Genomic DNA, 57,200 nt, shown 5'->3' on the forward strand with positions numbered 1-57,200 from the left:
TGTGACGTACAGATGGCCGGCTCGCTTTCCTTGACGGCTAGACTGAGTCGCGACGGGCCGAAAGACGTGGGCACGACGCGGGTATCATGAATTTTGAGCCCCTTGGCGGCAAACAGATTATCGAAATCATCCACATGACAAAGCGGATGACCGAAGCTTTGCAGTGCCTTGGCCAGTTCCCGGACACCGCTTTCTTCGGCGGCGCATCCGGGGGCGCAGAACCAGTGGTTGCATACCAGCAGGCCACCGGGGTTGAGACAGGTGCAGACATTGTCGAAAATCGGTGCCAGATTCTTGCGGAATTTGTAGAGCAGATGCGAAACGATCACGATGTCATAGCCGGACCCGAAATCATCCTCGGTGATGTCTCCGGCCTGGGCGACGACGCGATTTTGCATGCCGAAATCGGTCACATAGCGCATGGTGGTTTCGATGACATGGGGTTTGTCCAGTATGGTCGCTTCCAGATGGGGACTGGCCTGGCACAGGGCAATGGCATACAGGCCGTGGCCGCCGCCGATGTCCAAAAGGCGTCTGGCGCCATAAAAGCCCTCCCAGTTGGAGATGGCTTCTGTTACTGATTGCAGCTCCCCACGCACGGCGCGTTGACCCAGGGCATCGAGAAATGCGGCGCTGGGGCCGGCCTTGAAATTATCCTTTTCCGGTTGATCCCGGCGAAGCGATGCCGTCAGATTGCTCCAGTGAGAATTCCTGTTGGCGCTTTGAACCCAATCCCCCTGGAAAAACGGGCTGCGCGAGAGCAGGAAGTCATTGGCGGCTTTGGTATTGGTGTACATCTCGCCTTGGATAGACAAAAAGCCCATATCCACCAGGGCGCTGAGAAAGTCCCGCGAAAACATGCCGTTGATGCCGATTCCCTCGGCAACGGCATTGCGGTTACTGGAGCCGCGCTTGTCCAGAAATTCAAATACGCCCAGCTCCAGGGCGGTCTGAAGGGCTTGGTAGGATTGATAGCCTTCGATAACCTGGTCCAGTTTTTCGATTCCCGCCGGCAATCGCAGATTCATTAACAGATGATTTTTCATGGCCATACTTCGCTCTCCTTTACGTATTTTCTCAATCTTATGTATGAAACCTGGAGGATAATTCGCCACTCTGAACTTTGGTCTGGATTCAGATTGGTCTTGATGACGCTTCAATTCATTTTGATAAGTAATTTACAACGGTCATTATGCGTTTATTAACCTAACGTTGGTCTCTTATAAAGAACATACTATAGGAATGTCAAATAATATTTTTAAACGTCATATCGACTGGGCCTCTCTATCTGCGTTGTAGTGCAGTGATTTCAATTAATTAATAATATTATGGTCATAGATCCGATTCGGCTGCCTCTCAGCGGTCGTGTTGATTTGAATAGGGCGTACTTTTTTATTGACAAAATGGCATTCCGCCTTTACCAATAGTGACGTGTTAAAGAAAACATGACGTGTAAAAACGTAAATTGAAGGGCTGGTTTTTCTCCCTGATGCGGGCAAAGGATGATCCCATGCTACTCCCCAAGTTTGACTATAGTGAACCGTCAACGCTCATAGAAACCAGTCGGAATAAAAATCACAGGAGACTGCCCATGTTAGGTTACCAGGCCCCTGCCGTACAAAAAGCATTTTTACTGTTGAACACCGTCGCTGAAGCAAAAGATGGCATGCGTCTGACCGATATCTCAAGAGGACTCGGCTTCAGCAAGGGAACGACCCATGGTTTGATCCAGGCACTGCTCAAGGTCGGTGCATTGTATCAGAGCCCTTTTCAGAAAAAAGTCTTTCTTGGTGCCTCCTTTGTCAATCTGGCCATTAAAAGCGGCCATTACAATGCCATCACCAACCAGGCCCAACCGCTTATCGATGCGCTATGTACGGCCATTGGCCACTCTGTGTTCCTCGGCGTTCTAAACGAATCCGGCATCACAGTCATTGCAACGGCCCGGGCATCCAATTCCCTGGCCATTTCCTCTTCCCCGGGCAGCAAGGTTCCCTTTATGGCCGGGGCGGTGAGCAAGGCGTATCTGGCATCGCTCAGCAACCAGGAAGCCCTCGATATTATACGGGAAAAAGGGTTGACTCCATATACCCACCTTTCCATTGTGGAGGAGGGAGAATACCTGGAAGCGCTGAACAGCGTGCGCCTTCATGGGTATGCCGTAGATGATGGAGAATATATCGCCGGTGTCAAATCCATCGCCATGAATCTGGATCGATTCAGAAACCTTCCCCTTTTAATGTGGGTGGTCGGGTTTTCCTCGGTCATGCCCAGGGAGAAGACGATTGAAATTGTCAACCATATGCATCTCATTGCCAAAAAAGTTAAAACGATATTGAACTAGTCCCCATCCAGAAAAATGTATCGAACCGATATTTATCCCCCAATCGGTTCGTCTCCCCTGCGCAGGATCGGAAAACCCGTATGTTGCGGCGGGTCGCCCGGTCCTGCGTTTCTTATTGATGAGCAATGATGCCGTCGGGTGCTTTTTTTTTCACCTCGTAGCGTTTGAAAAAGCATAAAGTAACGTAATGAAATACTAATAAAAATAGATTTGCATACTGTGAAATATTATGTACCCAGTTCCTAACCGGATAACCACAAGGAGGGTGATGTGAACCTGGATCAAATTAAAATCAGAACCATAAAAAGAGAAGATTTTGATGCTGTCGTCAAGATCGACAGCAGCGTCTTCGGCGCTACCCGGCCCGAGTATTACGAAGGCAAGTTTTTCTGCTCCATGGAGGTCAAGGATCAGATGGTTGCCTCCATATCAATAATCAATCTGGAATTGATTCCTTAAAAATAATAGCGCACCCAGACTTCGGGGCGGCACACGTCCAGTTTTTCACCAAACTCGGTCTTGGCGGCGCCCACCGGAATCCCCACCCGGCAATTGAATTCCAGGTTGGTCACCGGCGTCCAGGTCAGGCCGGGTTGAAGGTTGAAGCTTAGATCCTGAAGGTTGACAATCGATGTGATCCAGGGATTGAAATAGAGGATATCAAACGGCTCTTTTTGAGAAATTTTGAGATAGGCGTAATCCTCACCAAAATTGCGCTGCTCATAGACCGGGCCTGCGAGCCGGCCGGCGCGCTGCATCAACGATCCGTCGCCGGTGGTCTGCCAGTGCTCAAAGGCCGCTTCCTGGTAGGTGAAAAAATCTTCCATCTGGTCCTGGTCGTATCCGCCGCCGTTATGGTAATATTCGGCAATAAACGTGGTTTCCAGGGTGTTGAGGTAGCGTATCCCGAAAAGATAACTGACCTGATCATCCTCGCTGTGTGTCAGCGTGCCATCCGCTTCAATGAGAACATGGGAGACATCCTGCTGATAGGCCAGCTCACCATGCACCTCGATATTCTCAGCCAGGTTTCTGGAAAAATCAATCCCCAGGCTCAGTGGTTGGGATGGTCCGTCGTAGTAAATGAAATCAAGGTCGGTGTCATGCCAGAGCAGGTAAAGCTTGAAGGCTGCATTCAGATCACCGTCTTCACCGAAATCCACATTGGTCCAGTCCTCGATGACCGGCAGCAGCATGGCGGTCAACCCCATGTTGGCCAGCCCGCCGGCGGTGAAGCTCTTGATCAGGTCGACCCCTGCGTAGGTGCTGCCCTCAAGATTCAGGCTCGGATCGTCGGGATCCTTGGAGGGATTGATAAATCCGACCGGGTTCCAGGCATATCCTTTGCCCCACTGCACCCGTTTTTTGCCTGCATCCAGGGTCAGGGACGCCGTGGGCGTCAGCGACACGTATCCCTCGTAGAGTTTGTTGATCCACTCGTCTTCGGTGATGGTATCGGCATATTCATGATGGGTCAGCAAAACGGCCTGTAGCGAGCCTGTCCGGATCCTGCCCGAAAGCTCTCCCGACAGGTGCCATTCAAATGCATCGGTGCCGGGATCATCCTGGAACTGGATCTGTCGATAGCGGGCTGAGTCCTCGTCGAAACGATGGTAGATGGTGCGGGCCTCCAGGCGGGCGCCCAGTTCCCAGGGTTTGGGCTGCGCTTCGGGGATCGTGAAATCATATTCACCGGCGGTGGCCTTGCCCCAACAGGCGGCCACCACTATCTGGGAGAAGACGGTGAGCGCCAGAATAACGTTCCGGGCAAAGCTGTGGGGAGAAAACCATATGCCGATGCCGCGACGATGGATAACGCGGTCTATCACCGTTATTTTAAGGTCTATCGCCAAATCCGCTCCACTCAGCGCAGATCCTTGATCCGGTGCAGGTAGTTGAGGGTAAAGACTTCATCCGCCAGCTGGCGTTTTTTCAGATTGGCGGAAATCATGATCGAGCGATACCCCTTGTGCAGCGGGCTCTCGGTCTCCATTACCGACGGACGCCTGACCCCATCGCCGATATCCTTGATCTCCTTGAAATGCAGGGTTTTGATGAGCATTCCAGTGGCGGCGAAGCAATCAATGCGCGTAGGCACGCGATCATCCTTGAGCACCCACATCTTCAGACGGTCGTAGGCCACCGCGCCGGTTTTGGCTTTCAGCTCCAGCAGATACTGGCCCTGATCTTCCCGCAAATCCGTCACGTCGTACTCGACGCTGTAGTCCAGGCGCATGATGTCGGCATTGTTGAAGACGCCGCCCACCACTGACTGCATGCTGGTAATACGGATGGGCTTGCCCACATTGGGAATGTAGAGCCACATGTTCTCACCCAGGCGTAAGGTAGCGCGCCCCGCATCACTGGCCGGGGAAACGAACAGGGTCACGACCTTGTCCAGGTCTTTTTTCAGAAACCAGAGCACATATTCCTTGCGGCTACCGTCCGGTTCGATGTTGATAATCTTGCGGTACATTTCAAAATCGTCCGGCTGGAGGTTCCGGTCCACCTGGGCGAGGATATCAGTGCCGGTCGGTGGCTCCCCGCAAGCTACGCCGGGCAGCATGCAGAGCATTAAAATAACCGCCGTTTTCAAGGCTATTCTCATTTCAAACTCCCGTTTGGCAGAATCACATGTGATGAATTAATCAGATATGGCGCAAGGCATCCACCGGTGCAAGCCGCGACGCCTTGGCAGCCGGCTGCAGGCTGGCCAAAACCGAAACGCCCAGGACGATGAGACAGGCCGAAATCAGTTCGCCCGGCGAAATGCTGGGGGCCAGGGTGAACACCTGCTTGGCGCCGCCGAAAGCCACGGACACCCCTTTGAGATTCAAGATCCAGAGAATCAGCAAACCGATGGCCGTTCCGGCCAGGGCGCTGAAGAGCCCCAGGCAGAATCCCTCGGCCACGAACAGCCAAAGGATCCGTCCCGGCGGAGTGCCCATGGCGGCCAGGGTGCCGATCTCGCGCACCCGCTCGTAAACACTCATCATCATCACGTTGAGTACGCTGATCAGCACCACGGCGATCAGGATCGCCCGGATGCCCAAGGTCATGATATTGATCATGCGTACCACGTTATAAAACGGCGTTAACTGCCACCATGTGTGCAGTTCGACCATGGGTTTGTTTTGCTTGTTGGTCATGGGACCCAGCGCGTTGCGCAGTGCCGCGGTCACCGCGTCGATGCGATCAAAATCGTTTATCCTTACGGCGATTTCGCTGACTTCACGCGCTTCCATGCGCAGTAGGGCGGCGGCATCGTCGATATGCAGATATCCGTCCCGGCCGCCCGGGCCCATGAGATTTTCGATCAGGCCGACCACCTTGAAAGTCATCCCGTTGACCGAGCCGTCTTTGTTGTTGGCCACCAATACCACGGTATTGCCGCTGCCGAGGCCCATGCCCCGGGCCAGGGCCTCGGGCAGCAGGACTTCGCCGCGGGCCACCAACTGATCTTTATGGGCGGCATCGCGGATACGCGTACTGAGCAGTGGCACGGTGGCCTGTTCTTTTTGCGGATCGATACCGTTGAGCCGGACATTGGTGGTCTGGGCGTAATTGCTCAACATGGCGCCGAATTTGATTCGTGGAGAAAAGGCTTCAACCCCGGTTGATTGCGTCAGAAGTAAGGAGATCTTCGCATAGGACTTCGCCGGAAGCATGCGGTCCAGCGGCAGGTTGTCCACGCTGGACATGTACCCCTTGCGGTGGATCTGCAGATGGCTCAACATGGAATCGGTGATTTGCCCCACGATGGCCCGCTTGAAGGATCCGCTCAGCCCGACGAACACAATCATCGCCACAATGCCGACAACGATCAGCATGCCGGTGAGCAGAGTCCGGCGCTTGTGACGCAGCAGGTTTTTCAGTGCCAGACGCAGGATTTTAAGCATGGCGGCCCTCCCCGTATGCTGGTGGCGCGTCCAGTAGCCTTCCGTCTTCCAGGTAAAACGTCGCCTCCGCCTGATCCATGACCCGGGGATCGTGAGTGGAAAAGACGAACGTGGTGCCGAATGTGTCGCGCATGCGTTTCATCAGGACCATCACCCGCTGGGCCGTGGCGCTGTCCAGGTTGGCCGTGGGTTCGTCCGCCAGGACCAGCTCCGGATTGCCTACCAGGGCGCGGGCAATGGCCACCCGCTGTTTCTGGCCGCCGGAAAGTTGTCCCGGATATTTACGGGCCTGATCGGTCATGCCGACGGCTTCCAGCACCTGTTCGACCGCTGGGTGGCGATCGCCTTTGGGCATGTCGCGAATCATCAGCAGGGGATATTCCACATTCTCGAATACCGTGAGCACCGGCAGGAGATTGAAGTCCTGGAATACGAATCCCAGTTTTTTTCCCCGAAACTGTGCCCCCTGACGTCGATTCAGGCGGCCGACCGACTGGCCCGCCACGACCACCTCGCCGGTGGTGGGGCTGTCCAAACAGCCAATCAAGTTGAGTGCGGTGGTTTTGCCGCTGCCCGAAGGACCCACCAATGCTGCAAACTCACCTTTACTAATCAGCAAGCTCACCTGGCTCAGTGCGGTCACGTCCACCTCGCCCATGCGATAACTTTTGGAAACCTGATCGAAGGAGACGATTTCCATGGCATTCATACTCCTATTCATGTCTGGACGGGCAAGCCGTCAGTCGGATCTTAGACGGATTTATCAAACAGGATCTCGGGAGAGCTGCCTGACCCACACATCACGCTGCGGGAAAGGAATGTTGACTTTTTCCTGATCGAACAGCTTGTATACGGCCATGTAAAGCTCATGACTGATCCGTCCCCGGTCGGCCGGGTCCCTGATCCAGCAGAGCAGCTCGAAATCCACACTGGAGTCGCCGAAACCACGATTGCGCACGCGGGGGGGCGGATTCCTGATAACTTCCGGCTGGGCCCGGGCCACCTGATCCAGAAGGGCGCACACTTGGTCAAGATCACTGTCGTAGGCCACGCCCACCTTGATGCGCAGGCGGTAGCGGTCTCTTATTCCACCGGATTCGTTGATGATCTTCGCATTCGCCATTTCAGCATTGGGAATGATGATCTCCACGTCGTCACGGGTGCGCAGGCGGGTGGAGCGGATGCCGACGTTGACCACGAAGCCACGCTCGCCGCTGCCGAGCACAATATAATCCCCAATGGTATAGGGGGCGTCGGCGATGATAAAAAAACCGGCGAAAAGATTGGCCAAGGTATCCCGCGCCGCAAAACCCACGGCAATACCGAGCACACCGGCGGAAGCTAGCCAGGCTGCGGGATCGATGTTCCAGACCTGAAGCAGGGCATAGGCGCCGATGGCCAGGATGACCACGGTGATGATCAGGTCGAACAATGGGATGGTTCGCTCTTCAACAATGGGGAAACGGTTACGTACCCGCCCCATGATCTCCAGCCCCAGGTTGCCGGCCTGGATGGCCGCCTGGATCAGCTGCAGGATCAGCACGCTCAACATTAGGCGGAGGGTCACCATTTGGGCGAATTCTCCCAGCCCGAGGACTTGCACGGCGACCGCCAGGGCGATGTAGCCCACCACCAGGGCGGCTGCACGGGCGATGATACTCAAAAGCTTTTCATCCAACTCGGTAGCGGTGCGGGCGGTGATCTTGGATCCCCAGAAGAGGATGAACCGGTGGGCCGCCACTGCAAGGGACAGGCCCACGATGACGATCACAATGGACAGGACAATGGGAAACTTGGCCAGAAAATTCCAGGTGTCGACCAGCATGCCGGGCAGCCAGTCGGGAGGCATGGGCGGTGTGGTGGCGGGCATGGCATTTTCTCCGGGTTGATTTCAATTCAAATCATTACGAGTTATTTGCGGATGACGATCCACAATCCGATTTCCTCGTCGTGCAGGATCGAGGCTCGATCGAGCCCGGCCGTTTTCAGCGCCGTTTCAAAGCGCTCGCACGATTCCGGCCCCAGGTTGCGGCGCACGCGATCCCTGAATTCATCACTGCCTTGATTGCGTTTTTTCATCTCTGAGACGATGGATTCGGTTATCGCCTTTGATCCGAAGCCGCCGCCGATGTATGCCCAGCCGTCGGGGGTAAGCACTCGGTGAATGTCCGTCAAGGCGCGGGGCAAATCGTCCCAAAAGAATATCGACCCGCGGCTGACGGCTATATCAACGGAGGCATCCGGTAGGGGGATGGCCGTGACATTGCCCTGGAGGGTATCGGCGCGCTCGGTCAGCTCGTTTTCGGCAATTGTGCGCCGGGTGATTTCCAGCATGTCCGGCGATGCATCAAAGAAGCGGACGAACAGATCTGTTTTGTCGGCCAGGGCCGCTCCCAGATACCCGCCGCCGCAGCCGATATCCAGGCAGGTTCCCTGGATCATCCCCGTGTAGGCGACAATCTGGTCGGCGATCAGCGGGAATACCGGGGCGAAAACAGTGCGTGCGATTTTGTCATATTTCTGCGCATCGATTGTCATTTTTCATGTCCTTTGATGATGATGGTTTCAATATTGAAGATGCCATCGAAATGCAAGCGGCATCTTTTTATAGCATATTTTCTTCTTTCTGACGTTTAAAATCCTGTCTGATTGTCTCGCATCAATCCGCCATACGTTCCCTTTGGCCGTTATGGTTGGCCGCTGAGCAGGGCCTCCAGCTCCTGGTTGCTCAGATCATAATGGTAATAAAGCGCATAAAACGTCTTGACCTTGTTTTCCAGCCACGCCCGGGGAAAAAGATCCGGATAAAGAACATGCGCGGTCCAGGGAATGCCCACAATGCGGTTGACGCCGGGCGGGCAGTCGAACCAGTTGAATGGCTGGCCGGGGGGCAGATGAACCCGCCGGTGTTGAACGGCTGGCGTTTTTTTCCAGGAGGCGTCGCCCGGTGCATGCCCGGCAAAGGCCTGGCTGGTGGTGATGATGATGACCTCCGGCCGCCACATGAGCACTGATTCCATGGTCACCGGTGTCTGGCCCGAGCCGGAGGCCAACTGGCAGTCAGCCACGTTGATGCCGCCGCAGACATCGATCAACTGCGCGTGTGGCGATCCGGACGGGTCGGTGGAAATTTTGTCACGGGTGATGATGGTCTGCTTGGGCACGTCGAGCTGCCTGACCCGCAGGTCCACGCGCACGATATGATCCACCAGGGGAATGATGAGAAACAGCCCGGGCCCTTTCATCCCGGCCAGGCGGCCGAATCTGAAAACGACCGCCCGGCCGTATTGACGCGTGATCCGGACCGATGCGAGAACAGCGATGAAGCCCGCCGTGACGATTATGATAATTTCAAAAGTTGGCATAACCAGCATTGCCTTTCGAAAACTATTTACACATCTGAATCCACATCCCATCATCCCCTTTGATTACGCTGAAAAACGGGATTCCGGTTTTTTGCAGAATTTCGTTGTAGTCGCGCTTCATCATCCGTCGGGGCGGGCCTTCACGGTTCGGGCGATCTTTTGGAGGCGCGATGCCGCGCGCTTTCAGGTCGGCGGCGATCTGTTCCTGCATGGCGGGGGTTCCACGGCCACCCCCCACATAAACCCTGCCTTCCGGCGCCAGTACCCGGTAAATTTCCTTCAAGGCGATTTGCGGATCCTTCCAGAAGGGGATCGACCCGCGGCTGATGACCAGATTGACGGCGCTGTCCTCAAGGGGGATGCGATGCACATCTCCTGGCAGGGTCCGCGCTCTGCCTTGCAGGCCGTCCTCGATAATGTGTCTGTCAGCCCGCTCGAGCATTGCAGCGGAGCGGTCCATAAAAATAAAGTTCAGGTCGGTGATCCGGGCCAGGGCCAGCCCCAGATAACCACCACCGCAGCCCACATCCAGGCACACACCGCTGGTAATGGCGGTGGCCTGTTTGATTTTTTCCGCGTAGTAGGCGTAAATGGGCGCGTTGACGCCCCGCGCCTGCTCGTCGTAGCGGGAGACATCCATTTTCCTGTCGGCACCGGTTTTTTTTGCTTCGCTGGTGTCGCCCGCCGATAGGGTGGAAGAGGGATTTTCTGATGTCAGCATTGGTTTGCCCAATCGTTTTGATTTTTTTCCTGCGCCCTTATCCAAGACGCGCTTTAGCCCTCGTAGGTTGGGTTGAGGTACGAAACCCAACAAAAAAGGATAGAATCCAGATGTTGGGTATCGCTGTGCTCGACCCAACCTACGGTGCTTAATAGCCTAATAGATCCTGTTTAAAAGGAAAGTGAGAATTCTGCGCCTACTGTCCGTCCCCGATCCGGATAATAGCCGGTCACGTACCGCGTGGAGTAGTCGTCATCCAGAAGATTGCGGCCGTAAAGGGTGATGGTCAGAAGCAACGGATTGATATTGAAATCCCTTTTGACGTTGGCGCTCAGCAGCGTGTACCCGCCCAGGTCCTTTTCCGCGGCCACGCCCCTGGGGCTGCCGGACTGGGTCCAGTCGTCCACCACTTTCACGGAAAGATTGGCTTTGTAAGCCCTCCAGCGATGGCTCAGCGACGCCAGGTAGCTGTTTTCCGGTGAGGATATACCGAGGGCGTCGGTCGTCTCCCCATCACTGGTGGATTCACTGTCCAGCATATGCGTCCAACTCAGCCGGTAGGTAGTGCGATGGCCGATATTACCGCTGATCAGCAATTCGAATCCCTGCCGTAGCTCGTCGGACTGCTCGTAATAGTAATACGTGGAACCGTCGATTTCATATGTTGAATCCGTGGACGATTTTTCATTTTCCGTGTCGATCCTGAACCAGGTGACGGTTGGCCTGAAAAACCCGGCCAGGGCGGCCGACAGGGCGACTTCGATACGATCCTGGCGCTCGGGGTCCAGGCTGCCGGATTCACTGCGCATGTCGAAATCGCCGGTGGTTCCCTGCTTGCCGTAAAAGTACCGGCCGTCCAGGGCAAAGATGCTGTTGGCCTGCCAGTGCGCGCCCATGGCGAAGACTTTCGAGGGCGCCATGTCGACATCGTTGTTGGCGATATCGGTTGCCTGACTTTCACTTCTTCCGGAGCTGGAGTTGTCGATATGTTTCGTATCCTCCCGATAGCCGGCGTCGAAAATGAGGTTGCCGTCGAAGAATCCCTGTTCCACGGCGGCCGACCAGCCCGTTATCGTGGTATCATACCTGTTGTAGCCCCGGCTGAGGTTAGGGCCGTATCCAGTGCTGTTGGAGAACTGTCCGCCGAGTTGAATCAGCGTCCCACCGAAGCGGGAGTTGTGGCGCAGGCCGAAGCCCTTGGTGTCCTCCTCATATTCCTTGGTGGTCGTATCCGCTGAGACAAAGCTGTCGTTATGCTCGGTCTGCTCGTAGTCGATCTGAAAGGCATTGAAAAGGGTGGAGTGGTTCTCGCTCCAGTGGATTCCCATGTCACCTGTGTAAACTCTTGTTTTCAGCGGGTCGTAATACCACTTGGCGTCGGAAAGCGTGCCATCGTCGGCAATGCCGCGCTGCATCTCAAAGTCGCCCGTATCATGATAGGTCATCAGGTTCACGTTCATTTTGCCGAAGCGGCCGCCGGCATTGATCATTCCGTTTTGCGCACTGCGTCCGTCGAACCAGCTGTCCTGGCTGGGGCGATCGATCATGGCGGCCAGGCCGCCGACATATCCTTCCCATCGGGATGATCCCGCATAGCGGGTACCGGCATATAAACTCGCATTGGTGGCCACCGGATGGCCGCCGGCTGATTTTTCGGCGGATCCGCTCAACACCGCTTCGGTTTTTTTCGGTTGTTTGGTGCGGATAATCACAAATCCCGTATTGACCCCCGAGCCGGAACTGGACGCGCCGATGGGAATCGACGGACCGATGGTCAGGGCGGTCGAGCCACGCACGATCTGCATCTCTTCGATGGCCGCCACCGGGAACTTGTAAAGGATCCGGTCAGTGGACGGCGGCAGCACGGCGCCGTCGATGATGGAGGTGAAGCTTCCGCCTCCGCGTGTGCGGATGAAGAACGGGTGCTTGCGTCCCTGATAGGACACATCAATGCCCACGGCCTTGTCGAGAAGGTCGTACACATCGCTGGGTTTCAGATCCTGGATGTCTTTCCGGGTCAGCACCTCGGTGCCGAACCGGGCGCTGGCCTCGATGCGGTAAGGGTTGGTGATGCTGTCCAACTCCAGGTCCTGGCGCCGGGACGCGGCATCATCGACAACATCGACCGGTTCCAGTTGCTGGGCCCGGGCTTGTTGGTCCCGATCCTGGGTTGTCGTTTCCTCGATTTCTTCGGTCAATCCCGGGGAAGATATACAGGTCACTGCAATCACAACGCACCATATGATAACACACCACTTCAAATAGTTCGGTCTCATTTTCTCTCTGTTTCCTCTATCACGTGAACAAGTCTGCATGACTAACCAGTATCAGATAGCGATTCTGGTATTGGGATGAATTACCGTTAGAACTTGTAAGTCAGATTGGCAAAATAATTGATCCCTTCCTCGGGATAACCTTCATCAATCTCGTAGTTCTCGTCCAGAAGGTTGTTGGCACCGGCCTCGACGGACAGCCCCTTGATCAGCGAAACCGCTGCCTTGGCATTGACCACGGTATAGCTGTCGGTTTCACGCACACCGTCGGAAGAGCTGTACTGGCCGGAATAGGTGGTTGAATCCGCTGAGAGATCCAGCCGGTTGAACAACGAGTAAATGACATAGGCAACGAATTTATGCTCGGGAATACCGGTGACCTTGTCGTCGTTGCTGCGGTTGTCCCATTTCGTATAGGTGTAGTTGATGCCGCCGCGCAGGCTGTCGGTGAGGCGGGCGACCAGGCTGGCCTCGACGCCGTAGATCTCCACTTCGCCGATATTCTGGTTCTGCTGGATGGTGGCCGTGGAATCGTCCGGATCCGGGATGGTGGCGAACTGGATGTAGTCCTCGATGTCGCTGAAGAACAGGGCGCCGCTGAAACTGACCCGGTCCGATTTCTTCTCGAACCCGAGATCATAATTGATGGCGATTTCAGGATCCAGATCCGCATTGGGCAAGGTGGTGCCGAAGCGGTAGGAATAGCGGTCTTTCAATGTCGCAAAACGGCTCTTGCGCGCGACGGTCAGATAGGCGGAACTGGCATCCGAGAAATCGTAGAACAATCCGGCCTGGGGATTGAACGCCGAGGCATCCTTGGTCGAAAAATCGGAAATGATCCCGGTGTCACTGTCGTAGTCCTCGGCTTCCAGGGCTTTTTGCCAGTCATAGCTGGCACCCACCCGTGTGGAGAGTTTTTCGGTCAGCCCAATGGTGTCCTCAACGGCGACGGAGTAGTACTCGTCCCGGAAGGTGCGTTTGGGTTCGTCATTGTCATGCTCCTTGTGCCGGTCGCGTTTATAGTGCAGCGCAGCCTTGAGGTTGTTGCGACCGATTAACGTGGTGCCGAGTTCCAGGGACCCGCCATAAGTATCGTCGTTATACCAGCTTTTGAACGCCGATCGATAGGTCTGGGATGAGTAGGTATCATCATCATAGGAGAAAAGCGAGTTGTCGTACTTGTCGTAATAAACTCTTGTTTTTATATAGCTTTTATCGCCTATTCCCGTTTTGGAATTGAAATAGTAACTCTCCTTGTCCCACTGAGGCCACTGCCAGTAGCGAATGCGCTGGGTGTCATCATATCCGGTGTACACCGGGTTTCCCTTTTCCGCCTCCTGTTTGCTGTAGCTGACGGCATATTCGTCATCGTCCGTGGGCCGGAAGCCGATTTTGAAACTGATTTTTTTATCGGTGATGTAGGAGTTGTCGCGTTTGTCGCCATCTTCGGTTTCAGTGGGCTCAAAGTCATCGGAGAGGTTGTAGTAATCGCGATCCAGATAGCTGGCACCGCCCTGGAAATACCATTTGCCCATACTGCTGCCGATGTTGGCGTAGGCCTTGGTGGTGTCACCGCTGGCCAGACCGACACCCGCATTGGCTTCAAAGGGTTTCTCGGGGCGTTTGGTAACCACATTGATGGCCCCGCCCATGGTATTGAACCCGTAAAGGACCGAGGCTGCGCCCTTGGATACCTCGATCTGAGAAACGTCAAAGGTGGTGAAACGGCCGAAATCGGAATAGCCGTCGTACATCACATAGATGGGAATTCCGTCCATGAACAGCGGCACATGCTTGACATCCAGACCGCGCACGAACACGGTGCGCTCGTTGCGGGCGGCGGTACGGGACACCGTCACTCCGGGCATCAGGTCCAGGGCCTCGGTCAGATCATCCCGGTTGAACTCGCGCAGCATCTCTTCATCCACCCGGTCCACGCTGCCCATCTGGGATTCTCCCTCGGCACTGACCACCACTTCGCCCAGGGTAAATACGCCGGCATTGTCATCATCGTCGATTGTTGTCTCTTCCGCTTCGACCGGCATGGCCGTCGCGACAAGAATGATTAACAGTACAATCCAATTCCAACTCAGCTTTCTCCTCTTCATTTTCATCTTCCTCTTTCTTTCTCTACGCATCCATCATGGTGAGGCATGAACCTGCCAGATCGCTTATACGGTTACCGTATGCACCGAAATGTAATTAGGAGACGTAATAAATAAGTTACAAACAGTATCGCCAATATCGTATAGACGTTGAAAAAGTCAAATAATTTTTAAAAACGTCAAAAAGATGTGCCGACATTCGCTTTTAAAGAGGATTAAATATGCTGGGGCAGATAATGATGTCTACTGGTAATATCTGTGATAATAAATAATTACAGTATATTGGAATAGTCCCTGGCCGCTTTGCGGATGGCGGTCTTCAAAAATGTCGACGAAATTGACAAAATTCGGATAGAGAACGACAATACTGTAAATAAAAACCATAAAATAATTTTATAAAACGTCATATATAGAAGCGCTACCCAATTCGACCAAGTGGCCAGTACTGTCTTCGCACCGGTTTATCCCCTGGTGGCCCGTCAGGTGATTGGTCACACCGACGTCACCCAGGGCACCTGTCTGGATGTGGGCTGCGGTTCGGGCTATCTGGGAGTCGCTCTGGCCGAGATGACCGAGCTGTACATCCACTTCTTCGATCTGTCTGCGGACATGCTGGAGATCACCCGGGAGAAAATTACGGCCAGTGATCTTGGCATGCGGGCCAATACGATCCAGGGGGATGTGAGGGCCATTGATCTTGCTGACGAATCCGTGAATCTGGCCGTCAGCCGGGGGGGCGATCTGGTTCTGGGAAGATATTCCGGCAGCATTGCGGGAAATCTACCGAGTGCTGGCTCCCCAGGGATGGGCCTATATCGGTGGTGGGTTCGGATCGAAAGCGCTGCTGGAATCCATCGAGATCACCATGCGTTCCTTCAACAATGGCACCGATCATTTTAAAAACAGGGTGCGCCGCAACCTGGACCAGGCGTCTCATGACCGTTTTAAAGATGCCCTGGCAACCGCGGGTATAGAGTCGGGTTAGGTTTTGCAGAACGACGACATCGGCATGTGGGTCGTCATGAGGAAGTAATCGATCTCGCAAACAGGTGATCAGGATTGCGTTGGAAGATGGCTCAAGATACGCCGGGCCTCGTCGTCTGTCAGCGAGCAGTGGTAAAAGGTGTTTTAGCTATACATCATGCAACCTTCAACTCCAAGTTTTCACGCCGTTTGCACGCACCTAACAGATTGATAAAATTGTTCAGGGTCGGGTTGTCACGGGGACCGATCATGCGACGAATGCTCTTTTCATCCAGGCCCAATTCACGGGCAATGTCTGGCAGTGCTTCAGTGGCGTTAAGATAATCCCTGAGCATTGTTTTGCCTTTGCTTACATCATCATCGAGAAAAGCGTTTGTTGCCTCGATAATAAGTTCCTTGCGATACTCTGGATCTTGTTTCACCCGCAATTGTACGGTTTCTTTAAATTCTCGGGTTGATACCATGATAATCTCTACTTTCTGACCTTGTGATCGGCCCATCGGGCTTTGGCTGTTCGATGTTTTTGGATTGCCACTGGTTGCTCCCACCAGCCAATAAAAGGATGATGTTCTTGCCGTCATAAGCGACATATACCCGGTAACCGGGACCGAAATTGATTTTGTATTCATAAACGCCGCTTCCCACGCTTTTGGCGTTCGAAGTGTTGCCGTTTTCAAGACGGGCAATTGCCGTTGTAACCTTGGCGGCAGCCCTGGCGTTCAAGCCGAAAAACCATTCACGAAACAGGTTCCGATCAGCGTCATTATAATATTCAATGATTTTGAATGTCATGCGTATTGGTAACGATTATGTTACCAATTGTCAATCCTAATCCGATCAGTTAATCCCATCTCCCAAAACCTATTCCTATCACAAATAGCCATTTTTTGCTCAAGATGATTATTTGTCCTGCCGATACCACTCCGAGAACAATCACAAATATACTGATAAAGGAAAAAAACTTATAAGACAAAAATTGTATCGGAAATAAACAGAAAAAACTGAAGTTTGGAACAACATGATCCATTTCAATTAAGATGTTCTCCGCGAAATTAAAGAACGAATACGCTCCATCGAAAACTAATTTCCTATATCCAATATCCGCCGATTTATCTTCATCTGATTCACTCTCCATCACCGCCTGATTTCATAACTTCCGACTTTTTTATTTTATATTTGATATCATCATCAACAAAATAAAACATCTATGAAAGGTGGTTTTATGAAAACATTTTTCGCTGTAACAACTGTTGTTGTTACCTTGCTATTATTTGTAAACGTCTCTTTTGCCGTTCCCATCAAATACACAAAAGAAGGCTATCCGGCAGCATATTCAAAAGAAACACTAACCAGGGCCATTGAATAATCGAATCAAATTTAAAAGGGATGCTCATGAAATCAACAATCATTGTTTTATTAATTGCTTTTTGGATCAATCAAGCAAATGCCGAATTATATAAATGGGTGGATGAAAATGGCGTGACTCATTTTTCTAATACGTTACCCCCGGCCAATGGTGAAGTAGAAACCAAAGCAGAAGCTAAAAGCAATCATTCAATTCAAACCTCATCCGGAAATTTAAACGAGGTTCTCAACAGCTATAGAAATGATGCCATTTCGGATGATATCAATAACGTAAAAAGAAAACTGAGTAATAAATCATCTTATAAGAATACTGATCGCACAGAAAGAAATTCAAGGAAGATAAAAGATCTTCAACGAGAAGTCGATTATTATAAGCAAAAATTGCGTGATGTAGAACGCGAAAGCTATAGTGATTTAAATGAACATCAAGAAAACATACGTTTTTACAAAAAAAAGGTTGCAGATTATCAATCATTACTTGAAAGTGCCAAAAGCCGATAAGATGGCGTCAAAGTTGAACTCATAGATCTCAATGATCAAGTTTTTACGTAAAAGGGCTTTTTTGCCCCTGAGAACTGCGATATTGCGCGTAAATACCCATATCTTTTTCGCATATTCTATTTAATATCTTTGGGTTAACTTGGTTTGATAATCATATGTAAATAAATGATATTATGTACTAAGATAGCTTCATCTGGTGGCAATAACCTCGCTTTTAATACCGATCGATTGTCCGCCGGCGTCGAGGCATTGTGAATCCGTACACGTAAGCGGTTGTTTTTCATATCGAATAGGTCGGCGTCGGTAAAGAAAAGCCCTTGCAGCAGGCGCCTGGCATCAGGCATATCCACTTTTGGTTCAAGCAGCATTGCCGCAATGGCTGTTTCCGAACGATAGGCGATAATGCGCACGGTGTCCATCAATCGCTTGCGTCCCGGAAGCAGCCGATTGAACTTGTCCTCCAGTTCGCCCCAGGTGATGAGTTTTGGCGTCTGTTTCAATTGCGCCTTAAGCGTTTCCAAGTTCTCTGAAATTCGGCAAGGATCAACTGCGATGGATGTAATGGTTGTATGAGCCAAAAAAACGTTACGGATTGATGGTCTTGAATTATACAATATAAAAAGGGAAACATCCTTGAAAAAGAGCATCAAGTGTAAACGGCTCAGAGCCGGTTGGGACGACAATTACCTATCGAAGATCTTGGCAGGATGATTTATAAATGCGTTTGCCCTGATTCTTTATTGAATATATCTTGACAAGTTATTCATCACTGATAGATATACAAATCTACCATCATGTTCGTGTGATTCTTAGAATACTTGCCTTTTCTGGTTTGCATCGCAATTAGGCGTTTTGCTGAAAATCAAAATTTTTTGTTTCGTTTCTACGTTCCAATCATTCTGAAGTCTCCAGCGATTTATTGTTAATTCTTGGACTGGTCACTACGTAATATGGGCGATTGTCGAGCTTGCCGCGAGATCCAAAGAAGAATTCACTATGGTCGTCCATGAGGTAAGCTACCTGAATCCATCAATACGGTTGGATCGGTATTCCCGAAAGGGTTTCAAATTTGGAAGGTGATATTTCAGTAACAACATAATTTGGGTTTGATGAAAATGAAAAAGGAAATTACAAAAAATACTATTGGTGGATTTTTATGGATACTTTGTCTTCTATCTTTTCCTGTTTTTAGTTGTGTTGGTCACAAAATCGAAAAAAAATTTGAAACGATTGAAAGCAATCATTTTATTGATCAAAGCAATATTGGAAGTATCGATAAAACGGATAAAATTGGTTTTTTAATGGCATCTTATGATTTTATTTTGCAAATCAACCAACCTTTTTTCATTGATGAAGAAAACGTATTAGAATATGTATTTTTAGATTATCACCAGAGCAAAGGCCATATTATATTCGACAAAAAAATTAGAGAAAAGTTTCAATTTTTTCTATCAAATAATTTTACTTTTATCTTTATCGATATAAAAGACAATATTACCTTCCAATCATATGTTAAAAAGAATAAAAGATTGACTGTAAAAGAACTATTGTCATGGCTCAAAAAAAACAGCGATTTAAAAAAAATAATAATATTCTATTATAGTATTGGTGAAAAAGGTGAAGTGCAGGCAGAGAATGTGATACCAATGATAATTCCAATTGGACCCTATATAATGTATAGTGCCCGTTGGGACAGTGAAATGGTAAAATATTCAGCTTTTACTTACCAGTCTTCGATATTTGATATTAATAGTGGACACTGTCAAATAAAATATAACTTCACAAAGTTTGTAAGACCTAATTCAGCAGTCGATTCTTTTTATACTAAATCATCTGATTTTTCAAAAAACAGTAAGTCATTTATTGATGTCCTATCTATATTATTTAAGCAATGATAAAAAGGAGATTGTCAGCAATGAAATTTTCAAAAATTATGATTTTATTCAGTGTTTTTATATGCATTCTTTTTATCAACTGCTCAACTACATATATCGTTCATGAAATAGATCCAGCATTAGATGTTTTTATCTCCAAAAAACGCTACGGTATAATTTTAGTTGTACTTGCAGAAGATAATAGAAAAAATGATATGAATATACCAAACTTTGACAGAACGTGGGGATACCTTACCGATAGAGGAATGTATAACAATATACTTACTTCCAAGAATAATTTTAATTCCGTCGTTGCAGATATCATAGTCAACGCTTTGTCAGCTTGCGGATATGATTCTGAAATAATGATTGAAAACAACAACAACGAAAACTACAATGTGACAATCATAAAGCCAATAATCAATGAATTCTGGGTGGAAGGCAGGAGTAAAGGGTTGGCATATGTTACCATTTCAACGGTGATTGATGTTAAATTAGTTACGTTAAAAGGAGAATCGGATCAGAGGCCATTTGATATATCAGTAAAAATTGAGGATGAACAAAGAAAAGGATGCTTTTCGATGAGCCAAGCTGTTGATGCTACAATTGATGTGTGTTCAGAAAATATTGAAAAATTTAAATCATTGCTTGTTAATAAAATTTCAGAGGCCAAATGATTGAAACGCATCTAACCAAACCCTTCAATGGATTAGCAGGATCAGGCCGCAAAACCCCATGTAGCGTTTAGTGTTAGTGTGCCTTTAAAAACGGCCTTATCCCCTCCAGTTCCTTTCCGAGAGTTTGGAGTGTATAGGGCTTTTTGATGTAGCTACCGGGACCCAGGTCCTGGGCTGCTTTCGCATCTTCGGTGAGACAATAGCCGCTTGCGATGACGGCTCGCTGCTCCGGATAAAATTTTACGATTCGCTTGTAGGTCTGCCGACCGTTGATGCCCGGATCCATGGTCATGTCAAGCAGCAGAAGATCCATCGGGTGGGCCTTCACATAGTCCACGATCTCCTCGCCGCTGGAAACGGCCTTTGCCTGGTAACCCAGCCTGTTCAAGAAAGCACAGGCGATCGTCCTCTGGTCCATCTGATCATCCACCACGCACGAGAGTGGAAGAGCAGTTTCGGCGCATGGTTTTCAACATCGTGGCCCGCCACCAGGATGAGCATGTAAAGAATATCGCCTTTTTGATGACGCCCGACGGCACCTGGTCCCTGTCGCCGGCCTTTGACGTGACCTACAGCTTCAACCGCGAGGGCGTATGGACGGCCCGCCACCAGATGACCCTCAACGGCAAGCGCGACGGCTTCACGCTCGCGGATTTCAAGGCCTGCGCCAAGACGGCCATGCTCAAGCGCGGGCGTGCCGAGGCGATGATTGACGAGGTGCAGCGCGTCGTGGCCCGCTGGCCGGATTATGCCGATGCCGCCGGGGTGGCGCCGGCCTGGCGCGATCAGATATACGCCACTTTGCGGCTGGCGTCGTTTGGCTGATCACCTGCCTATTCCACGCGATGCCTTATAACTCATGGTCGACGCCTTCTCAGGATTCTTCCGGTGGAAGATGGCTCAATATCCGCCGGGCCTCGTCGTCCGTCAGCAAATAGTGGTAAAAGGTATGGTAGTAGGTCTTGAGCTCCTTTATCAGGTCAATATGCGCAAACCGCTCGGGGTGGATCTGCTTGGCCAGAAACAGGATGCACAGAAACGACTCGCTGCTGAAATGGCTCCAGTAAAACAGGCCCTGTGGGCTCATGACGACGCGCTTGTCCCTGATTGCGGCAAGGCTTCGCAACCGAGGATCAGCGGTAATCGCGTCCGTTGACGGCGCCGTGCTGACGATGATGATGGCAGGGTTCCAGGCGATCAATTCCTCGGTGGTGACGGTGACAAAGTAGGCGGCATCGTCATGGGTCAGCATGCTGCCACCGGCCGCCGTCACCAACCAGTCGGCGGTGGAGAAGCGCGACTGGGTGTTGGACAGTCCGTCAATGCGTCCGCATACATAGAACACCTTTGGGCGCCGGGTCACAGGTATTTTCCGGGTGACGGAAAGGACCGGTTCGATTTTTTTTTGCATGTAGCGGCAGTATGCATCGGCGGTCGTTTTTGCCTGTCCGCCAAGGATTTCGCCATAAAAGCGGATCTGCGCGTAATAGTCGTCGAAAAAACCATCGAGCGTTTTGGGGCGCTGGCTGCCGTCGTAGGGGACCACCACCGGGAGGCCGGACTGGCTCATGCGCTGGATCTGTTTGGCAAAAGGATGGTAGATGACCAGATCGATGCCCAGCGACAGCAGTTGTTCAACGCTGGGGGCGGCGTAGTTGTCGATGACCGGCGTCTGTTTCAGGGCCGGATTTACTCTATAGTTCCAGGGCGGCATGAAGTTGGTCACCAGACCGACCCGGTCCGCGGCCCCCAGGGCGAAGAGCTTTTCATAGCTGGGGCCGAAAAGACAGGCCACGCGCTTGGGCTCTGCCGGGATGCGAACCGTTCTTCCCATGCGGTCTACAATCGTGCGTGTGGCTGGCTGGCCGGCTTCATCCTCGGCGTGTGAAGGGGCGACGGATAAACCTGCATTGAAAGTGAAAAGAAAAAAGAAAAGAAATATCAGGAGAAGCGCGCGTCTGCTTTTGGTTTGCCTATATGCCGTTGCAACATTCATTTGAACAGTCCTGTGGATTGATATCGAAAAAATTTCGGTCTTATCGTAGGGGCGAAAAATTTTTCGCCCCTACACGGCGGCTACGCAATCCTTGCCTCCAAATCCGCTACTCTCCCCACGGACTGCGCCGGTTGCGCAGCAACAGGTAGCCGAAACACGGCGCACCGACGATGGCGGTGAGAATGCCCACCGGAATTTCCCCACCTGGCAGGATCCGGGCCAGGGTGTCCATGCAGAGCATGAACAGACCGCCCAGAAGGGCGGCAAAAGGGACCAGCACATCGTGGTCGGCACCGATGATCATTCTGGCCATGTGCGGGATGACCAGCCCTACCCAGCCGATGCTGCCGCAGGCCGCCGTAGCGGCCGCCACCATCAGCGTGGCAATGATAATGTGGGCCGCCCGCCTCAAGGGGACGTCGATCCCCAGGGAAAGGGCCTCCTCTTCACCCAGGGCCATGGGATTGAGCCCCCAGCGCAGAAAATGGGTCAGGACCAGTCCGGGCAGGATCAACCCCATACCCCAGACGGCGTCATTCCAGGCCACACTTGTAAAGCTGCCCATGGTCCAGAAGACAATTGCCGGAAGCTGGCCCAACGGATCCGCCTTACACTTGATGTAGGACAGACCGGCCATGAACAGGGCCGAAATAATCACCCCGGCCAGCACCAGGGTGGTGGGGGAACTGTCGCCGTGTCGACCGATCTGGCAGGCCAGGGCCACCGCGATCAGGCCCCAGACAAAAGCCGAGCCCTGAAGCAGGGTCGCGCTGCCGCCGACCCATAGCATGGCTATTGCGGCCCCGAAATTGGCGCCGGCCGTGACCCCCAGAATGGACGGGGAGACCAGCGGATTTTTAAACAGGGACTGAAACACCACACCGGAAACAGACAGTGCCGCGCCGGTGAGAATTGCCATCAGGATGCGGGGCAGGCGAACCGTCCAGAGTACCAGGGCCGGTGCATCCAGGCGGCCGGCGATTTCTCCGGGGTCAAACAGCGACGCGATCAGTTGGCCGAACGTGGCCAGATCAATGGGGTATTTCCCCACCGCCGCGGCGGTAAGGACGGTAGAAACAAGGGCAAGAAAAGCCAAACTGAAGGTTATCCTGGTTTTGATCATGGTACGAAGCATTCCGGTTTGAGCATCATTGAACGGCGTACTGCCGGCCGCCGATATCAGAAAGAGGCGTCTGTACCATTCCCGGCATGACGAACCATTGCCCGCGGTCGCCGTTTTGGATGGAGACGTTCATGTCGTACAGGGCCTCGATGGCCTGCTGTTCAAATACGTCGGCGGTGGTGCCCTGGCGGTGCACCCGGCCTTGTTTGAGCATGACCAGCTGGCTGCAATAGCGTACCGCCAGGTTGGGATCATGCAGGGTGATCAGGGTGGTGAGATGGTGGCGTCGGGTCATCTTCTGAACGATATCCATGACACGATACTGGTTTTTGAAATCCAGATGGGCAGTGGGTTCATCCAACAGCAGGATGGATGGATTTTGAAAAAGCGCCCGGGCCAGCAGCACGATCTGGCGTTCGCCGCCGGAGAGGGCGTTGAAGGGGCGGTTTTTCAGGTGGGGGATGCCAAGGTCGCTTAACACGCCGGCGGCATCGCGGGCATCCGCCCCCGACGGCCGACCCATTGCGCCCACCCGGGATGCCCGTCCCATGAGAACCATCTGCAGGGCCGAGAAGGCGAAAGCCACGGTGGTCTGCTGAGGCACGACGGCCATGATGCCGGCAATGGTGCGCCGGGAAAGCTGGGCGATGCGTTGCCCGCCGATGCGCACGTGGCCCTGCCTGGGTTTCAACAGGCCGTTGATGCATTTGAACAAGGTGCTCTTGCCCGAGCCATTGGGGCCAAGCAGGCCGCAAATGGTTCCGGGCGCAACGGAAAAATCGATATCGCGCAGTACCGGCAGGGTCTCGTAGTCAAAGCTGAGGTCTTCAACCGTCAGTGTTTCCATAAGATCAATATCCTTATATAAATGTATTTTAAAATAGTAAAAAGTCGTGAGGAAAAAACTTACCTTTTTTATCATCTGGAATCAAGCGATAATCGACATTCCTTTTACTGGCAAGCTTGTACATTGACTTTCGAATTGAATGGGTATATTCCAAACAATACAATTGACGTTAAAAATAATAATTTGTTATTTCATTACCATAGGATAAAGTATGCAGCTGCCGAATATCGATTGGAACGCCCTGTGGCGCACAAACCATGACCGACGGTTCAAGCCGGCGCGCGATCCCGCCTTCTGGGACAAGCGGGCGCCGGAGTTCGCCAGGCACGTCAAAACCAGCGATTATGTCAATCAGTTCATGGCTATCCTGAAGCCGCAGCCCGAGTGGTGCATACTCGACGTCGGCAGTGCCGCCGGTACGCTGGCGGTGCCCATGGCGCCCTGGGTGAAAGGGGTGACCGCCATGGACCCGTCCGCCCGGATGCGCGAGCTGCTGGAAATGCGTTGCCAGGAAGAGGGGATTGATAATATCCGAATCGTTGACGGGCGATGGGAGGATGACTGGGATGCCCTGAACATTGGCGTGCACGACGTGGCCATTGCCTCCCGGTCCCTGATTGTGGATGATCTTAAGGGCACCATTGAAAAGCTTCAGCGCCATGCCTGCCGGCGGGTGGTGCTTTCGGCCATGGTCGGAGACGGTCCTCATGACCGCCGGATCTTCGAGGCCGCGGGCCGGACCTTCAGCGCCGGTACCGATTACATCGTGCTGGTCAATCTTTTGCGTCAGATGGGAATCTTTGCCAACGTCACCTTTATCTGTAACCGCCAGCACAAAGCCTACCGCGATGTGGAGGATGCCGTAAACAGCATGCGCTGGATGCTGGATGGGATGACAGCCGCCGAGGAGGATCGTTTAAGAGAATATCTGACCCGCACCCTGGTGAAAGAAAACGGCAGTTGGACGCTGCCCTATGGCCGGATCGTGCGCTGGGCGGTGGTGTGGTGGGACACGGAAGATAATCCGGCAGGCTGATAAAAAAAATAACAGCGCCGGACGGGGCACCACGAAAGAATCGCCCTGCCTGGCGGACCGATCAGAGAACATTACAATTCGGCAATCAGTTTGCCGGTAATGTTGCCGCCCTCGTATCCGGGGATCGAATCGATTTCTTTTCTCAGCAGGGCGGACTGCAGGACATCCATGAGGACTTTGATTGTTGGATGACTGGAAAAATCCTTGGGAATGACCAAATCACAGCGGGCCGCGGTGATGGGCACGAACCCCAGCCCATACGCCTCGGCAATGGCCCTTAGCCCCAGGGCGGCGTCAGCCACGTTACAGGCGATGCGGAAAGCGCCCTCGCGATGGGATTTGACTTCGTTTTGGTAGCCGTTGATGATGGTGCCGTCGATGCCGGCCTGCTGCAGATGATCATCCAGCAGTACCCGCAATGCAGCGCCTGCTTCCCGGTTGATAAATCGCACCATGGGCTGAGCCAGATCGGCGACGGTGCGGATGCCTAGTGGATTGCCCTTGGCGACCATCAGCCCCTCCTCTAAAAGCGAAAACCCCAGCACATTGCTACTCACACCGGACAGCTTCTGCTTGGCCACCATGACATTCGATTCTTTGTCACCCGTATTGTGCAGGTGGGTGCCGGCCACGTGGGTCACGCTGTCGGCCAGAGCGTTCAGGGCGCGATGGCTGGAGGCAAACCGGCAGTAAACCCGTGCCTCGGGCGCCACGCGGCTTACATGATGGCTCAAAATTTCAAAGGCCGGATCACACCCCATCAGGATGATTGTTTTTTCAAGGTTAGCAGCTGGGCTCAGGATAAAGGCGCTTTTTTTGTCCGGGTTGAGCAGGCCGTCTGCCGCCCGCAGGCCGAAGGGAATGGATTCCGCGCCTTGGAGCGGCAGACCCACCAGTCGATCGCGAACCCTTCCCAGTGCCAGCCGGGACGATGGTTCGCCCGATCCATTGACGATATGCACGGGCTCGATGGCTGGTGGCGATTTTTCGACAAACAGGTCTTCCACCCGGCAGCTGAACACCCGCGCCAGGCGCAGGGCGATGGCGGTGTTGGGCAGGTAGCGGCCGGATTCAATATCGTAAATGGCCTGTCGTCTAACGTCGATGGCTTCGGCCAGTTCCTGCTGGGACCACCCTTTTTTCAGGCGGAATTCCTTGACGTGGCAAGTCACACTGTCGTCTTTACGGGCCATTGGCGACTCCTAATAAGATTATTCACTTTCCGGTGAACCAAAAAAAATGTTGACCTATCCTATAGCATATGCAATGAGTTCAGGTCAAATAGCGCTTATAGACGACATTTGAAAGGTGATGGAACCTTCTGGTTTATATGGCGATTTAACGCTTGAAACATACGAACGGAGTAGTGCAAACATGACTGACATTTACGATGCGTTGAAACAGAAAGCGTCTGCATTGATGAGCGAGCACGGCCTGATGAACGAAACCGTGACCGTCAAGGCCCGCGCCTTGAGTGTGGAAGAGGCTATCGGCAACCCCGAGGACGACGATTTTCCCATTCAGAAAGGTAAGGAGCGCCTGATGCAGGCGGACATTCGGGGATCGTTTGGCCAGGCGTTTACCGATCAATTCGGTGATTACGAGGGAACACTGGAAAGCATTATCACCGCGCCCCTGACCAACAACTACCGCCGGGCGATCTTTGTAGCTGCCATGAATGCCGCCCTGCGGCATCTCGGGCGGATCGACGGGACCGTGCACTGTAAGGACGAGGAGCCGAAAACCTGCGCCGAGGCCCTGGCCGAACATATCGCCAGCCGCTACGGTGAGGTGAAAATCGCCCAGGTCGGGCTTCAACCGCGTATGGTCGAAAGCCTGTCCGCCCGTTTCCCTGTCCGGGTCCTGGATATGGACCCGGACAACATCGGCAGCAAAAAGTATGGCGCCGAAATTGAATCGCCGGACAACACATCCGCAGCCGTAGACTGGGCCGACCTGCTGGTGGTCACGGGAACCACGATCGTCAATGGCACCCTGCCGGCTTTTGTGGGTGACAAGCCGGTGATTTTTTACGGCACCACCATTGCCGGGGCGGCGCATTTGATGGGGTGGGAGAGGTTCTGCGCCAAAAGCACGTAATGGGTGTCTACGCTTAAGACGGCATCTTGCTCCCCATTTCAGCGTTGGGCGTCGCATTCCAATCCTCAAAATATTTCATATATTCCTCCGGTTGGAACGCGCCGTCCGCCTCGAAATCGGAAGCAAGCTACCATCTTAAGCATCGACAAGGGGGCTCTGGCCTTGCCAGCAACCGCTTCCCGCCGTCGGCCTGGTAAACGCTGATGTTAATTGATGCGGTGTAGTTTTTGAACAGTGGCACTGTAGGGGCGAAACGCTTTCGCCCTGAGACTACAGGCTCCCAAGGGCGAAAGATTTTTCGCTCCCCTCTGTTCACTGTGCTGTTGAGTTTGTATGACTGCGGAGAAAATGGAGATGGAAATGCGCAAATTCAAGTGGAGTCTGATGATCGTCGGGGTGGTGTTGGGTGGGGTTTTGTTTTTTAACCCAAGTGCGATCGCCGCACAGCTGCATATATTTGCCGGTGCGGGCTTAAGGCAGCCGGTCGACCAGCTGGTCAAGACATTCGAAACCCAGACCGGCCATCGGGTATTTATCGACTATGGCGGCGCCGGCCAGCTGTTGGCCCGCATCGAGGCCGCTGGTACGGGCGACCTGTTTATTCCCGGATCCTTGTTTTACATCCAGAAGCTGCAAACAGACGGTAAGGTTCAGACCTACCGGCCCATCGTCCAGCATACTCCGGTCATCGGCGTAAATGCCAAGCAGGCCGGGCGGATCAAAACATTTAAAGACATGGCCCAACCGGGCATCCGTCTGGCCATGGGGGATCCCAAGGCCATGGCATTCGGCCGCACGGCAATGACGATTTGTGAAAACTCGGGAATTAAGGATGCCATTTTGAAAAATGTTACCGTTTACGGCGCCACGATCAAACAACTGGCTCTGTATGTCAGCCAGGGCGTCGTGGACGCGGCCATTATCGGGCGCACGGATGCGTTTCAAAACAAGGAGACGATCACCATGGTGTCCATTCCGGTGGAGTATTTCCAGGCCGAGGTGATTGCCGCCGCCGTTTTAACGAGTGCAGCGGATTCGGAATTAGCCGGGCAATTGGCAGAGCATCTCAGCTCAGATCCCGCTGTGGCCGTTTTCAATCAATTCGGCTTTTTGCCCCTGGACGAGTTGTAATTTTAAGCCATGCGCTGTCTTTGCCTGCTGCCCACGGGGCTCCTGATTTTTCTGATTGTCGGGGTACTTGTCGGTCTGTTTGTCCATCTGCCTGCGTCCAGCATTCTGACTACCCTGGCTTCGGAGGAGATCGTTTTTGCGCTGCGCCTGACCCTTTTCACCTCCGGCGCGGCGACTCTGATTGCCGTACTGTTGGGGGTGCCGGCCGGTCATTTCCTGGCGCGGCAGCAATTCAAAGGCAAGATCGTGGTGGACACGCTGATTGACTTGCCCATGACCATGACCCCCCTGGTGGCCGGCGTGGGGCTTTTGTTTCTGCTGGGCAGTGATCCGGTGCGGCAAACCCTGGATCGGTTTGGCATCCAGTTGCTGTTCACCCCGTGGGGGGCGATTCTGGCCCAGGTGCTGATCGTCACACCGGTCATGGCCCGTACCGCCCGCGCGGCGTTTGCGGCTATCGACACCCGCTACGAGCAGGCCGCCCAGACCCTGGGACTGAAACCCGTCCAGGTGTTTTTGCGTGTTTCCTTGCCCATGGCCCGGTCTGTACTCTTGAGCGGAGTGGTGCTTTGCTGGGCGCGTGCAGTCGGGGAATTCGGCGCCACCTTGATGGTGGCCGGGGCGACCCGGTTTCGAACCGAAACCCTGCCGATTGCCGTGTTTTTGAATATTTCCAGCGGTGAACTGGGCATTGCCCTGGTTTGTGCCTGGTTGTTGATCATGACCGGTTTTTTGGTACTGCTGGTCATGCGCTGGATCGGCACACCGTTTTCCGACGAGCCAACCGCAATGAAAGCTGAACGATGACCACGATTCGTCTTGAAAAAGTGTCCAATACCGTATTGCAGGGCGTTGATCTGACCATCGACGAGGGTGAACTGTTCGTCCTGCTGGGGCCGTCAGGGGCCGGCAAAAGCACCTTGCTCAAGGTGATTGCCGGACTTTTGCCGTGCAGCGGAAACATCTTTTTTAACGGTGATTGCATTGACCTGCAGCCGCCGCATCAGCGTGGGGTCGGGTACCTTTTTCAAGACCTTCTGCTTTTCCCTCATCTGACCGTTTATCAGAACCTCGCCCTGGCCATGGCTCACCTGAAAGCCGGCCGTCGGGCGGAAAATCTGAAAATCAACCGGTTGCTCGATCGTTTCGGCATTTTGGATCTGGCTGACCGCTATCCGGCTCGGATGAGCGGCGGTGAGAAGCAGCGCGTGGCCCTGGCGCGGGCCATCGCCACGGATCCCCGAATTCTGCTCCTTGACGAACCGTTTAGCAGCCTTGATCCGGAGAACGCCAAGCACCTTCGCTCGGAACTGAAAGCGCATCAGCGCCATTTCCGGATCACGACCCTTTTTGTTACCCATAACTTGACGGAGGCGCGCCAACTGGCCGATCGGGTCGGGGTGATCCAAAAGGGACGGCTGACCGTGAACGTCAATCCCAATGAACTGGAACGGGCTGTTTCGACCGAGGCCATACCCGTGTCGAAACGCTTCGATGAACCGTATGCAGCGCCTTTTGTCCAAGGTGAGCAATGGCCTGCGATGGGGTCGTAAGAGCCTGTTTGATAAATCCGTCCAACAAAGAAAGGTTGAAAATGAAATCGAACAAGTGCATGGTCGGCCTGCTACTGATGGTGATGGGATTATTTGCGGTTCAGGCGGCTGCTGCGGATCAGGAGGTGGTCGTTTTTGCCGCCGCGTCCACCACCAACGCTATCGCGGACATCGGCGAGTTGTATGCCGCCAAAGGGGCAGGGCCCATTAAAACGTCTTTTGCCTCATCGTCCACCCTAGCCAAGCAGATTGCCAGTGGAGCACCGGCCGACGTATATCTGTCGGCCAACAAGAAATGGATGGATTTTCTCGAAAAGAAAAATGCCGTGGACAAGGCGACCCGTTTTGATCTTTTGGGGAACCGTATCGTATTGATCGCGCCGCTGAAAAGTTCCATCGACAAGGTCCAGGTCAACGATGCGCTGGACGTGGCGGTCCTGTTGGGCAGCGACGGCCGGCTTTCCATGGGGGACCCGGACCATGTGCCGGCCGGCATGTACGGCAAAAAGGCCATGGAAAAACTGGGGCTGTGGAATCAGGTCCAGGGACGCCTGGCCCCCATGAAGGATGTGCGTGCGGCCCTGGTGCTGGTGGAACGCGGCGAAGCGCCGCTGGGCCAGGTGTACGCCACGGACGCGGCTATCTCCAAGAAGGTGCGCGTGGTGGGCATGTTTCCCACCGACAGCCATCCGCCCATCGTTTATCCGGTGGCGGCCGTGGCCGGCGGCAAGGCGGATGCGGCGGCTGCATTTTTGGACTTTTTAAAATCGGCCGAAGCCAAGGCGGTTTTTGCCAAATATGGATTTGAAGTGCGCTGACCAATGAATATGGTGAGTATCTGCACTGGCTATTGATGATATCCCTATGAACATGTTCCACCTGACCGATGTCGAGATCGAAGCCCTGCGGCTGAGCCTTTGGGTTTCCGGTTGGGCCGTGGCCGCCAGTCTGCCTCTGGGCATTCTGGCGGCCTGGATTTTGGCCCGTCTGCGCTTTCCGGGTAAGAATCTGCTGGACGGCCTGATTCACCTGCCCCTGGTGTTGCCGCCGGTGGTCACCGGTTACCTGTTGTTGGTGCTGCTGGGGCGCAATGGGGTCATCGGTGCGGCGCTTTACAAGTATCTGGGGATTGTGCTGGCTTTTAACTGGAAAGGGGCTGTCCTGGCCGCCGCGGTCATGTCGTTTCCACTGTTGGTGCGTGCCGTGCGGCTTTCCCTCGAGAATGTGGACCGGGGCCTGGAGGCGGCCGCCCGAACCCTTGGTGCCGGTCCCTTACGGGTATTTTTTACGGTGACGTTGCCGCTGATGGTGCCGGGCATCATTACCGGCCTGATCCTGGCCTTTGCCCGCAGCTTGGGCGAGTTCGGGGCCACGATCACCTTTGTGTCCAATATCCGCGGCCAGACCCAGACCCTGCCCCTTGCTCTATATACCCTCACCCAGGTGCCGGACGGTGAGATGGGGGCCATGCGGCTTTGCATCCTTTCGGTGGTGATCGCCATGGTGGCGCTGATTTGCTCGGAGGTGCTGGCCAGGCGGTTTGCCGCCCGCATGCAGGGGTGACGGATTGGTGAGACGGCCGATATCGGCGTTACTCGACGTCATCGTCGTTGCGGCGTACCTTATGTACGCCTCTCTCCTCACGACGTCGAAAGCCTTGATCTCGGCCGTCTCACCAATCCGTCTGGAAAGTGAGTTCTTACCTACATCGATTCAAAATACTTTCTAACTAACGGTACAATTGTTGTGGAAATCGATATTCAGCGCCAGCAGGGCGATTTTTTTGTAAATGTTACTTTTACGGGGGCCAAATCGGGCGTGACCGCACTTTTCGGCCCGTCCGGGGCCGGTAAGACCTCCATTGTCAACATGGTGGCCGGCCTGATGCGTCCGGACAGCGGCCGGATTGCTGTGGCTGGTTTGTGTTTGTTCGACGCCAAGCGCGGCATCAACCTGCCGCCGGAACGGCGCCGCATCGGCTACGTGTTCCAGGACGGACGGCTGTTGCCCCACTTGTCCGTGCGGTCCAATCTGGTTTTTGGCATGCGCTTGACACCGGCGGACCGACGGTTTGTGGAATTCGATGCCGTGGTCGACCTCTTGGGCATCGGCCATCTGCTGGATCGCCGGCCGGCCAAGCTGTCCGGTGGCGAGAAACAGCGCGTGGCCATCGGCCGGGCCCTTCTCACCAGTCCGGCCATGCTGCTCATGGATGAGCCCCTGGCGTCCCTGGATGCCTCACGCAAGGCCGAGGTGATGCCTTTCATCATGCGCTTGTCGCGTGAGTTCGCCATCCCGATTTTATACGTCAGCCATTCCCTGGATGAGATTCTCAACCTTGCCGATCAATTGGTGATCCTGGAAGCCGGGGAGGCCGTAGCTTGTGGAGGGCTGGCTGAGTTGATGTCCCGGCCCGAGCTGCAAAAACGCCTTGGCAGCGATGAAATCGGGGCGGTGATCGAGACGGTGGTGGAGGCACCACAAGACGATTCGGGAATGACCCGTCTGCATTTCGGTAATCACACCCTGATGGTCCCGCCGATTGACGTACAGCACGGTGGGGTGGTCCGGGTCCGCATCGCCGCCCGCCATGTGGCCATTGCTCTGGAGCCACCGGTCGGAACCAGTTTCCAGAATGTCTTTGCCGGCCGCGTCCAAGAAACATTATATCGGGGCGGCGCGTTGATCGATGTCCGCCTGGACATTGGCTGTCCTTTGTGGGCGCGCATCACCCGCCAGTCTTGCCTGGACCTTGAGATCAAGCCCGGGCAGTCGGTTTACGCATTGATCAAAAGCGTGGCCGTGTCCCTGGGCGGTGGTGCCGATATCGGCGAACCGCCTGCCTCGGCAAACTGAGATTCCGACGCCTTGACCTTTCTTTATGGCAGTTTCCATTGATAATGGTTTCGGGATAAAAGGGCCTGATATTTACCGGTTTTTTTCATTGTATCAAGGTTTCTTTGCCATGCTGCAACGGTTTTATCCGGCACCTTCAGTGATGTACCGATGTACATGTCCACCTCCTTGTCCCGAAATGCGATGCGAACCTTTTTTTCCTCGATGTCAAGGGCGTGCAGGGTGTACTTCAAGATCAGATACGGTGCATACCAGGCATCGATCCGTTTGACTGCAGTGAGTTTTTTGGCGTTTTGTTTTTCCGACAATACGATCTGTAGATGGCCAAAGCCCAATTCCCTCAAGCGGTGGAAAGTCGGCGTGCAGACACTGACACCCACCTGAACAGTCCTGAAATCATCAATGCTGGTATAGTTTCGATTGTCTGAAGCGGGCACCGCAAAAACAAAACGGTCCCTCATGATGGGACCGATCCATTTGAATTGCTTTTCCCTGTATGGCACTCGGGTATAGGGGAACAACATCACTGTTTTACGCTTTGAGCATTCCAGCGCCCGTTTCCATGGCATCACACAGATTTTGCCGCAATCGCCTGTCCGGTTCATCAATTCCTTTACGATATCAACGGCGATTCCGGAAAAGCGGCCTTTCTCCTTAAATGCATAAGGCGGGAAATCATTGGTAAAAAAAAGCAATTCATCTGAGCTGTGGGCTGAATGGACATTGATAATCAAGAGAAATAAGGTTAGAGAAAGTGCCGTGATGGGTCTACCCGTCATGGGACTACCTTTCATTTAAATAATCAGCTCCGTTTCAGATCAGCATCAGCAATAATGGCATTCAGTCAGTAATCAAAGATGTATTTATTGTTGGTTTGATTTTTTTCTAACGATTAATTGTTGACCTTACTTCCACTTAAAAGAAAATCAACAAAAATTCAAATCGAAAACGCATACCTATTGACCGTCCGGAAATAGGAAAATTTGGCCATTTCTGGATGGGCACTACCTAACAGTTCAGTCGATCTGATTATTTAACGGAAAAAGTTAAAAAAGGCAAAAAATCATATGCTTTTTGCAATTATAGCGGTCACGGCGCTTTTTTTTTGAGGGGACAAGCCTTTTTTATGCAATATTGGGGTTAACACGCCTGCCCAAGTGCCTTTCGTTGCGATGGCCCCTTCTCGATTTGCAGTCCTATTTAACGTGTGCTAATAAATAGCCAGCCTCTAATGACACGCTTTCTTATCTATCCCTTCTGAGCATTCGGAAGGGAAAAATCTGCTATCATATTTTTCGTAAATTTTTTTTGACAACGTCGCGTTTACTACAGGAGAGCAGCAATATGGCACATCATCCATCCGCAGGAGAAATGGCGCCCGCATCCGTGCTGGCCAATATCCCCCGATTGGTTTCGGCCTATTATACCCACCGGCCCGATGTTTCCGAACAAACCCAGCAAGTCGTTTTCGGAACCTCCGGTCACCGCGGATCGTCGCTGAAAAACAGTTTCAACGAGCCCCACATCCTGGCCATCAGCCAGGCCATTTGTGAATATCGTGCAGCACAAAAGATTGACGGTCCGCTTTTTATGGGCATGGATACCCATGCCCTGTCCGAACCGGCCCTGGCCACCGCCCTGGAGGTATTCGCTGCCGCCGGGATAACCGTTATGATTGCCAAAGACCTGGAATACACGCCCACACCGGTGATTTCCCATGCCATTTTGACCACCAACCAAAACCGCGATCAGGGCCTTGCCGACGGTGTGGTCATCACGCCTTCCCACAATCCGCCCGAAGACGGTGGCTTCAAGTATAACCCCCCCCACGGCGGACCGGCGGGGGAGGAGATTACCCGTCGGATTGCCGACAGAGCTAATGAACTTCTCAAAAGCGGCGTGGATCGCATCAAGCGGATCAATTTTCAAAAAGCCCTTGCGGCCGACACCACCCATGCCTATGACTACATCACACCGTTTGTGGATGATCTGGCCAAGGTGGTCGACATGGACGCCATCGCCGCTTCCGGTCTCAAGCTCGGCGTGGATCCCCTGGGCGGGGCGGCGGTCAATTACTGGGCACCCATTGCCGAGCGCTACAAGCTGAACCTTGAGATCGTCAATCCGGTGGTGGACCCGGCGTTCGGGTTCATGACGCTGGACAAGGACGGCAAGATCCGCATGGATTGTTCTTCGCCTTATGCCATGCAGAGCTTGATCAAGCTAAAAGATCAATTCGATATTGCCTTTGGTAACGATACCGACGTGGACCGCCACGGGATCGTCACCCGAAGCGCAGGCCTGCTCAATCCCAACCACTTTCTGGCCGTGGCCATCTGGTATCTGTTTCAGAACCGGCCCGACTGGCCGTCATCGGCCGCCGTGGGCAAGACCCTGGTTTCCACCTCGATCATCGACCGGGTGGCTGAGCATCTGGGGCGAACGCTGTGCGAAGTGCCCGTGGGGTTCAAATGGTTTGTGGCTGGACTGATGAGCGGGGACCTTGCTTTTGGCGGTGAGGAGAGTGCCGGGGCATCGTTTCTGCGCCGGGATGGTTCGGTATGGACCACGGACAAGGACGGCATCATCATGGATCTTCTGGCCGGCGAAATCATGGCCAAAGCCGGCAGGGACCCGGGAGAACTCTATGTGTCGCTGGAAGCGCAGTTCGGTACCAGTGTCTACGAACGCATTGATGCCCCGGCAACGGCAGAGCAAAAAGCGGCGTTCAAGCAGCTTTCCGCCGACATGATTACCGCAACACAGCTGGCCGGAGAGCCGATTATCGCCACGCATACGCGCGCGCCGGGAAATGACGCCCCCATCGGTGGATTGAAGGTGGTTACCCAAAACGGCTGGTTTGCCGCCCGGCCTTCAGGCACCGAGGAGATCTATAAAATCTACGCCGAGAGTTTTAATGGCCAGGATCATTTAAAACGTATCCAGGAAGAAGCCCAGGCCATTGTCAGTTCGGCGTTTCAGGCGGCGGGCGCCCCGGTCTGACAGAGATGACTGCAGCAAAAGCCGGTCATGTAGGGGCACGGCGCACCGTGCCCCTACGGGTGCCACCACCCGAATATCAACGTCCTGTCCTTTAGCTTTCCAGAATGGAAAGGACCAATGCCTGTATGGCCCTGGTCCGAGCCGGTCAGATTTGATGCGGCAGGGCGGTTGATGCCTCGGTCAAGCGTCAAACAATGCACACGCAGCCGTCAACTTGTCTAAGGCATCTGGCGATCTGGCCTCCACCACAGCACGCGGCGTGAAGCTCCAGCGCTTGGCAACCGCATCTACGAGACTCTCGCGGACCGCCCAGACGTGCGTTTTACCGGGCAGTTCGAGAAGCGCGGGCAAAAGCGGCGCCCATCCTTGTCCCATGACCTCCAGCTTTCCCACCTCATCGACGACGATAAGATCCGCTGTGGCGCAGCGTTTAGCATCCAGGGCGGCGTGGGCTGCATCGATTCCTTCTGAAAAAAACTCAAAACTGATCCGCGCCCGACCATGCGGTGCACAGCGAACGGCCAAGGGAACCCGGATTCCGGATGTCAAGTCAACCAGGTCGAAACCCGACCGCTGATCATTTTTCCACAATCCTTCGGCAAGGATTCCGGCGACGCTAACATTATGTTGACGGCACAGGTTTATATACTGTGCGATCAACGATGATTTCCCGGTGTGCTGCGGAGACGTAACGATAATAATGCATGGATTGTCTGTTTGCATGAACGGTCACTCCAGTTAATCATGACGTTGCGTTAACGAATCGATTTTTTATATGCATTTCTCAGTTTGATGCAGATTCTCTTGCAAGATTCAGGCACTATCTATTGGCATGTCTGGATTGACTTTGTATCAGATCCGGAAATTTCGCTGGAATAAGTTACCGTTACTTGGAGATTGCCACTATCTGCCGACCCAAGGCCCGTCTCATAAGTCAACACATACTGGTCGGTGAAGAGCAGGTCTGCTAATTGGCTATAAATGGTGGATAGATTATCGGATGTGGCAGATGAAGAGAATGTGCCTCCGGTAGCTTCGGAAATCTGCTCAAGAAGGTCTGGATCCACTCGATCTCCAAGTCCGACTGTGAAGATGGGCACCCCATTTGCAACAGCCTTGTCAATAATATCGCTTATTGTGTTGGTGGAAAGGGGATTACCGTCGCCATCATTGTCCTCACCGTCGGTATTTATGATAATCGCCTTCCTGTCTTTGGCACTGGCTGAAATAGTTGAAATTGCAGTATCGAGAGAATCGTAAAACGCAGTTTTCGTGCCGACATCCGGTGTGGATTGAATCGCATTAATCAGCGATGTTTTGTCCGATGTAAACGGTTGCGCGATCTCAATCGTGGTTGCGTATTTGATGATTGCTGCTTCGTCATTGTCGCCAAGCTGCTCGATGAAATCCGTTGCCGCTTTTTCCATGTCCGTAATATTGTCCGGTTCTTGTGTGATGCTAAAGCTGTAGTCCATCAACAATGCCACGGATAGGCTGACCGAGTTATTCACCAGACTGGTTGAAGACGATTGAACATCAACATCTGCCTCTATCAGCGAAAAATCATCAATATCTAAGGTGGTTACTGGAAACCCTGCCTGATCGCTCACAGATACATAGGCGGTTACCGATGATCCAACATCACGTGGACATGCATCGGTCTGGTTGATTTTTACACTGATGCTTGTGACATCCTGGCGTATCCCTGAAAGGTCCAGATCAAAAGCTCGCGTCGTGGAGTCGTTGGACTGGATGGCAAGCGTTGCCGTGTAGCTAATGCCATCGGCGGGTATCTCAGTGTCTTGTGGAAGGAAATCAACGGTTACCGTGCAACTGTTGCCTGCTGTGATGGTGGGGGTTGCAGATGCGCACGCATTATCGCCGTTAGTCAAATCCAGGCTGAAATGGGTGGTATCTGAAAGGCTGATATCTGAAACGATTAAGTCCGCACTGCCGCTATTCTGAATGGTAACTTCCAAAGGTGCTGCAGAGTTCGCCCCCGTTACTGTGCCAAAATCATAACTTTCAGGAAGAACGGATATTTCGGGGGTTGGCGTGTCAGAAGAATCATCCGTTGTATTCGCAGGTGTGTCTGAATCGTCGTCTCCGCTACATCCGATTACCAGCAGTGAGAATAGAATCAATACAATCCAAATGTTACGCTTTGAAGTCATGGCCCCTTCCTTTGTAGAGATAGAGATGAGATAGAGATAAGGTTACGGCAAAATATCAATAGAAATATCATGAGGCAAATCGCTTCCCCGATAAAATTTTTTGAAGTACATTATCATTATAAGTGGATAAGACCGGTGGAAGAATCGGCTGATGAGACATAATGAATATATTTGCTATCAACGATTTTAAAAATTTCATAAAATCTCAAATTGTTAAATGTATACATGTGGCGAAACCGTACCAATCGCCGATTGATCGGACTTTATATTGTGAAAACAGCATGGTTGTAAAGGTAAATTTATAACACGATCAGACCGATTCGTTTGGGAGTTCCAGGACCGTCCTGAGGAGATAAAGGTCCGAACGCTAAGCAGATTGACGGTGGTTGAAGAATTTTTCTTTAACCACCGTTTTAATTGTCATCCAATCTGCTTTTGTATTCGAAAAAAATCCAAAAATTCATTTATCATTCTTCGCGGTTTTGCGTTTCCTTCAACAACCGCTCTATGACCATACTGAAGTGGCTGGGTTGTTTGGCACCCTTGATAATCACGCCATTGGCGATGAACATTGGTGTCGACCGCAAATTGAGTTTGGCGGCCTGAGCTTTGTCTGATTCAACCTGTTTGGCGATTTCATCCGATTGGCGGTCACGATTGAATTGTTCGACATCCAGGGACAGGTCCTTGGCAAACTTTTCCAGCGTGGCATCGTCCAATTGACTTGCATTGGCAAAGAGCAAGTCGTGGTATGGCCAGAATTTCCCCTGTTTGTGGGCGGCCAGGGCGGCTTTGGCGGCTGGCAGGGCTTGCTCATGCATCTCAAGCGGCAAATTCTTGAAGGCAACGCGAACCTTACCATCGTATTTTTTGAGAAGATACTCCATGGTTTTGGCGCCCCGTGCACAATATGGACATTGAAAGTCAGTGTACTCGACAATGGTCACTGGTGCGTCTTGTGCGCCTTTAACGGGGGTGCCAGGTTGAATATCAACTTTCACACGGTTTTTAAAATTTGCATCAAGGCGCCGTACCTGTTCCTCAGCCTTTTGTTGGCGTACGTACGCATTGATTGTATCATACATCAGCTTGGGATTATCACGGATCACCTGTTTGATGGTCTCGTTAAGCTTTTCATCATCGGGCAGTTGTTCCTTGATCAGCTGTTTGATCGTCTCGCGGAGCTTTTCATCATCGGGCTGTTTATTTTGGCAAGCCGACAATGCAAAGATGAGTACAATCCCTGAAATAAAAACAAGGCGTTTAAAAAAAATTTTCATCATTATTCCTTTTTGACAGTTGTAAAATACGGCGGGCCATCGATTTTGATACGCTCAAGCCCAGTTCATGTTTCTACAAAAAACCCTTCATGGTCATGCCCGAAAAAACAAAAAGCGGTCCACATGCGGTACACTTTCCGAATTGTCATACCGGGACTTGACATTCCTGCCCCAGCAGGTTGAGTCGGCTAGTTTCACGTGGGGGGACCGGCTATCCGGACGGTAAACTACTAGTCTTCACGCTTTTGTGCAAGTCCATCGGAAAAAACCATTGTATCTAAGGCACAGGAAAAAAAATAATTCCCCCATCTTGCTTGTCCTTGCGCGGTGTCTACGGCGTTTTATCCACCGGCACAGATTCCAAATATGCACCAGCGGATGCGCCTTGCCTGATTTTATTATGGTTGGCGAACGCAAATCCGGCGCAATCTGGTTTAATTATTTTTTACCTGCACCCTAAAGGATCGATAAGATCCATTTTGGCGTATGAGAGGAAATCCAAAATGGTGTGAGAACAATTGTCATGAACGAAAATATAAAGTATGTAGCAACAAATTATGTCGCAGAGCAATTTTTATATTACTTAGAGCCTGTTTGAGAAGTCTGGATCAGGCCCGATAACAAGGCGGAAAGTGGCTCAAAAGCGGAGCATATATGTAATATGTGAGCATTTTGAGACACTTTCCAACGCCGTTAGCGGGCCTTAGGGCTCGCGCAAAAATAACTTCACATTTTCAGCGCCCATCCATCCCGCTCAGCGGCGTTGCGAAAACACGGAATATGCCTGATATTCCTTTGTCTTCGCGCCTTGCTGAGCGGGCGCCAGAACACTGACAATTTGTGAATTTATTTTTGCGCGAACCCTTAGACGGATTTATCAAACAGGTTCTTACAGCCGTAACTGCTGAACTGATGGACGTGCCGGCAATACCTGATGTTTAGGGAAAAGAGAATAAAATGCCTGTTGAAAAACGTAAGACCGATTATGCCCCGGCGGAGCGTGCCTCAAAAGACCAAATCAATGAAGAAGCCAATGCGTTATTAGATTTGCCCCTGCTTGCTCAACTGCTTGATGCAATACCCGATATAGTTCTCATCCTTAATGCGTACAGGCAAATCGCGTTTGCCAATCAAGCCCTCGCTGATGCTTTAAACCTGTCAGATAGGCGCGAAATATATGGTTTGCGTCCAGGTGAGGCCCTCCAATGCATTCATGCCGATGAAAATAATTGTGGATGCGGGACCACTTGCTTTTGCAAAACCTGCGGTGCCGTGAATGCTATTCTTTCCGGCCTGCGTGGCAATAAAACAATGCAGGAATGCCGAATCAGGCAAAAAGAGACCGGTCATGCATTTGATCTGCGTGTTGCCGCGACGCCTTTTAAAACCGGGAACCGTTCTTATGTCATTTTTGTTGCCACGGATATCAGTCATGAAAAGAGAAGAAATGTACTCGAAAGAACTTTTTTTCACGACATCTCAAATACGCTTAGTGGTGTTGTCGGTTACGCAGAACTCTTGCCGATATCTCCAAGCCGCAAACATAAGGAACTACTTGCGCAACTGGCAATTTGTGTGCATCGGCTTCAAGAGGAAATCAATTCCCAACAAGGCCTGATATCAGCCGAAAATGGAGATTTAAGCGTACATCCCGGCTCTATTCGTTCACTCGAATTTCTTCGTGAGATGATAAATTGTTACAAAAAAGAAATTTCTCTTTATCTTCTGTGAAAATCTGTCTGGACGAGTCATCCATTGATATCATCCTGGTAAGTGACAAAACCCTACTTTTCAGAGTTTTCGGCAATATGATGAAAAATGCTATCGAAGCTTCCCAACCCGACAACAAAGTAATGGTCGGGTGTGCATTAGACGTTAATAAACGAATCTGCTTTTGGGTACATAATTCACAATTTATTCCTGTGGATATTCAACTTCAGATTTTCAATCGATCATTTTCGACAAAAGGTCAAGGTCGAGGAATTGGAACGTATAGCATGAAGTTGCTGACGGAAAAATATCTCAAAGGCTCGGTCATCTTTTCATCCATAAAGGAGCAGGGAACTACTTTTTCGGTAACCCTACCGTTGATATTGGAATAAATCAGGTCGAAGACTGTCGGTAAGCATTGGCTGCCGGTCTGTTGATGGCCCTGCCGACAAGATACCGTATCGGCGTGCCGACCTGTTTCAATTGGACGATAACCACTTAAAATAATGGACATTGATTCGTAATTCCAGTAAGATTCTTTTATCCGGGTGTGGGCGTTCAGGCGCCTTAAGCTCACGCCTGTTTCAGCCGATAATATAAAAATTCAACACCCCGTTGCGGCTGGCAATCGGCCTTGTAATGATAAAGGCCGGTCAGGTGCTGGGATGTTGTCAGGGGACAGAAAAAATCAGTTAGAACATGCAGCCTGATTGTTTTGGAGGGGCGCAAGATGCAAAGCAGCAAGGGAACCATAATGGTGGTCGATGACAGCCTCACCATGCGTCATGCCATTAGAAATGCGCTGGAACCCCACGGGTATACCGTTGTCGAGGCCGAAAATGGCGTTGATGGCTTGCTTCGTACGTTGTCTTATGAAAAACCGGATTTGATCACACTCGACATTGAAATGCCGGAGATGGACGGCATCTCAATGTGCCGGAATATCCGCAAAATTAGTCAGCTCGATGAGCTACCGATTATCTTTCTTACATCTATGGCGGACCAAAAGAAATTGCTAAAAGTATTTCAAGCCGGCGCCACGGACTACCTGATCAAACCGTTTTTAAAAGAAGAACTACTTGCACGATTGCGAGTACATTTGGAAAAATCCCGGCTGATTCGAAAATTGCGCAGCACCGTTGAACAGCTCAATGCCGCCGAACGGGTACGCGCGGAAAAAGACAGGCTTCAGGGAGTAGTGGAAATGGCCGGTGCGGTCTGCCATGAACTGAACCAGCCAATTCAGTCCGTTAGTGGCTATGCTGAATTAATGATGATGAAAGCCGATGACAGTAATCCGTTGACCGGCTATGCCCAGAAAATAGCAACGCAGGTAGACCGTATGGGTAAAATTACCGGTAAGCTAATGAATGTGACCACCTATCGGACCAAACAACATGACCCCAATACCCGGATCATCGATATTGACGAAGCCACCGGCAATGTCCTCTGAATGCACTGATATTCATCCCCCTATACTTCCGGTCTTCCAAAAAGAGAAATAGTTGTTTGCCCTTGAAACGTTCTATGTTGAAATCAATATTCATGCTTTAATGGTGTCGATTTTATTTCATCCCCGATCCTAAGCATGATTTTTCCAGCTACCAACTGGGTGAAAAGAGGGCAAAGTAGTTTGCGGGGCGCACGCAGGCCGGGCATTTTGCTGGAGCTTGCGGCGCTTCGTGGATGTAGCCGCAGTTCATACATCGCCAGACCCGATCGGACCGGCGGCTAAACGTTTTTCCGTTTTCCACGTTGTGGGCCAGTGCGCGGAAGGTTTTTTCGTGTTGCACCTCGGCAACGGAAATGGCGTCCCATAAATCGGCCGGCCGGTTAAAGCCCTCGGCCCGGGCGATCTTGGCAAAGCCGGCATACAAATCGCTGTGGACATAATGTTCCAGATCCGCGGCAGCTTCCAAATTTTCAAGGGTTTTTTTAACCACGCCGGTCAGAAAACTGGCGGTAACCTCCAGCGTCCCGCCATTGAAAAACTTGAAAAAACGCAGGGCGTGTTCGCACTCCTGATCGGCGGTTTCCTTGAAAATGTCGGCGATTTGAATAAAGCCATCCTGTTTGGCCTGATTGGCAAAAAAGATGTAACGGGTGGTTGCTTGGGACTCAAAGGCATATGATATCAATACGTTTTTTGCGGTTTGGCTTTCTCTGAAGGCCGCCATGCAATTTCTCCTATGGTTTGTGACCGGTTTACTATTATGCGCGGTGAACGAAAAATTATATGCGCGGCATGTCAACCCTGCCCCTCGAGGGAGGCTGATTAAGGAATATTTGGGTAATTTATTTCGTGCGCCTTTTTATTTTAACCGAATTTTCCTATATATGAACGAATACTAACGCTAAATCAGAGCGAACGAATGACAATGTAAGGTAGTTAAAAAAACGAAGCGGTCTCCCGCCATTATGGGGTTGATGACGAAAAACCGCTTCTTGGTTGGGCCGGTTTAAATTCCTTTTGGATTGACAAATTGCCCTTAACTTTGCTGATTTGGTTTTATTCCTCAATTATTTCGATTGCTTCTGCGCCACACTCCCTGACCGCTTGGCGAACGACGTCTTCAAATTTTTCAGGGATAGTATCAAACTTCACGATCGATTGAAGTTGATCTTCGTCGTATTCGAACACTTCGGGACAAAGATTGTTGCAATTTCTGTCTCCCATGCACTGACTGTTTACTTTTACTTTCATTAATTTGCCTCCTTGTTTGGTAAAAACAACGAAAAGTAAAAAAGGTGGGGCGCAGGACAAAACCTGTCAAACGAAGTGTAACGTTATAAATATAAATCATAACCGTTCACATTTCAACGATCAAACGGAAGGAAAACAGGGCAGCCGCATTATCTTGAATGCTATAGTATCCGATAGTGAATGGCCAGCGGGTGGTTGGCATTGACTTTTTGTCCCAATCCAATGATTCCTTGGCCTTTAAGTTGTGTCTCATCCCGCCGAAGAATGGCCGGTGTGCCATGGTGCGGTTTTAAAAAGGTACCGTTGGTACTCTGATCTATGAGCATGAACTTGTCGCGACGAAGTTCAATGCGCGCATGCATGCGCGAAACCAGCAGATCGTCGACGATCAGGTGATTGGCCATTCCGCGTCCCAAAGTGAGAATGGGCCTTTCATTATCGACCAATACACGGTTTTGACGATAACGGATCTGAAGAAAATACTGATCTGCGGCCAGGGAGGCAATGACTTCCTCGGTGAGCGAGCTGGTCATCGTCATCTGTTCAGGTTTGCCCCAGATCAGTTCGTGGATTTCCATGATGCCGTCTTTGCCCCGCACCCGTGTTCGATCCACCGTTCGTGCTTTGTGACGCAGGGATTTTTTCATCATGGACAAGGTCTTTTTGTTGGTGATGACTTGGTCGGCTTTGGCCAGTTCCCCCATGCGAGCGGCAACGTTGACAGCTTCTCCGAACACATCTTCTGGTTTGAAGAGTACCTCGCCGTGGTGAAAACCAATCCTCAGGTGGATATTGGCATTCATCATTTCAGAGTCAAATGAGACTTCTTCATGCATCTGGATTGCCGTTTTTGCTGCCTGATCGGGTGTCTGAAACGTGCATAACACCGCATCACCAATGGTTTTTACCACCGTACCATTATTTTCAAGGGCTACTTTTTTAAGCATTTCCAAACAATCGGTAATCAGCACCTGGGCCCTGATATCGCCGAAGGTGTCGTACAGGCGGGTACTACCGGCAATATCTGCAAACAAAATGGTCACTTGACGGGTGGGGGGATTCATCCTGGCAAATCACCTTTTAAGGAATTGTGAGTTTGATATACAGTTCATCACTGGCATTTACTGCGTCAAGTTGTCAAGGCCATCCATAGACGTAAAGATGGCGGGCAGTCATGACATGGAAAGCAGATAGCTTCTAAGATTGGTCTGGCTGTTGCTTAATCCGAATTTTTTACGCAGATTTTTACGATGAAAATGAATCGTTGTTTCCGACACGTTCAAGATATCGGCGATTTCCTTGCTGGCTTTGCCGTCCTTTACCAGCGCAGCGACCTGGATTTCCTGAGGTGTCAGGATAATACTGGCATTGGCCAAGTTTTGCATCATCGGTGAAATGATATTCTGCAGGTGGGATTCGATGATGTCAACGATTGTTTTGTCTTTGGCTTTCAGGTTGACGCGTTTGAGTTTTTCCACGTACGGCATCACCATCTCTTTGATGTTGGTGATCACCTTTTGTTCTAAATCGGTTTTATCGTTTTCGCGTTGTTTCAACAACACTTTTAAGGCGATATTGGCTTCTTCCAATTCGACCTTTTGCTGGGTCAACTGGGCTTCACTTTTACGCAAGGCTTCTTCGGTAAGCTTGATGTCGGTGATTTCTTCATGACTGACGACCACCCGGACGGGGCCCTCACCGGACATTTTGATGGCGCGCATGTAATACCAGTGGGGGCCGTCCGGGCTATGGCAGGGATAGTCAAATAAAAACTCATCGACCCGGCCTTCAATGACGCTGCGAATGCCGTCGGCTACGGTCCGCGCATTGGCGTCCTCTTCACCCTTGGTGGCTTCACATATTTCCAGGTAGTCATCTCCAATGGAGGTGTAGTCTTCAGGCATACCGCTTTTTACGGCAAACGTTCGCCACGCCCGGTTGGTGTCCAGAATAATCCCATTTTCATCCAAGATGGCGATATGGGCTGAAAGGGAATCGAGCACGGTCCGTGCTTCTTCGCTGGAATAGCACAGTGGCACGGTCTCTGCTTGTGACGGATCGTTTTTCAGTTTGCTCATCGGTCGCACCGTCGACAATGAATGGTGAGTATAACGGGTCAATATTTAGCATATGTAGTCGAATCGCACAACAGACCGGCAGCGGCCTATTTGTTGTATGATAACCACTGTGCGTTGAATTGCAAAGACCCCGGCCGCACAATTCTTGTCAATCGGGAGGGGAGAAAGCTCGGGCAATGCACATGAATAGGAGGATGCCTTGGCCCTTACTGCCGATAGATGATCGTACCCACGTGTTCGCCTTGCATGGCTTTGGTAATGTTGCCAGGAACCATGCCGTTGATGATCTGAACCCGGTCAATCACTTCACTGTTTTGGATGATTTCAAGACACGGCCTTTCGATCACCAGGTCGTCCAGGTCCTTTGCCAGCAGGTCCGCGGCACCGATTTCAGGTATGAATTCAGCATCAGGGTCTTTCTTGGGATCAGCGGTATAAAGGCCATCTTCATCCTTGATAAACAGGATGGTTTTGGAACCCAATAGATCTGCCAGAACGACCAGACCCACATCGGTGCGATGAATGGGAATTCGGCCGGTTTTGGGTTTGATGGCGAAATAGTCGTATGGCGGCATGCCGTGCATCACCGGGATAATGCCTTCGGCAAAGTAGGTGGGAAGTTTGACAATGTCCGAATGGGACATTTGGATGCCCCCCCAGGGACTGAGCAAGGTGGCGATCATCAAGGCGTTTTGCTCGGAAATCATACTGCCGAACTTGGCGATGATCCCCGTGGGCATCCCCATTTCCAAGCCGATGGTGTAGATGTGCCGGCTGCGCGTCCCGCCGCCCGTGGTGACCACCAGCTTTTGATCCTTGCGAACCTTGACGATCTCCCTGATAATACCGGGAAGGGCTTTGATTCCTCGGTCACAGATGGACTGCCCGCCGATTTTTACCACGGCGACATCCGGATACAGGCGCTCCTGAGGCGCGATATCAAGATTGTCTATAAACGCTTTGCTTACCAGACTTTCTCCCATGAGACGACTTTTCACATGCAGGCGCTTACCGTCCTTGTCTCTGACCAGTGTCATGCTTGCTCCTTGGGTTGTGGCTTGTCCGGAAACGGCCAATTGATCCGACTCGGATATTTTAATATATCCTTATGATACCCATTGGCCTGTTTCTGGACAAACGCTGGTTTTAGGCTTGAGCTTGTTTATGCTTTCCTTTATGCCCACCGCCGGTTAACTCGACCAGCTGGGCACCGACCGCATCGGCCATTTGTTGTATTTCATTCATGCGTAGATGGCCGGCATAGATCTTAAGATCGACACCGGAGACCCCTGCAATCCTAAAGCGTGGGGTTTTTGATCCGTCTTTGACCTTCTGCCGTTCACGATAAAAAATGTGTCCGCCCATAATGACCTCCTGTGGCAAGTAGTGGAAAAAAGTACTATCGAAATATCATAATTCAACTTTGAGCACATGTAAAGTGGTGGAAAAAAAAGATATATTTATTCCTCTATCATGCCCGTGAGGGGTAATGAATCGACGATTCAGGTTATTTTCTGCCCTTTTTTTCCATGCTGAATAAAGATCCTTGAAGAAAAGCGAAAAATCATCATAAGAAGAAACCGACGTCAGCGATGCGTGGGAGAGGATGACACTGAGATTCGATTACGGCATGACTGATTAAACCATACCGCAAGACCTGTCATCGTTCAAGTGTTCTGTCAAGGCGCCGATATGGTTTTTGGAATTTCAGTGCAGGGACTTTCGGCGCAAGACCACGGATCAGTCACATCATCATTTTTCATTGAAAGGATCAAGTCGTTGCGTATTCTCCTGATTTGGGGCAACGCAGGCGATGCTGCCCCAATCCACACCGTTTTTTCCCAGATCAGCGCATTTGACTGCCAGGTCAAACCCGTGGCGACACTTGCCGACGGCCTGGACGCGTTAGCCACGTCAGCGTATGCATTAATCTGTGTCAATCTGGAATTGCCGGACAGCCAGGGCGTTGACGCACTGAAAAAAGTCCTGGCCATGGCACCGGACATTCCGGTGATCGCACTGACCGGGCCCGGTCATGTCGGGATTGAGCTAAAGGCTGCTGAACTCGGGGTTCAGGGAATCCTGCCGGCAGCGTCACTGGATCCCCACCTGCTGCCCGGAGCAATTGCTGTCGCCGTGGCGCGCCACCGCCGGGAACGCTTACTTCAACGAAGTGAAAAAAAATATCATACCATTCTGGAAAGTATCGAAGAGGGGTACTATGAAATTGACCTTAAAGGGCGCCTTACCTTTTTCAACGATGCCCTGACCCGGATTTTCGGCTACGATCGGGACACCCTGCTGTCATTGGTTTACAGCGATGTGATGGATCCGTCAACGGCTGACAAGGTGGCCCGGTCAATCAAAACCATTCTGAAAACCGGCAAACCGATACACGCCCTGCAATATGAAATCGTGCGTGGAGATGGAATCAAGCGGTATATTGAATGCTCGGTATCGCTCCTGAGTAACAGGCGTGGGCGTCCCTTGGGCTTTCGCGGTATTGCCCGGGATGTCACCCGGCGCAAGCAGGCCGAGGTGGTCCTGGCCGAAGCCAAAAAGCGTGCCGAGGCAGCCACGCTGGCCAAAAGCGAGTTCCTGGCCAACATGAGCCACGAGATCCGTACGCCCATGAACGGCATCATCGGCATGTACAATCTGTTGCTCGATACGGACCTGACCCTGGAACAAGCGGATTTTGTCGACACCGGTAAGCGCAGCGCCGACAGCCTTTTGTCGATTATCAACGATATCCTTGATTTTTCAAAAATCGAGGCCGGTAAGCTGGATATAGAAGTCCTTGATTTCAACCTGCGCAAAACCATTGGTGACCTGGTTACCCTGCCCGCTGTGCAGGCCCAGTCCAAAGGTCTTGAATTCGCTTACCAGATCGATCCCGAGGTGCCTTTCCTGCTCAAAGGGGATCCCGGACGACTTCGCCAGATCATCATGAATCTGGCCACAAATGCCATCAAATTCACCAAACAGGGCGAAATCGTTTTACGCGTTTTTCTGGAACATGAGTCGGAAACCGACGTGGTCCTGCGATTTGTCATTCGGGATACGGGAATCGGTATTTCCGTGCCCGATCAAATGACATTGTTCAATTCGTTCGCGCAAGTGGATGCGTCCACTACCCGAAAATATGGCGGTACCGGTCTGGGTCTGGCCATCTGCAAGCGTCTGGCCGAGTTGATGGGCGGCGAGATCGGCGTTCAGAGCGGCGGGTTGCGGAAAGGCTCGCTTTTCTGGTTTACCTGCCGCTTTGCAAAACAGCCGCAATCCGCCGTGCAGCCCATTGAAATTCCAGATATCATTCAGGGTAAACGGATCCTGATCGTGGACGACAACAAGACCAATCTGGACATTTTAAACGGTTATCTCAAATTGTGGGGATGCAGCTGCGATATGGCGGGCAGCGGAGAGATGGCGCTTTCCCTGATGCATGCCGTGGTCAACGCCGGCGCACCTTACGACCTGGTGATCTCCGATATGCTGATGCCTGAGATGGATGGCGCCGAGTTGGGACGACGCATCAAAGCCGACCCGCTTTTGAGCCAGACCCTGATGATTATGCTGACCTCTCAAGGCATGCGTGGCGATGCATCGGAGGTCAAACGCATCGGATTCTCCGCCTACCTGACCAAACCGGTCAGACGATCGCTTCTTTTCGACTGTATGGTGACCGTGCTAAGCCGGAAGGAACAGCCATCACAAACGCTTCAGCGGCCGCCGTTGGTGACCCGCCACAGCCTCAATGAACAAAAGGCCCGAAAGGTGCGTATCCTGCTGGTGGAAGATAATCCTGTCAATCAGAAACTGGCCTTGACTTTGCTCAAACGGTTCGGTTTCATGGCGGATGTGGTCGGCAACGGCAAATTGGCCTTAGGCGCACTCGCATCGACGGCCTACGATTTGGTCTTGATGGATGTTCAGATGCCGGAAATGGACGGGCTCGAAGCGACCCGGCGCATTCGCGATGGGCGTGGGCGCGTGCTGAATTCAAAACTGCCCATCGTTGCCATGACCGCCCATGCCATGAAAGGCGACCGGGAAAAGTGCCTGGAAGCCGGCATGACCGATTATATTTCCAAACCCATCAAGCCCGACACGCTACTCGAGACCATCGAAAAACAGCTTGCCCACGATAGCCCGTAATGATTTAGGGCTTGACGATACCAGTGCGCGCCCGTTAATATCTTTTCCGTTTACTTTACTCATTATTCATCCCAACCTTTTTCAACAAAAATATCCACATTAACGTGTTCGTCCTTCTACTACCGGTCCGTCAGCGGAACCGCCACTTGGAGATACCACATGAAACACGTGATTATCGGAAATGGAATTGCCGGCGTATGCGCGGCTGAGGCGATTCGGGCCTTGGACCCGTCGGCTGTTATCACCATGATCGGTGATGAAACCTTTCCCCCGTATAGCCGTCCCATGATCAGCTATGTTCTGGAGGGCTCCCAGCCCCATGCGAAATTACCCATCCGGTCAGAGAAATTCTATAATGAGCTGAAGATCGATGCTTTGCTCGGTCAGCGTGCCGTGGCCATCGATGTGGATGAACATCAGGTAAGCCTGGCCGATGGCCGGCCGGTCGATTACGACCGCCTGCTCATCGCTGCCGGGGCCGATCCCCGGCCGGTAACAGCGGATGGGATCAATCTGAAAAACATATTTTACATGCGCACCCAGGAGGATGTCCGGCAGCAGGTAGCCGCGCTGGACGGTGCGCGCCGGGCCGTTGTGCTCGGTGGCGGGCTGGTGGGGTTTAAAGCGGCTTACGGCCTTCTCAAGCGTGGCCTGTCGGTGACCATGCTGATCAGCTCGGGCTATCCGCTCTCCATGCAGGTGGACCCGGTAGCCGGTCGCATGATCCTCGACGAGTTGGTACGCAGAGGACTGACCGTGAAGGTGGGCGTCAGCGTGCGTGCCTTCGAGGGAAACGGCCGGGTGCAGGCTGTAGTGACCAATGGCGACATCCGTCTGCCTTGCGATCTGGTGATCATCGGCAAGGGGGTTCTGCCGGTGCGCGACTTTATTCCTATCGATAAAATCGACGTCGACCTGGGGGTGGTCGTCGATGAATTCATGCAGTCGAGCGAGCCGGGCATTTACGCCGCCGGTGACGTGGCCGAATCGGTGGATATTGCCCGTGGCTGTCGCTGGGTCAACGCCCTGTGGCCTGAGGCGGCGGCCCAGGGGCGTGTGGCTGGACTCAACATGGCCGGCCGGCCGGTGGCCTATCCCGGCAGCCTCAGCCGCAATGTGATGCGTATATTCGACCTGGATGTGCTTACCCTGGGTGTTCCCAATCCATTTGATGACGCGGGCTATCGGATCCTGCAAACCGGCGGCGCTAGTCATCGGACCTATCGGCGATTGGTTTTTAAGAATAATATACTTGTCGGCGCCATGCTGATTAACGATATAGAGCAGGGTGGGGTGCTACGCGCTTTGATCGAAAACCGTACGCCCATTCGCCTGGCAGACGAAAAATTAATGCAGCCGGGATTTAATTTTGGACAGCTGCTTTAACATGCAAAAAGGAGGAACAATGAAACAAGTTGTCGTCCATCCTGAGCGTTGCGTGGGCTGCATGCAATGTATGCTGGCTTGCGCAACGGCCCATTCGCGCAGCGGTACGCTGTTTGCCGCAACGCTGGAGACTCCGCAGCCCAAACCACGAATTCATGTGGGGGCCGGCCGGTTCAACGAGGGCTTCCCCAACCGCTGCCGTCACTGCGATCCGGCGCCCTGCCAGATGGCCTGTCTGGCTGGCGCCATTTATCGCCTCAGCAGCACCGGTACGGTCATGATCAATCCGGACCGTTGTATCAACTGCGCCTCCTGCGCCATGGCCTGTCCCTATGGGGTGATCCGTTTTCATGAAGATCCCTTTGGCCCCGCCGGACATCCCATTGCCGTCAAATGCGACAATTGCAGTGCACGGGTGACCAAGGGCCAGATTCCGGCCTGTGTGGAAGTTTGCAAGGCCGACGCCTTGACCTATGAAGAAATCGATGAAGCCATGCGCCGCAAAACCCGCGCGGTGGCTCGCAGCATGTCTGCCGATACGGAGCAGCCGGTTGTTCCCGCCGGCGTGGCCCTGCTCAAATCCATCAAACAATCAGAGCTGAAGCTCAACGATAGGATGAATGATCGCTGAAGCGATTCTTAAGGAGGATAAGATGTTTGATCCCAAAACCAAGTTGTCGATCACCCAGGATGGTGATCCGCTTTACGCCAAGGCCCGTAAGGACGGTATTGAAACCGTTTGGGAACGACACGACGCCCAGCAGCCCCAGTGCGGATTCTGCGAGATGGGACTTTCCTGTCGCATCTGTGTGATGGGACCGTGCCGGGTCGATCCCTTTGGCGAAGGCCCCCAGACCGGCGTCTGCGGTGCCGATGCTGACATTATCGTGGCCCGCAACCTTTGTCGCATGATCGCCGCCGGTGCGTCCGCTCACTCGGATCACGGTCGTGACCTGGTGGAAGTGCTGGCCGGCGTGGCGGACGGCAGCGCCATCGGCTATCAGATTCGCGACGAGGCCAAACTGAAACGCGTGGCCGAGGAATATGGGGTGACCACAGCGGGCAAGGAAACCCTGGCCATTGCCGGTGAACTGGCCGACGCCATGATGGAAGATTACGGGATGCGGCAAAAATCCGTCAAAATGGTTGCCCGGGCCCCCAAAAAGCGACGTGAAATCTGGGAAAAGGTTGGTATCACGCCGCGCGGCATTGACCGCGAAACCTCCGAAATGATGCATCGCACCCACATGGGCGTGGACAACAACTGGCAAACCCTTTTGCTTCAGGGCCTGCGCAATGCCCTGTCCGATGGCTGGGGCGGTTCCATGATTGCCACCGAAGTCTCCGACATTCTCTTTGGCGTGCCGACCCCCCATCCCACCACGGTCAACGCCGGCGTACTCAAAGCAGACCAGGTCAATATTGTGGTGCATGGCCACAATCCAGTGGTGTCGGAGATGGTTTCGGCGGCCTGCCAGTCCAAGGACCTGATCGATCTGGCCAAATCCAAAGGCGCCACCGGCATTAACCTGGTGGGGGTCTGTTGCACGGGCAACGAACTGCTCATGCGCCGGGGGATCGCCATGGCCGGCAACCATCTGATGAGCGAACTGATTCTGTCCACCGGTGTCGTGGAGATGATGATCGTGGACTACCAGTGCATCATGCCGTCGGTGGGCAAGGTGGCCGGCAGTTATCATACCCGGATGATCAGCACCAGCGACAAGGCGCAGTTCCCGCATATGCAGCACGAAGAATTTCATCCCCACAACGCACAGAAAAAGGCTGTTGACGTGGTGCGTGCGGCTATCGAGAATTTTCCCAACCGCAAGGGCAAGCCGTTTATTCCCGTCGAGCCCCAGGAGGCGGTGGGGGGCTTCTCGGTGGAAACCATCGTAGGCGCATTAGGTGGCACGCCTGACCCGCTGATCGAGGCCATCAAGGCCGGCAAGATCCGCGGGGCCGTCGGCGTCGTGGGCTGCAACAATCCCAAGATCAAACATGATTACGGCCACGTGACCCTGACCCGGCGATTGATTGAAAACGACATTCTGGTCGTGGACACGGGTTGCGTATCCGTGGCCAACGCCAAGGCCGGCTTCAAACTACCGGCGGCGGCCGAGATGGCCGGACCCGGTCTTAAAGAGATCTGCAATGCACTGGGCATTCCACCGGTCCTGCACATGGGCAGTTGTGTGGACAACGTGCGCATCCTGGTGCTGGTCTCGGCCCTGGCCGATGCTCTGGGCGTGGACATCAGTGATCTGCCCGTAGCCGGGTCGGCACCGGAATGGTACTCGGAAAAAGCAGTCACCATCGGTACCTATTTTGTGGCCTCGGGCGTGACCACCCACCTGGGCCCCATGCCCCCCATTACCGGCAGCCTGAACGTCGTGAACCTGCTTACCGACGGGCTCAAGGACGTGGTCGGCGCCACTTTTGCCGTGGAACCCGATCCGGAGAAGGCTGCCATATTTCTGCGAAAGACCATTGAGGCCAAGCGCAAGGCATTGGGACTGGATGCACGCAGCGTTGATTAATGCATTTCCTTAACGATTACGAGCATGAGCACGAAAAACGTCAATACCCGTCGTGCTCGTGCTTAAGCTATGCGGTGCTCGTAATCGTTATCGGAAAAGTCGACATGGCATAATTACAATTGCCGCCGCATTTGAAATCCCCTTTCTATTTTTTCTGAATGCGATTATGATGATTGCCAAATAAGTGGTGTGTTGTCTATTTTCAATCGATGCGATCCTTCAATTGACATTTGGATGTTGGTCGTTGGCATTTTTTTTCATTTTCAACGGTCACCAATCGCTTCCGACCCAAGCGGTTACCCGGTGGCTGGTATCTAAAAGGCTTGACACCGGTTTCTTTCCAGTGGTAAATATAATTAGTGCGCTCTAAATAATTTCAACCGATGGATCTATCCCCAAAATGAAAAAATCTGCTGTCTTGGGCGGGCTTATCGATCGATCGAATTGCGTTACCAGAAAGGATGTAACGCTGTAATCCTTCCAAAACCGATTATACGAGTGGTTAAAAATTCCATGGATTATGAATCCTTTTCCAAAAGCTGGGACGGACATGTCCTTGAACTGATTGATGTCAGCGCCAAAAAGGTGCATGCAATTGACAAAAAACATAAACAAATCGTTGAGGGCGCATGCAAGGTCTTTTTCCAGAAGGGCTATCATCCCACATCGATCCGTGAAATATCCGAAGCGGCCGGCATGTCCATGGGGCAGTTGTACCACTACATCTCGTCCAAAGATGATGTTTTGTTTCTGATGCACCGGCACATGCAAACCACCTGGTACAAGTACCTGACGGAAAACCTGCATGAAGATCCCGATGATCCGGTACAAACCCTGACTGATGCCCTGCGTCTGACCACCGATTTTCATACCACCAATAAAAAACTGATCCAATTCGTCTATTCCGAGTCCAAATACCTGAGCAAGCAGCACCTCAAGGTGGTTTTGCAGATGGACGATAAAAACGTGGTGCAGTTTTGGCGGGATTTGCTCATTGCCGTTCAACGCAAAACCGGCCTCGACATCGATATCAACGCCTGCGCCAATATTCTCGTGTTTACAAATGTGTTTATGCCCTTGCGGGGATGGAATCTGAAAGACCGCCCGGCAAATGAATACAAAAAACAACTACTTCAATTCGTATTAAGGGGCATTGGTATACCGGCGCCTTCGTGAATTGATCCATTTTAAGTGATTCATCAATTTTAAAGTGTTTGATCTAAAAAACAAGAAAACATCAGACCATGTTTCACCGCTCGTTTGTCCAGACGTGCCCTGACGGTTTTGCAGCCAAGCGAGGCCAACGCCCGTGTGGCTGCAAAACCGTCTCTTTATCTGTTCCCTTATAGATAGTGCCTGTCCAGAAATAGGCAAATTTGGTCGAGATCAAGGCGCCCGAAAAATTTTACCACAGGTATATGGTTGATATTCCGAGGATAAAATTTTTCGCGCAACGCCGATATCGGGCAAATTGGTCATTTCTGGATGGGCACTAGATAACTGATCATGGATATAAATGCACCCTGGGGATCGCCAATAACGCAAAACCGGCCGACTTCGGGGATCTCCTGAGGCGGCAGCAGGACCTTACCGCCCAGCGCAACCGCTTTTTCCGCAGCGTCATCCACGTCATCCACGGTGACATACACCCCCCAGGCCGGGGGCATCGGTCCCGCTTCCACAGGCGTCGGCATGATGCCTGCCACCTCCTCACCGCCTGCCTTGACCAGTGTGTAGGTCATGTCGTCCATCGGCGCATCCTCATAAGTCCAGCCGAAAAGCTGTCCGTAAAAGGATTTGGCGGCCTTTGATTCACGGATCATTTTGACGATCAGTCCGGATAGATTGTCCCGCCGAAAGGCATCGAAGGTCTCGCCTGTCGGATCAACGGACCGGATCCGATCCACGCGAAAATCCCGATAATCCTGGCGAAGCCGGCAGAAGGCCAACAGGTGCCAGTGTTGCGCGTAAAAGCAGAGCCCCAATGGCTCGACGGCGCGGCGTGTGGTTTCTGCCTTGTAACCGGATGTATAGTCGATACGAATGACCTGATTGCGGCCCAGGATACCCTGAATATCCGGCAGCAGGTCGTGGGGGAACCCATCGGGTTGGCGGGGGGCGTGCTGCAGTACCTGGATGTGGGTCGAGAGGGTATTGAGACGCTCTTTTTCCGGCTCGTTCATGACAGCCTTGATTTTATCCAGCGCACAGGCATAGTGTCTGTTGGTTGCCAGATCGCTGAATTTCTCGACAAGCTTGCCGCCCAGCAGAAGGGCTCGCGCCTCCTTGTTGGTGAACATGACCGGGGGCAGGTGGTATCCCGGGGCCAGAAAATATCCCAGGCCGGGCTCGGATCCGATGGGCACCCCGGCATCCTCCAGGGCGCGGATGTCCCGGTAGACCGTGCGCAGGCAGATCCCGTAGCGCTCGGCGATTTCCTTTCCGGTAAGGATGCGCTTGGTCTGTAATTGCAGCAAAATGGCGGTCAGCCGGTCGATGCGGTTCATCTGGCAAGCCCCTGGTGGCGAAGATATTTCTATCGTGTGTTGATATAACCTAGTAACGCTTCAGGAGACAATAGATCAACGTGAAAACCTTTTCCCCACCCCTGGGTGACCGGCAAAATCGTTCCGGATTGGTGACCATCCAGACCGACTGTACGCCGGAGACAATCCAAACGCTTGATTTTGACACCTACTTTGGCCTCAACGCACGACCCAAATCCATCTTTGCCCGGCGCGAGACTTTGGAAGCCCGCGCCGCCGCGGCAGACACGTCGGTTGTTCTGGCCGTCACCGAAGACGGACAAATCGCCGGTTTCGGGGTGTTTGCGCCTCCGGATGCGGATGATCGCTGGTCGGAAATGAAATCGGGAGTGATCATGGAAGTCGAGGTGGTGGAAGTGCACCACCGGTTTCGGGGATGCGGTATCGCGGGCGAGATCGTCCGCCGGATGCTGATGCACCCCCTTATCGAGAGCATGATCGTCTTCATGGTCGGATACGCGTGGACCTGGGACCTCGAGGGATCCGGTTTGAGTGCCGAGAACTATCGCCGTCTGCTCTTGCGGCTTTTCAGTGGCGCCGGGTTCAGTGAATTCAAAACCAACGAACCCAACATTTGCCTGAGGCCCGAAAACCTTTTTATGGCACGCATCGGCAACCACATCTCCGATGACATGCGTGAGGCGTTCAAATACCTGAGGTTCGGTATCCCCCTGAAAAACGGGTGATTCGAAGTGCGTCTACAGGGAAAACAAGCAAAGAATCAGGGCACGATCCATGAGGCGCCCAAACGGCCGTTGTCCCATTGAAACCGTGCCCGAACGTTTCCCGACGGGCGCAATTGCAGCCAGTCGATATAGTCCACCTGGCCGACGATGGCCGCAAAATGATCGCGTCCGGCATTGCTGGTCAT

At 52.4% G+C, this 57,200-nt stretch carries 57 protein-coding genes (2 of these 57 only partly in view); 26 read left to right on the top strand and 31 right to left on the bottom strand.

Annotated elements, in window-relative coordinates; genetic code table 11:
- Window positions 1–1,052, bottom strand: partial view of a methyltransferase gene (locus Dvar_RS06330; RefSeq protein ID WP_419660860.1) — the 5' portion only. It extends 22 nt beyond the left edge of the window; 1,052 of the gene's 1,074 nt are visible here — the first part of the coding sequence; its start codon is at window positions 1,050–1,052; its stop codon lies off the left edge, out of view.
- A 539-nt stretch (window positions 1,053–1,591) separates the two neighbouring features.
- Between Dvar_RS06330 and Dvar_RS06335 the strand changes: the two genes are divergently transcribed.
- Entirely contained in the window at window positions 1,592–2,344 is a 753-nt protein-coding gene (locus tag Dvar_RS06335; RefSeq protein ID WP_419660861.1) for an IclR family transcriptional regulator, read from the top strand.
- Between the two features lie 270 nt (window positions 2,345–2,614).
- Window positions 2,615–2,803, top strand: a complete 189-nt coding sequence (locus Dvar_RS06340; protein WP_419660862.1) for a hypothetical protein — start codon at window positions 2,615–2,617, stop codon at window positions 2,801–2,803.
- Here the strand turns inward: Dvar_RS06340 and Dvar_RS06345 are convergent.
- From Dvar_RS06345 to Dvar_RS06390, 10 genes are all read right to left on the bottom strand, one after another.
- Window positions 2,800–4,197 carry a hypothetical protein gene (locus Dvar_RS06345; protein WP_419660863.1) on the bottom strand — a complete coding sequence of 466 codons (1,398 nt, stop codon included), beginning with the start codon at window positions 4,195–4,197 and terminating at the stop codon, window positions 2,800–2,802. The two genes, Dvar_RS06340 and Dvar_RS06345, sit on opposite strands and share 4 nt — an antisense overlap.
- 11 nt (window positions 4,198–4,208) lie before the next feature.
- Entirely contained in the window at window positions 4,209–4,952 is a 744-nt protein-coding gene (locus tag Dvar_RS06350; RefSeq protein WP_419660864.1) for an outer membrane lipoprotein-sorting protein, read from the bottom strand.
- A 40-nt stretch (window positions 4,953–4,992) separates the two neighbouring features.
- On the bottom strand, window positions 4,993–6,243 hold the full coding sequence (locus tag Dvar_RS06355) for an ABC transporter permease (protein WP_419660865.1): 1,251 nt from the start codon (window positions 6,241–6,243) through the stop codon (window positions 4,993–4,995).
- A complete protein-coding gene (locus Dvar_RS06360) occupies window positions 6,236–6,943 on the bottom strand; it encodes an ABC transporter ATP-binding protein (protein WP_419660866.1) in 708 nt (235 codons plus the stop codon). Before Dvar_RS06360 ends, Dvar_RS06355 begins: the two co-directional genes overlap by 8 nt.
- A gap of 63 nt (window positions 6,944–7,006) precedes the next feature.
- A complete protein-coding gene (locus Dvar_RS06365; RefSeq protein ID WP_419660867.1) occupies window positions 7,007–8,113 on the bottom strand; it encodes a mechanosensitive ion channel family protein in 1,107 nt (368 codons plus the stop codon).
- 41 nt (window positions 8,114–8,154) lie between these two features.
- Window positions 8,155–8,781: a class I SAM-dependent methyltransferase gene (locus tag Dvar_RS06370; RefSeq protein ID WP_419660868.1), complete on the bottom strand. Its 627-nt coding sequence runs from the start codon at window positions 8,779–8,781 to the stop codon at window positions 8,155–8,157.
- Between the two features lie 149 nt (window positions 8,782–8,930).
- Complete coding sequence (locus Dvar_RS06375) at window positions 8,931–9,608, bottom strand: SPFH domain-containing protein (RefSeq protein WP_419660869.1); 678 nt, start codon at window positions 9,606–9,608, stop codon at window positions 8,931–8,933.
- Between the two features lie 22 nt (window positions 9,609–9,630).
- Window positions 9,631–10,329, bottom strand: coding sequence for a class I SAM-dependent methyltransferase (locus tag Dvar_RS06380; protein ID WP_419660870.1), 699 nt, complete (start codon window positions 10,327–10,329; stop codon window positions 9,631–9,633).
- 170 nt (window positions 10,330–10,499) lie between these two features.
- Entirely contained in the window at window positions 10,500–12,605 is a 2,106-nt protein-coding gene (locus Dvar_RS06385; protein ID WP_419660871.1) for a TonB-dependent receptor plug domain-containing protein, read from the bottom strand.
- A gap of 86 nt (window positions 12,606–12,691) precedes the next feature.
- Window positions 12,692–14,710, bottom strand: a complete 2,019-nt coding sequence (locus Dvar_RS06390) for a TonB-dependent receptor plug domain-containing protein (protein WP_419660872.1) — start codon at window positions 14,708–14,710, stop codon at window positions 12,692–12,694.
- Window positions 14,711–15,142: 432 nt separating this feature from the next.
- Between Dvar_RS06390 and Dvar_RS06395 the strand changes: the two genes are divergently transcribed.
- Window positions 15,143–15,607: a class I SAM-dependent methyltransferase gene (locus Dvar_RS06395; protein ID WP_419660873.1), complete on the top strand. Its 465-nt coding sequence runs from the start codon at window positions 15,143–15,145 to the stop codon at window positions 15,605–15,607.
- A gap of 239 nt (window positions 15,608–15,846) precedes the next feature.
- Here Dvar_RS06395 and Dvar_RS06400 read toward each other — a convergent pair whose 3' ends face one another.
- Together Dvar_RS06400 and Dvar_RS06405 are read right to left on the bottom strand one after the other, a co-directional pair.
- On the bottom strand, window positions 15,847–16,155 hold the full coding sequence (locus Dvar_RS06400) for a hypothetical protein (protein ID WP_419660874.1): 309 nt from the start codon (window positions 16,153–16,155) through the stop codon (window positions 15,847–15,849).
- On the bottom strand, window positions 16,133–16,483 hold the full coding sequence (locus Dvar_RS06405) for a type II toxin-antitoxin system RelE/ParE family toxin (protein WP_419660875.1): 351 nt from the start codon (window positions 16,481–16,483) through the stop codon (window positions 16,133–16,135). The genes Dvar_RS06400 and Dvar_RS06405 overlap by 23 nt, the downstream gene beginning before the upstream one ends.
- A gap of 430 nt (window positions 16,484–16,913) precedes the next feature.
- On the opposite strand from Dvar_RS06405, the gene Dvar_RS06410 reads away from it, so the two are divergent.
- Window positions 16,914–17,057: a hypothetical protein gene (locus Dvar_RS06410; protein WP_419660876.1), complete on the top strand. Its 144-nt coding sequence runs from the start codon at window positions 16,914–16,916 to the stop codon at window positions 17,055–17,057.
- A gap of 26 nt (window positions 17,058–17,083) precedes the next feature.
- Window positions 17,084–17,557 (top strand): DUF4124 domain-containing protein, encoded by a 474-nt coding sequence (locus Dvar_RS06415; protein WP_419660877.1) that lies wholly within the window; start codon window positions 17,084–17,086, stop codon window positions 17,555–17,557.
- Between the two features lie 134 nt (window positions 17,558–17,691).
- Here Dvar_RS06415 and Dvar_RS06420 read toward each other — a convergent pair whose 3' ends face one another.
- Window positions 17,692–18,204, bottom strand: a complete 513-nt coding sequence (locus tag Dvar_RS06420; protein ID WP_419660878.1) for a putative transposase — start codon at window positions 18,202–18,204, stop codon at window positions 17,692–17,694.
- Window positions 18,205–18,672: 468 nt separating this feature from the next.
- Here Dvar_RS06420 and Dvar_RS06425 point away from each other — a divergent pair, with 468 nt between their 5' ends.
- Entirely contained in the window at window positions 18,673–19,452 is a 780-nt protein-coding gene (locus Dvar_RS06425; protein WP_419660879.1) for a hypothetical protein, read from the top strand.
- Between the two features lie 20 nt (window positions 19,453–19,472).
- Window positions 19,473–20,108 (top strand): hypothetical protein, encoded by a 636-nt coding sequence (locus tag Dvar_RS06430; protein WP_419660880.1) that lies wholly within the window; start codon window positions 19,473–19,475, stop codon window positions 20,106–20,108.
- Between the two features lie 73 nt (window positions 20,109–20,181).
- Here the strand turns inward: Dvar_RS06430 and Dvar_RS06435 are convergent, their stop codons facing one another.
- On the bottom strand, window positions 20,182–20,541 hold the full coding sequence (locus Dvar_RS06435) for a response regulator (protein WP_419660881.1): 360 nt from the start codon (window positions 20,539–20,541) through the stop codon (window positions 20,182–20,184).
- An 8-nt stretch (window positions 20,542–20,549) separates the two neighbouring features.
- Here Dvar_RS06435 and Dvar_RS06440 point away from each other — a divergent pair, with 8 nt between their 5' ends.
- Window positions 20,550–20,933 carry a type II toxin-antitoxin system HipA family toxin gene (locus Dvar_RS06440; RefSeq protein WP_419660882.1) on the top strand — a complete coding sequence of 128 codons (384 nt, stop codon included), beginning with the start codon at window positions 20,550–20,552 and terminating at the stop codon, window positions 20,931–20,933.
- Between the two features lie 49 nt (window positions 20,934–20,982).
- Here Dvar_RS06440 and Dvar_RS06445 read toward each other — a convergent pair whose 3' ends face one another.
- The 3 genes from Dvar_RS06445 to Dvar_RS06455 form a co-directional block, all read right to left on the bottom strand.
- Window positions 20,983–22,104 carry an ABC transporter substrate-binding protein gene (locus tag Dvar_RS06445; RefSeq protein ID WP_419660883.1) on the bottom strand — a complete coding sequence of 374 codons (1,122 nt, stop codon included), beginning with the start codon at window positions 22,102–22,104 and terminating at the stop codon, window positions 20,983–20,985.
- Window positions 22,105–22,210: 106 nt separating this feature from the next.
- Window positions 22,211–23,227: a FecCD family ABC transporter permease gene (locus Dvar_RS06450; protein ID WP_419660884.1), complete on the bottom strand. Its 1,017-nt coding sequence runs from the start codon at window positions 23,225–23,227 to the stop codon at window positions 22,211–22,213.
- Window positions 23,228–23,252: 25 nt separating this feature from the next.
- Window positions 23,253–24,074, bottom strand: a complete 822-nt coding sequence (locus tag Dvar_RS06455) for an ABC transporter ATP-binding protein (protein WP_419660885.1) — start codon at window positions 24,072–24,074, stop codon at window positions 23,253–23,255.
- 211 nt (window positions 24,075–24,285) lie between these two features.
- On the opposite strand from Dvar_RS06455, the gene Dvar_RS06460 reads away from it, so the two are divergent.
- Window positions 24,286–25,110, top strand: coding sequence for a class I SAM-dependent methyltransferase (locus tag Dvar_RS06460; RefSeq protein WP_419660886.1), 825 nt, complete (start codon window positions 24,286–24,288; stop codon window positions 25,108–25,110).
- Window positions 25,111–25,181: 71 nt separating this feature from the next.
- Here Dvar_RS06460 and Dvar_RS06465 read toward each other — a convergent pair whose 3' ends face one another.
- On the bottom strand, window positions 25,182–26,303 hold the full coding sequence (locus Dvar_RS06465; protein ID WP_419660887.1) for a substrate-binding domain-containing protein: 1,122 nt from the start codon (window positions 26,301–26,303) through the stop codon (window positions 25,182–25,184).
- A gap of 181 nt (window positions 26,304–26,484) precedes the next feature.
- Here Dvar_RS06465 and Dvar_RS06470 point away from each other — a divergent pair, with 181 nt between their 5' ends.
- From Dvar_RS06470 to modC, 7 genes are all read left to right on the top strand, one after another.
- Window positions 26,485–27,210, top strand: a complete 726-nt coding sequence (locus Dvar_RS06470; RefSeq protein WP_419660888.1) for a Rossmann-like domain-containing protein — start codon at window positions 26,485–26,487, stop codon at window positions 27,208–27,210.
- A gap of 354 nt (window positions 27,211–27,564) precedes the next feature.
- Window positions 27,565–28,341, top strand: a complete 777-nt coding sequence (gene modA, locus Dvar_RS06475; RefSeq protein ID WP_419660889.1) for a molybdate ABC transporter substrate-binding protein — start codon at window positions 27,565–27,567, stop codon at window positions 28,339–28,341.
- Window positions 28,342–28,350: 9 nt separating this feature from the next.
- Complete coding sequence (locus tag Dvar_RS06480) at window positions 28,351–29,148, top strand: ABC transporter permease (protein ID WP_419660890.1); 798 nt, start codon at window positions 28,351–28,353, stop codon at window positions 29,146–29,148.
- Window positions 29,145–29,894 carry an ABC transporter ATP-binding protein gene (locus Dvar_RS06485; RefSeq protein WP_419660891.1) on the top strand — a complete coding sequence of 250 codons (750 nt, stop codon included), beginning with the start codon at window positions 29,145–29,147 and terminating at the stop codon, window positions 29,892–29,894. Before Dvar_RS06480 ends, Dvar_RS06485 begins: the two co-directional genes overlap by 4 nt.
- A gap of 41 nt (window positions 29,895–29,935) precedes the next feature.
- Window positions 29,936–30,712, top strand: a complete 777-nt coding sequence (gene modA, locus Dvar_RS06490; protein WP_419660892.1) for a molybdate ABC transporter substrate-binding protein — start codon at window positions 29,936–29,938, stop codon at window positions 30,710–30,712.
- Window positions 30,713–30,758: 46 nt separating this feature from the next.
- On the top strand, window positions 30,759–31,457 hold the full coding sequence (modB, locus tag Dvar_RS06495; RefSeq protein ID WP_419660893.1) for a molybdate ABC transporter permease subunit: 699 nt from the start codon (window positions 30,759–30,761) through the stop codon (window positions 31,455–31,457).
- Between the two features lie 183 nt (window positions 31,458–31,640).
- The gene (gene modC, locus Dvar_RS06500) at window positions 31,641–32,750 is read left to right on the top strand and encodes a molybdenum ABC transporter ATP-binding protein (protein ID WP_419660894.1); all 1,110 of its coding nucleotides are present in this window, start codon (window positions 31,641–31,643) and stop codon (window positions 32,748–32,750) included.
- Between the two features lie 23 nt (window positions 32,751–32,773).
- Here modC and Dvar_RS06505 read toward each other — a convergent pair whose 3' ends face one another.
- Entirely contained in the window at window positions 32,774–33,529 is a 756-nt protein-coding gene (locus tag Dvar_RS06505) for a substrate-binding periplasmic protein (RefSeq protein WP_419660895.1), read from the bottom strand.
- A gap of 565 nt (window positions 33,530–34,094) precedes the next feature.
- Between Dvar_RS06505 and pgm the strand changes: the two genes are divergently transcribed.
- Entirely contained in the window at window positions 34,095–35,753 is a 1,659-nt protein-coding gene (gene pgm, locus Dvar_RS06510; protein ID WP_419660896.1) for a phosphoglucomutase (alpha-D-glucose-1,6-bisphosphate-dependent), read from the top strand.
- A 180-nt stretch (window positions 35,754–35,933) separates the two neighbouring features.
- Here pgm and Dvar_RS06515 read toward each other — a convergent pair whose 3' ends face one another.
- From Dvar_RS06515 to Dvar_RS06525, 3 genes are all read right to left on the bottom strand, one after another.
- Window positions 35,934–36,476 carry a nucleoside-triphosphatase gene (locus Dvar_RS06515; RefSeq protein ID WP_419660897.1) on the bottom strand — a complete coding sequence of 181 codons (543 nt, stop codon included), beginning with the start codon at window positions 36,474–36,476 and terminating at the stop codon, window positions 35,934–35,936.
- A gap of 101 nt (window positions 36,477–36,577) precedes the next feature.
- Window positions 36,578–37,927, bottom strand: coding sequence for a VWA domain-containing protein (locus Dvar_RS06520; protein WP_419660898.1), 1,350 nt, complete (start codon window positions 37,925–37,927; stop codon window positions 36,578–36,580).
- A gap of 467 nt (window positions 37,928–38,394) precedes the next feature.
- On the bottom strand, window positions 38,395–39,210 hold the full coding sequence (locus Dvar_RS06525) for a DsbA family protein (protein ID WP_419660899.1): 816 nt from the start codon (window positions 39,208–39,210) through the stop codon (window positions 38,395–38,397).
- Window positions 39,211–40,164: 954 nt separating this feature from the next.
- Between Dvar_RS06525 and Dvar_RS06530 the strand changes: the two genes are divergently transcribed.
- From Dvar_RS06530 to Dvar_RS06540, 3 genes are all read left to right on the top strand, one after another.
- Complete coding sequence (locus Dvar_RS06530; protein ID WP_419660900.1) at window positions 40,165–40,938, top strand: PAS domain-containing protein; 774 nt, start codon at window positions 40,165–40,167, stop codon at window positions 40,936–40,938.
- Complete coding sequence (locus Dvar_RS06535; protein WP_419664074.1) at window positions 40,935–41,309, top strand: ATP-binding protein; 375 nt, start codon at window positions 40,935–40,937, stop codon at window positions 41,307–41,309. Before Dvar_RS06530 ends, Dvar_RS06535 begins: the two co-directional genes overlap by 4 nt.
- Before the next feature lie 338 nt (window positions 41,310–41,647).
- A complete protein-coding gene (locus Dvar_RS06540) occupies window positions 41,648–42,370 on the top strand; it encodes a response regulator (protein WP_419660901.1) in 723 nt (240 codons plus the stop codon).
- Window positions 42,371–42,518: 148 nt separating this feature from the next.
- Here the strand turns inward: Dvar_RS06540 and rbr are convergent, their stop codons facing one another.
- The 6 genes from rbr to Dvar_RS06570 form a co-directional block, all read right to left on the bottom strand.
- Window positions 42,519–43,094: a rubrerythrin gene (gene rbr / locus Dvar_RS06545; protein ID WP_419660902.1), complete on the bottom strand. Its 576-nt coding sequence runs from the start codon at window positions 43,092–43,094 to the stop codon at window positions 42,519–42,521.
- Between the two features lie 332 nt (window positions 43,095–43,426).
- Window positions 43,427–43,621, bottom strand: coding sequence for a ferredoxin (locus Dvar_RS06550; RefSeq protein WP_419660903.1), 195 nt, complete (start codon window positions 43,619–43,621; stop codon window positions 43,427–43,429).
- Window positions 43,622–43,782: 161 nt separating this feature from the next.
- Entirely contained in the window at window positions 43,783–44,685 is a 903-nt protein-coding gene (locus tag Dvar_RS06555; RefSeq protein WP_419660904.1) for an adenylate/guanylate cyclase domain-containing protein, read from the bottom strand.
- Between the two features lie 108 nt (window positions 44,686–44,793).
- A complete protein-coding gene (locus tag Dvar_RS06560; RefSeq protein ID WP_419660905.1) occupies window positions 44,794–45,699 on the bottom strand; it encodes a LuxR C-terminal-related transcriptional regulator in 906 nt (301 codons plus the stop codon).
- A 206-nt stretch (window positions 45,700–45,905) separates the two neighbouring features.
- Window positions 45,906–46,736, bottom strand: coding sequence for a uridine kinase (locus Dvar_RS06565; protein ID WP_419660906.1), 831 nt, complete (start codon window positions 46,734–46,736; stop codon window positions 45,906–45,908).
- Window positions 46,737–46,845: 109 nt separating this feature from the next.
- The gene (locus tag Dvar_RS06570; protein ID WP_419660907.1) at window positions 46,846–47,064 is read right to left on the bottom strand and encodes a hypothetical protein; all 219 of its coding nucleotides are present in this window, start codon (window positions 47,062–47,064) and stop codon (window positions 46,846–46,848) included.
- Window positions 47,065–47,478: 414 nt separating this feature from the next.
- Between Dvar_RS06570 and Dvar_RS06575 the strand changes: the two genes are divergently transcribed.
- The 5 genes from Dvar_RS06575 to Dvar_RS06595 all read left to right on the top strand — a co-directional run bounded on the left by Dvar_RS06575 (window position 47,479) and on the right by Dvar_RS06595 (window position 54,959).
- Window positions 47,479–49,857: a response regulator gene (locus tag Dvar_RS06575; RefSeq protein ID WP_419660908.1), complete on the top strand. Its 2,379-nt coding sequence runs from the start codon at window positions 47,479–47,481 to the stop codon at window positions 49,855–49,857.
- 159 nt (window positions 49,858–50,016) lie between these two features.
- On the top strand, window positions 50,017–51,243 hold the full coding sequence (locus Dvar_RS06580) for an NAD(P)/FAD-dependent oxidoreductase (RefSeq protein WP_419660909.1): 1,227 nt from the start codon (window positions 50,017–50,019) through the stop codon (window positions 51,241–51,243).
- Window positions 51,244–51,262: 19 nt separating this feature from the next.
- Complete coding sequence (locus Dvar_RS06585) at window positions 51,263–51,874, top strand: 4Fe-4S dicluster domain-containing protein (RefSeq protein ID WP_419660910.1); 612 nt, start codon at window positions 51,263–51,265, stop codon at window positions 51,872–51,874.
- 22 nt (window positions 51,875–51,896) lie between these two features.
- Window positions 51,897–53,783, top strand: coding sequence for an anaerobic carbon-monoxide dehydrogenase catalytic subunit (gene cooS / locus Dvar_RS06590; protein WP_419660911.1), 1,887 nt, complete (start codon window positions 51,897–51,899; stop codon window positions 53,781–53,783).
- Window positions 53,784–54,296: 513 nt separating this feature from the next.
- Window positions 54,297–54,959, top strand: coding sequence for a TetR/AcrR family transcriptional regulator (locus tag Dvar_RS06595; protein ID WP_419660912.1), 663 nt, complete (start codon window positions 54,297–54,299; stop codon window positions 54,957–54,959).
- A gap of 299 nt (window positions 54,960–55,258) precedes the next feature.
- Here Dvar_RS06595 and Dvar_RS06600 read toward each other — a convergent pair whose 3' ends face one another.
- Window positions 55,259–56,290 (bottom strand): WYL domain-containing protein, encoded by a 1,032-nt coding sequence (locus Dvar_RS06600; RefSeq protein WP_419660913.1) that lies wholly within the window; start codon window positions 56,288–56,290, stop codon window positions 55,259–55,261.
- A gap of 80 nt (window positions 56,291–56,370) precedes the next feature.
- Here Dvar_RS06600 and Dvar_RS06605 point away from each other — a divergent pair, with 80 nt between their 5' ends.
- Complete coding sequence (locus Dvar_RS06605) at window positions 56,371–57,015, top strand: GNAT family N-acetyltransferase (protein WP_419660914.1); 645 nt, start codon at window positions 56,371–56,373, stop codon at window positions 57,013–57,015.
- A 35-nt stretch (window positions 57,016–57,050) separates the two neighbouring features.
- On the opposite strand, the gene Dvar_RS06610 is transcribed toward Dvar_RS06605, so the two are convergent.
- Window positions 57,051–57,200: the final stretch of a pyridoxamine 5'-phosphate oxidase family protein gene (locus tag Dvar_RS06610; protein ID WP_419660915.1), read on the bottom strand. The gene runs 450 nt beyond the window's last position; the window shows 150 of its 600 coding nt (coding positions 451–600); its start codon lies off the right edge, out of view; its stop codon occupies window positions 57,051–57,053.

The organism is Desulfosarcina variabilis str. Montpellier, from assembly GCF_048565275.1.
Lineage (GTDB): Bacteria > Desulfobacterota > Desulfobacteria > Desulfobacterales > Desulfosarcinaceae > Desulfosarcina > Desulfosarcina variabilis.

What these genes read in the sequence shown, in the direction of transcription:
- Dvar_RS06335 (WP_419660861.1), top strand. Translation starts at nt 1,592, where the DNA reads ATGTTAGGTTACCAGGCCCCTGCCGTACAAAAAGCATTTTTACTGTTG.
- Dvar_RS06350 (WP_419660864.1), bottom strand. Translation starts at nt 4,952, where the DNA reads ATGAGAATAGCCTTGAAAACGGCGGTTATTTTAATGCTCTGCATGCTG.
- Dvar_RS06355 (WP_419660865.1), bottom strand. Translation starts at nt 6,243, where the DNA reads ATGCTTAAAATCCTGCGTCTGGCACTGAAAAACCTGCTGCGTCACAAG.
- Dvar_RS06360 (WP_419660866.1), bottom strand. Translation starts at nt 6,943, where the DNA reads ATGGAAATCGTCTCCTTCGATCAGGTTTCCAAAAGTTATCGCATGGGC.
- Dvar_RS06365 (WP_419660867.1), bottom strand. Translation starts at nt 8,113, where the DNA reads ATGCCCGCCACCACACCGCCCATGCCTCCCGACTGGCTGCCCGGCATG.
- Dvar_RS06370 (WP_419660868.1), bottom strand. Translation starts at nt 8,781, where the DNA reads ATGACAATCGATGCGCAGAAATATGACAAAATCGCACGCACTGTTTTC.
- Dvar_RS06375 (WP_419660869.1), bottom strand. Translation starts at nt 9,608, where the DNA reads ATGCCAACTTTTGAAATTATCATAATCGTCACGGCGGGCTTCATCGCT.
- Dvar_RS06380 (WP_419660870.1), bottom strand. Translation starts at nt 10,329, where the DNA reads ATGCTGACATCAGAAAATCCCTCTTCCACCCTATCGGCGGGCGACACC.
- Dvar_RS06385 (WP_419660871.1), bottom strand. Translation starts at nt 12,605, where the DNA reads ATGAGACCGAACTATTTGAAGTGGTGTGTTATCATATGGTGCGTTGTG.
- Dvar_RS06390 (WP_419660872.1), bottom strand. Translation starts at nt 14,710, where the DNA reads ATGAAGAGGAGAAAGCTGAGTTGGAATTGGATTGTACTGTTAATCATT.
- Dvar_RS06400 (WP_419660874.1), bottom strand. Translation starts at nt 16,155, where the DNA reads ATGGTATCAACCCGAGAATTTAAAGAAACCGTACAATTGCGGGTGAAA.
- Dvar_RS06405 (WP_419660875.1), bottom strand. Translation starts at nt 16,483, where the DNA reads ATGACATTCAAAATCATTGAATATTATAATGACGCTGATCGGAACCTG.
- Dvar_RS06410 (WP_419660876.1), top strand. Translation starts at nt 16,914, where the DNA reads ATGAAAACATTTTTCGCTGTAACAACTGTTGTTGTTACCTTGCTATTA.
- Dvar_RS06415 (WP_419660877.1), top strand. Translation starts at nt 17,084, where the DNA reads ATGAAATCAACAATCATTGTTTTATTAATTGCTTTTTGGATCAATCAA.
- Dvar_RS06420 (WP_419660878.1), bottom strand. Translation starts at nt 18,204, where the DNA reads ATGCTCTTTTTCAAGGATGTTTCCCTTTTTATATTGTATAATTCAAGA.
- Dvar_RS06425 (WP_419660879.1), top strand. Translation starts at nt 18,673, where the DNA reads ATGAAAAAGGAAATTACAAAAAATACTATTGGTGGATTTTTATGGATA.
- Dvar_RS06430 (WP_419660880.1), top strand. Translation starts at nt 19,473, where the DNA reads ATGAAATTTTCAAAAATTATGATTTTATTCAGTGTTTTTATATGCATT.
- Dvar_RS06445 (WP_419660883.1), bottom strand. Translation starts at nt 22,104, where the DNA reads ATGAATGTTGCAACGGCATATAGGCAAACCAAAAGCAGACGCGCGCTT.
- Dvar_RS06450 (WP_419660884.1), bottom strand. Translation starts at nt 23,227, where the DNA reads ATGATCAAAACCAGGATAACCTTCAGTTTGGCTTTTCTTGCCCTTGTT.
- Dvar_RS06455 (WP_419660885.1), bottom strand. Translation starts at nt 24,074, where the DNA reads ATGGAAACACTGACGGTTGAAGACCTCAGCTTTGACTACGAGACCCTG.
- Dvar_RS06460 (WP_419660886.1), top strand. Translation starts at nt 24,286, where the DNA reads ATGCAGCTGCCGAATATCGATTGGAACGCCCTGTGGCGCACAAACCAT.
- Dvar_RS06465 (WP_419660887.1), bottom strand. Translation starts at nt 26,303, where the DNA reads ATGGCCCGTAAAGACGACAGTGTGACTTGCCACGTCAAGGAATTCCGC.
- Dvar_RS06470 (WP_419660888.1), top strand. Translation starts at nt 26,485, where the DNA reads ATGACTGACATTTACGATGCGTTGAAACAGAAAGCGTCTGCATTGATG.
- modA (WP_419660889.1), top strand. Translation starts at nt 27,565, where the DNA reads ATGGAAATGCGCAAATTCAAGTGGAGTCTGATGATCGTCGGGGTGGTG.
- Dvar_RS06480 (WP_419660890.1), top strand. Translation starts at nt 28,351, where the DNA reads ATGCGCTGTCTTTGCCTGCTGCCCACGGGGCTCCTGATTTTTCTGATT.
- Dvar_RS06485 (WP_419660891.1), top strand. Translation starts at nt 29,145, where the DNA reads ATGACCACGATTCGTCTTGAAAAAGTGTCCAATACCGTATTGCAGGGC.
- modA (WP_419660892.1), top strand. Translation starts at nt 29,936, where the DNA reads ATGAAATCGAACAAGTGCATGGTCGGCCTGCTACTGATGGTGATGGGA.
- modB (WP_419660893.1), top strand. Translation starts at nt 30,759, where the DNA reads ATGAACATGTTCCACCTGACCGATGTCGAGATCGAAGCCCTGCGGCTG.
- Dvar_RS06505 (WP_419660895.1), bottom strand. Translation starts at nt 33,529, where the DNA reads ATGACGGGTAGACCCATCACGGCACTTTCTCTAACCTTATTTCTCTTG.
- pgm (WP_419660896.1), top strand. Translation starts at nt 34,095, where the DNA reads ATGGCACATCATCCATCCGCAGGAGAAATGGCGCCCGCATCCGTGCTG.
- Dvar_RS06515 (WP_419660897.1), bottom strand. Translation starts at nt 36,476, where the DNA reads ATGCAAACAGACAATCCATGCATTATTATCGTTACGTCTCCGCAGCAC.
- Dvar_RS06520 (WP_419660898.1), bottom strand. Translation starts at nt 37,927, where the DNA reads ATGACTTCAAAGCGTAACATTTGGATTGTATTGATTCTATTCTCACTG.
- Dvar_RS06525 (WP_419660899.1), bottom strand. Translation starts at nt 39,210, where the DNA reads ATGATGAAAATTTTTTTTAAACGCCTTGTTTTTATTTCAGGGATTGTA.
- Dvar_RS06530 (WP_419660900.1), top strand. Translation starts at nt 40,165, where the DNA reads ATGCCTGTTGAAAAACGTAAGACCGATTATGCCCCGGCGGAGCGTGCC.
- Dvar_RS06540 (WP_419660901.1), top strand. Translation starts at nt 41,648, where the DNA reads ATGCAAAGCAGCAAGGGAACCATAATGGTGGTCGATGACAGCCTCACC.
- rbr (WP_419660902.1), bottom strand. Translation starts at nt 43,094, where the DNA reads ATGGCGGCCTTCAGAGAAAGCCAAACCGCAAAAAACGTATTGATATCA.
- Dvar_RS06550 (WP_419660903.1), bottom strand. Translation starts at nt 43,621, where the DNA reads ATGAAAGTAAAAGTAAACAGTCAGTGCATGGGAGACAGAAATTGCAAC.
- Dvar_RS06555 (WP_419660904.1), bottom strand. Translation starts at nt 44,685, where the DNA reads ATGAATCCCCCCACCCGTCAAGTGACCATTTTGTTTGCAGATATTGCC.
- Dvar_RS06560 (WP_419660905.1), bottom strand. Translation starts at nt 45,699, where the DNA reads ATGAGCAAACTGAAAAACGATCCGTCACAAGCAGAGACCGTGCCACTG.
- Dvar_RS06565 (WP_419660906.1), bottom strand. Translation starts at nt 46,736, where the DNA reads ATGACACTGGTCAGAGACAAGGACGGTAAGCGCCTGCATGTGAAAAGT.
- Dvar_RS06570 (WP_419660907.1), bottom strand. Translation starts at nt 47,064, where the DNA reads ATGGGCGGACACATTTTTTATCGTGAACGGCAGAAGGTCAAAGACGGA.
- Dvar_RS06580 (WP_419660909.1), top strand. Translation starts at nt 50,017, where the DNA reads ATGAAACACGTGATTATCGGAAATGGAATTGCCGGCGTATGCGCGGCT.
- Dvar_RS06585 (WP_419660910.1), top strand. Translation starts at nt 51,263, where the DNA reads ATGAAACAAGTTGTCGTCCATCCTGAGCGTTGCGTGGGCTGCATGCAA.
- cooS (WP_419660911.1), top strand. Translation starts at nt 51,897, where the DNA reads ATGTTTGATCCCAAAACCAAGTTGTCGATCACCCAGGATGGTGATCCG.
- Dvar_RS06595 (WP_419660912.1), top strand. Translation starts at nt 54,297, where the DNA reads ATGGATTATGAATCCTTTTCCAAAAGCTGGGACGGACATGTCCTTGAA.
- Dvar_RS06600 (WP_419660913.1), bottom strand. Translation starts at nt 56,290, where the DNA reads ATGAACCGCATCGACCGGCTGACCGCCATTTTGCTGCAATTACAGACC.